Genomic DNA, 53,167 nt, shown 5'->3' with positions numbered 1-53,167 from the left:
GCCAGCCGGGCGGCAGGATCGTGGATTGCCTCGCCATGCGCGGGCAGCAATTGCGAAGCACCGGCCGAAGCAAGGCGTGCGAGCGTGCGGAAGTAGTCCGCCAGATCCCCGTCCGGAGGGGAAATGATGGTCGAGGACCAGCCCATTACCACATCGCCGCAAAAGATGGTTTCGTCATGACGAAAGGCCAGATGGCCGGCGAAATGGCCCGGGGTGTGGATTGCGGTAAGGCGCCATTCATCGGTCTCGATCACTGCGCCGTCGGCCAGCGGGATATCGGGGGCGAAATCGCGGTCCAGCCCTTCGCCTCCGTCGATTGCGCCTTCGCGTGCCAGCCGCTCCATTACTGCCGAACGACCGGATTCGGCAGGGCCAAAGCCCAGAATCGGGGCGCCTGTGGTCTGTGCCAACGCACGGGCCCCTTCGGAATGATCAAGATGGGCATGGGTGACGAGGATATGGCTGATACGGCCGGCGCCAGCAGCGGCCAGAATTGCCTCGCGATGTTCGGGCAGATCGGGGCCGGGGTCGATCACGGCGATTCGCTCATGCCCCAGCAGAAAGGTGTTGGTGCCCGGTCCGGTCAGGGGCGAGGGATTGTTGGCGGTTATTACCCGCAGGGCTTTCTCGACGCTGGTCATGGAGGTAATCTAGCCGCCACAGCACCCGGATTCCAAGGGTGCGGGAAGGCAGGAGGCGATGAATTTCGACTGGCTGAAGCGGACGATGCCGCGCGGTCTTTACGGGCGGGCGGCGCTGATCCTGTTCCTGCCGGTCGTAGTGGTGACGGTTGTGGTCACCGTCATGTTCCTGCAGCGCCACTTCGAAGATGTGACGCGGCAGATGACCTCTGGCATGGCGCATGAGGTGGCGCTGGTCGCATCGCGCATCGAGGCCGCGCCCGATGAGGCGGCGGCGCGTGTGGCGGGGCGCGAGATCGCGGCACCTCTGGGGCTGGAGCTCGTTCTGCCGGCAGAGCCGGGGACCGAGTGGCGGGCGCTTTATGACCTTTCGGGTCGGGTGGTGATCGCCGAGCTGCATGAGCGGGTGCCAGATGTGCGCAGCGTCGATCTGAGCCACCGGCGCGAGGTGCGCGTTACCCTGCAGGGTCGTTGGGGCTATTATCAGCTGGCTTTCCCGCGATTGCGGGTCAGTGCCTCGAACCCGCATCAGCTGCTGGTGCTGATGACCGGCACCTCGCTGCTGATGACCGCGATTGCGACGGTGTTTCTGCGCAATCAGCTGCGCCCGATCCGTCGGCTGGCCCGCGCGGCCGAGGAATATGGCAAGGGACGCATCATCCCCTATCGGCCTGCAGGCGCTACCGAAATTCGCAGCGCGGGCACCGCATTTCTTGAGATGCGCGCCCGGATAGAACGCCAGAATGAGCAGCGCAAACAGATGCTCTCGGGCGTGAGCCACGACCTGAGAACTCCGCTGACCCGGTTGCGGCTGGGACTGTCGATGCTGAGCCCTGATTACCCGCCCGAGCCGGACGAGATCGCGGCGCTGGAAAGCGATGTCGCGGCTATGGGCACCATGGTTGACGCCTTTCTGGATCACGCGCGCGACGCGGCGCAAGACGCGCCGCCCGAGCCGGTACCGGCACTGGACTTTGTTCGTGGCATCGTCGCTGACGCACAGCGCGGTGGGCAGGATGTCGTCCTGCACTCGGCGGTTGGCGATCAGTCCGGGCGGGCGACCTTTCGTCGCGACAGTCTGCGCCGAGCGGTCGAGAACCTGATCGGCAATGCCGTGCGTTATGGTGACCGCGCCGAGGTCGAGGCAGCTTTGGGGCCCAGCTATTTCCGCATCTCGATCGAGGATGACGGACCCGGCATCCCTCCTGAACGGCGGGAAGAGGCGCTGCGCCCCTTTACGCGCCTTGACCCAGCCCGCAACCAGAATCGTGGTCAGGGCGTAGGGTTGGGTCTGTCGATTGCCGCCGATATTGCCCGAGCCCATGGCGGGCAGTTGCGGTTGGGGCAGGGCGAGCGGCTGGGCGGCCTGCGAGCCGAGATTGTGATTCCGCGCTAAGCGGCGCAGTTGCGAGGCAACCCCGCGCAAGTTAAGGCTGTTGGAAAGACATAAGACAGAAGGAAAACCGCAATGCGGGCATTCGTATTTCCGGGGCAGGGTGCACAGGTCATTGGCATGGGGCGCGAACTGGCCGATGCCTATCCGGCAGCGAGCGAGGTCTTTGCCGAGGTGGATGAGGCATTGGGCGAAAGCCTCTCGGACCTGATCTGGAATGGCGATATCGAGACGCTGACCCTGACGCGGAACGCCCAGCCGGCGTTGATGGCAACCTCGATCGCGGCCTTTCGCGCGCTTGAGGCCGAGGGCTTTGGCATTTCGGACGCGGATTTCGTCGCAGGACATTCCTTGGGCGAATATTCGGCGCTGTGCGCGGCAGGCGCGCTGAGCCTTGCCGATACGGCGCGTCTGTTGCGCCTGCGTGGTCAGGCGATGCAAGAGGCCGTGCCGGTCGGTCAAGGCGCAATGGCAGCGATCCTTGGGCTTGATTTTGCCGCTGTGGACCAGATCGCGCGCGACGCGGCCGAGGGCGAGGTTTGTCAGGCGGCCAATGATAATGATCCCGCGCAGGTGGTGATCTCGGGCCATAAAGAGGCGGTCGAGCGTGCGGCGGCCTTGGCGAAAGAGCGGGGTGCCAAGCGCGCGCTGATGCTGCCTGTTTCTGCGCCTTTCCACTCGGCCTTGATGCAGCCGGCTGCGGCGGCGATGGCCGAGGCGTTGGCGGCGGTCGAGATTGCCGCCCCGGCTGTGCCCCTGGTCGCCAATGTCCGTGCCGAGCCGGTGACCGAGCCGGGCGCGATCCGGCGACTGCTGGTCGAACAGGTGACCGGCGCGGTGCGCTGGCGTGAGTCGATTGAATTCCTTGCCGGGGCTGGTGTGACCGAGTTTTGGGAGATTGGCGCTGGTAAGGCGCTGTCTGGGATGATCAAGCGTATCTCGAAGGAAGCGGTGACCCGCAATGTCGGGACGCCTGCGGATATCGCTGCGCTGAAGGAATAAGAGCGGGGGCTCTGCCCCCCGCCTGACCGGCCCCCTGATGGGGCCGGTCAGGCGTTCCCCCGGGATATTTGAACACGGAAGAAGAGGCTTTGGGATGTTTGATCTGACGGGCAAGAACGCCCTTGTGACCGGCGCGTCGGGCGGAATTGGCAGTGCTGTTGCCGAAGCGCTGCATGCTGCCGGGGCGACGGTGGCGCTGTCGGGCACCCGCGAGGCGCCGTTGCGGGAGCTGGCTGAAAAGCTGGGTGAGCGGACACATGTCGTCACCGCCAACCTTGCTGACGCTGCCGCGGTTGAGGCCCTGCCCAGGGCGGCAGCCGAGGCCATGGGATCGGTCGATATTCTGGTCAACAATGCCGGCATCACCCGCGACAACCTTTTCATGCGCATGTCCGACGAGGAATGGGCGCAGGTGCTTGAGGTCAATCTGACGTCGAGTTTCCGGCTCTGCCGGGCTGTGCTGCGCGGCATGATGAAGGCGCGCTGGGGCCGGATCGTGAGTATCGGCTCGGTCGTGGGGAGTACTGGTAATCCCGGGCAGGGCAATTACGCTGCTGCCAAGGCGGGGCTTGTCGGCATGTCAAAGAGCCTTGCCTATGAGGTCGCCTCGCGCGGGATCACGGTGAATTGTGTTGCGCCGGGCTTTATCGAGACCGCGATGACCGACAAGCTGAACGATGAGCAAAAGGGCCGGATCCTTGGGCAGATTCCTGCCGGTCGCATGGGCTCTGCCCAGGAAATCGCCGCCGCTGTGCTATATCTGGCCAGCCCCGGGGCAGGCTATGTCACGGGCGCCACGCTGCATGTCAACGGCGGCATGGCGATGATCTGAAGGTGGTTTATGCGGGTTGCAAGATCACGTTCGCGTGCTATATCCCGCAAGCAAGCCTGCAGGGGAACCGCCCTGGGCTATGACCGGCAATCGCTGGAACATCTGGGCGGACTGCCCGCGAAAACGAGGAAGAGATATGAGCGATATCGCTGATCGCGTGAAGAAAATTGTCGTCGAGCACCTGGGTGTCGATGAGGACAAGGTGACGGAAACCGCCTCGTTCATCGACGATCTCGGCGCCGATTCGCTGGATACCGTCGAACTGGTCATGGCGTTCGAAGAAGAGTTCGGGATCGAGATCCCGGATGATGCCGCCGAAACCATCCAGACCTTTGGCGACGCGGTGAAGTTCATCCAGGGCGCGGTCTGATCCAGCCTTGAGAGATTTTCGGGGCGGTGCTTCCAGCACGGAAGCGCCGCCCTTTTCATATATCCGGGCAGAAGGCTGTGCGGCCTTTGGGTGCCGTCAAAGAAAAAAGGGCCGGGGCTTTGACCCGGCCCTTGGTTTCTGTCCTTACTTGGGCATCGGGGCGGTGATGCCCTCGACGTAGAAATTGAGGCTTGCCAGTTCTTCATCACTTGCGGTCTGACCTTCGGCCAACCAGGCAGAGCCATCCTGCTTGTTCAGCGGGCCGGTGAAGGGGTGGTACTCGCCCGAGGCGATCTTGTCGCGCAGGGCCAGCGCCTCTTCCTTCACCTCGGGCGGGACCGCCTCGGTAATGTCGCCGATCACCACTTCGCCATCACCGATGCCCAGCCAGACGCCGTGCGATTTCCAGGTCCCGTCCAAAGCCTCTCCGACGCGCTTGATGTAATAGGGCGACCAGTTGTCGATGATCGAGGCGACGCGAGGCTTGGGCGCGAAATTCGTCATGTCCGACGCCTGACCAAATCCGAATGCTCCCGCCTCTTGCGCCTTGGCAAGCGGCGCAGTCGAATCGGTGTGCTGCATAAAGACGTCCACGCCCTCGGCAATCAGGGCTGCGGCTGCGTCGGCCTCTTTCGCGGGGTCGAACCAAGTGTAGGCCCAGACCACCTTCATCTCGACATCGGGGTTGACCTTCTTGGCGTGGATATAGGCCGAGTTGATGCCCTGAATGACCTCGGGGATCGGGAAAGAGCCGATATAGCCGATCTTGTTCGACTTGGTCATGCGCCCGGCAATGGTGCCAAGTACCGCACGCCCTTCGTAGAAGCGGGCGTCATAAGTGGCCACGTTCTCGGCGCGCTTGTAGCCGGTGGCGTGCTCGAACTTCACGTCCGGGAATTTCTTGGCGACGTTGATCACCGCGTCCATAAAGCCAAAGCTGGTGGCAAAGATCAGCTTGTTGCCGGCCAGCGCAAGCTGGGTCAGGGCGCGTTCGGCATCTGCTCCTTCGGGCACCGATTCGATGTAGGTGGTCTCGATCCGGTCGCCATATTCTTTTTCGATCGCCTGCCGGGCCAGATCGTGCTGATAGGTCCAGCCCCCGTCGCCCACCGGGCCGACATAGATGAAGCCTACCTTCAGCTTTTCCTCCTGCGCGAAGGCGGGCAGGGCCGAACTGGCCATCAGCGCCGCGGCGCTGCCAAGAAGGGTTCTGCGTTTCATGTCATGCTCCTTGCGGGTTGGTCTTTATTTCAGGGCGTGGAAGGGCCGGCCCAGGCTTGCGGGGGCAGCCCCCGTGCCCGAGCGGCCGAACTTCTGCCGGGCCGAGATCAGCACCAGCACGATGATCGTGGCGAGATAAGGCGCCATCGACAGCAGTTGTACGGGCACCGCGACACCCGCCGCCTGCAGGCGCAGTTGCAGCACCGTCACGCCGCCAAAGAGCCATGCGCCGGCAAGCACCCCCCAGGGGTTCCACTGCGCAAAGACCACGATGGCAAGCGCGATCCAGCCCGCACCGGCGGTCATGCCCTCGGTCCACTGCAAAACCGTAGCGATCGAGATATAGGCCCCGCCCATTCCGGCAAGCGCGCCGCCAAAGCCGATGGCGAGGATGCGCACCAGCCGCACCGGATAGCCCAGGGCATGGGCTGCGTCGTGGTTTTCGCCAACCGCACGCAGGATCAGGCCGGGTCGGGTTCGGGTAAGAAACCACCAGATCAGCGGCACCAGCGCCATGCCAAGCCAGATCATCCAGTTCAGCCCAAGGGGACCGGGCATGATTGCCGGGGCCTTCACGCCCTCATAGGGTTTGCCGAACAGTGCTGTCAGGCCCAGTCCGAAAAGTGTCAGCGCCAGCCCGGTCGCCACCTGATTGGAAAGCAGGAACTGTGTCAGCGCCGCGAATGTCATCGAGACTGCCATGCCAGCAATGGCGGCGGCAACAAAACCAAGCGCCGGGCTATCGCTGGCGTGGGCGGCGGCAAAGCCTGCCAGCGCGCCAGTGATCATCATGCCCTCGACGCCAAGGTTCAGCACGCCCGCACGCTCGACCACCAATTCGCCAAGCGCGGCGAAAAGGATGGGGGTTGCCGCGCCAAGCAGCAGGATAAAAACGGAAAGCGGGTCGATCATCATGCGCGCCTCCGGATGCGGTAGCGGGTCAGGATGTCAAACCCCAGCAGGAAAAAGAGCAGCATTCCTTGAAACACCTGTACCGTGGCGGCGGGCAGGTTCAGCATCATCTGCGCCAGCTCTCCGCCGATATAGGTCAGGGCCAGCAACAGCCCTGCCAACAGGATTCCCAAGGGATGCAGCCGGCCAAGAAAGGCGACGATGATCGCGGTGAACCCGTAGCCTGAACCAAAGCTTTCGGTGATCTGTCCGCCCGGGCCTGCAACCTCGAACAGCCCGGCAAGCCCGGCAAGCGCGCCCGAGACGCCAAGGCACAGCGCCACCAGCCGTTCCGGCCTGACACCGGCAAAGCGCGCAGCGCGCGGAGCTGCACCAGCAGTGCGGATGTGAAAGCCCAGGATGTGGCGCGACATGATGAACCAGGTCGCCGCCAGGGCCAGCACGGCAGCTACGCCGCCCCAGTGCAGGCCGGAATTGGCGATCAGCTCTGGGTTCGAGGCGGATTCGTATTGCTGAAGGTTGCGCGAGCCGGGAAAGTTAAAGCCTTCGGGGTTTTTCATCGGGCCAAAGGCCATCCATGCCGCGATACGCTGCGCGACATAGACGAGCATCAGCGAAACGAGGATCTCTGATGCGCCGAACCAGTTGCGCAGCATGGCCGGGATCATACCCCAAGCCCAGCCCCCCGCCGCACCTGCGAGGATCATGGCGGGAAAGATCCAATGGGCCTCTAGCGGATAGGCAGCCAGCGCGACGGCCGCGCCGCTGATCGCGCCGATGATATACTGGCCCTCGGCGCCGATATTCCAGATCCCGGCGCGGAACCCCAGCGCCAGACCCGAGGCGATCAGGATCAGCGGCCCAGCCTTGACCAGCAGTTGCGGGCGCGAATAGCCCGAGGCGGGGCCGAACAGCGGGTCCCAAAAGATGGTGCGGATCGAGGCCACCGGGTCAAAGCCCATGGCGGCAAACAACGCGCCTCCGACAATGATCGTCGCCAGCACCGCAAGAAGCGGTGTCACCACCTGCCAAAGCAGCGGGGCCGAGGCGCGGGGCTCAAGCCTGAACATGTGCGACCTCCATGCCGTGCGCGCCGCCAAGCATCAGCCCGATTTCGTCGATCGTCAGCCCGTCGGTCGGATGCGGGTTTGAAAGCCGTCCCTGATTCAGGGCGCAGAAACGGTCAGAGAGCTCCAGCAATTCATCCAGGTCCTGGCTGATGACGATCACCCCCGCGCCTTCGGCGGCAAGATCCAGCAGAGCCTGCCGGATCGAGGCCGCGGCCCCGGCATCCACGCCCCATGTCGGCTGGTTCACCACCAGCACGCGCGGGTGGCTCAGAACCTCGCGCCCGATGACGAATTTTTGCAGATTTCCGCCGGACAAAGCCCCTGCCGCTGTGGCAGGGCCGGGGGTGCGCACGTCAAAGCTTTGGATCACCTGCCGGGCGAAATCCGTCGCGGCCTTGCGGTCGATCAGACCATGGCGCGCAAGGCCCTGACGCGAGGTTCCGGTCAGCAGCGTGTTTTCGGTCAGACTGAATTCAGGTACGGCGGTATGACCCAGACGGTCCTCGGGCACGGCCAAAAGACCCGCGCGCCGCCGCAGTTCAGGACCCGCCCGGGACAGATCCTTGCCCTCAAGAGTGACGGTGCCCGGCGCGGTCGGTGCCTCACCCGAAAGGGCCGAGAGCAGTTCTTCCTGCCCGTTGCCGGCGACGCCGCCGATGCCAAGGATTTCGCCGCTGCGCAGGGTCAGGGCGACATCCTTTAGCGCCATGCCATCACCCGAGGGCAGGGAAAGGTTGCGTACCTCAAGCACTGGCGCACCTGGCTTGCGGCCCGACCTATCCACCACCCGCATTTCTGCACCGACCATCATCGCGGCCAGTTCGCGGGCAGAGTGGGCGCGGGGGTTAACCGTGCCCATCACCTTGCCCTGACGCAGAATGGTGGCGCGGTCGCAATGGCTGCGGATCTCTTCCAGCTTGTGGCTGATATACAGGATCGCCGTGCCTGCTTCGGCCAGTTGGCGCAGGGTGGCAAACAGGATCTCGGCCTCTTGCGGGGTCAGGACCGAGGTCGGCTCGTCCATGATCAGCAGGCGCGGGTTTTGCAAAAGGCAGCGCAGGATCTCGACCCGCTGACGCTCGCCCGCCGACAGGGCGGCGATGCGACGGGCCGGATTCAGCGGCAGGCCATAACCCTGCGACAGCTCGGCGATCCGGCGCGACAGTTCAGCGCGTGGCGGCGGGTTTTCCATCCCCAGCGCGATATTCTCGGCAACCGTCAGCGCCTCGAACAGCGAAAAATGCTGAAACACCATGGCAACCCCGGCGGCACGTGCAGCCTTTGGGTCATGCGGCGCATAGGGTGCGTCCAGCAGGAGCATCCGCCCCTCATCTGGCCGCACCAGCCCGTAGATCATTTTGACCAGCGTTGATTTGCCAGCCCCATTCTCGCCCAGCAGGGCGTGAATCTCGCCCGCCGAGACGGTGAAAGAGACATCATCATTGGCGCGCACGCCGGGATAGGTCTTGCCCAAGCCCTCTGCTTGGAAAACATTCGTCACTGTCGCGCGCCTCGCTGACCTTTTCCGCCAGATTAGCGGTTTTCCGCCGCCGGGCAATTGCACAGTTGGGCAGATCACCCTTAGATTGGCGCCATGCCGGAAAATTCGCCCCGATTCATTCACCTTCGCACGCATTCCGAACACTCGCTGCTGGAAGGCGCGGTGCCGGTCAAAAAACTTGCCGATCTGGCGGCACAGAACGGTATGCCTGCTGTGGCGCTGACCGATACGAACGCGCTTTTTGCGGCGCTGGAGTTTTCGGTCAAGGCGCAGGACGCGGGCGTGCAGCCGATCATCGGTTGCCAGGTGACGCTGCAGGCAGAGATGACCGGCCCGATTGTGCTATTGGCGCAGAATGAGGCAGGCTGGCTGAACCTGATGGATCTTTCGACCTGCCTTTATCTGCGGGACGACAATTCGCTGCCCCATGTCACTGTTGATGAGCTGGAAACCCGGGCCGAGGGGCTGATCTGCCTGACCGGTGGGGCGGGCGGGCCCCTGGGGCAGCTGGTGCTGCAAGGGCGCGAGGCAGAGGCCCGTGGGTTGGCCCAGCGGCTTGCCGCCGCATTCCCGACCCGGCTTTATGTCGAGCTGCAGCGCCATCATGACGCCGAAGGCCAGCCCGTTCCTGAAGAGGTGGGCTCGGAAGGTGGTATGGTTGACATCGCCTATGCGCTGGATCTGCCGCTGGTGGCGACGAATGATGTCTATTTCCCCAAGCCCGATCTTTATGCCGCCCACGATGCGCTGATCTGCATTTCCGAGCGTGCCTATGTCGATCAGACCGCGCCGCGCCGCCGGCTGACCCCGCAACATTACTTCAAGACCGCGGCCGAGATGGCGACGCTGTTTGCCGACCTGCCCGAAGCGATCGACAATACCGTCGAGATCGCCCGCCGCTGCGCCTATGCGGTCAGCAAGCGCAAGCCGATCCTGCCGAAATTCGCTGATGATGAGGTCGAAGAACTGCGTCGTCAGGCGTGGGAGGGGCTGCGCGCCCGGTTGGCGGTTATCCCGCATTCCGCCTCGGTCGAGGAATATGAAGAGCGGCTGCGGTTCGAGCTGGGCATCATCGAGCAGATGGGGTTCCCGGGCTATTTTCTGATCGTTGCCGATTTCATCAAATGGGCCAAGGAACATGGTATTCCGGTCGGGCCGGGCCGGGGGTCGGGGGCTGGCTCTCTCGTGGCCTATGCGCTGACGATTACCGACCTTGATCCAATGCGTTACAGCCTGCTCTTTGAGCGGTTTCTGAACCCCGAGCGGGTGTCGATGCCTGACTTTGACATCGACTTCTGCATGGATCGCCGCGAAGAGGTGATTCAATACGTTCAGGAAAAATATGGCCGCGACAAGGTCGGCCAGATCATTACCTTTGGTGCGCTGCTGTCAAAGGCGGCGGTGCGCGACGTCGGGCGGGTGCTGCAACTGCCCTTTGGTCAGGTGGATCGCCTGTCCAAGATGATCCCGGTCGAAGGCGTCAAACCCGTCAGCGTCACCAAGGCCTTGGCGGATGAACCGCGTCTGCGTGAGGCCGCCAAGGAAGAGGTCGTCAACCGCCTGCTTGATTACGCCTCAAAGATCGAGGGGCTGCTTCGGAACGCATCGACCCATGCTGCTGGCGTGGTGATCGGGGACCGACCGCTGCATCAGCTGGTGCCGCTTTACCGCGACCCGGCTTCGGACATGCCGGCAACACAGTTCAACATGAAATGGGTCGAACAGGCGGGTCTGGTCAAATTCGACTTCCTTGGCCTCAAGACCCTGACCGTGATCCAGAACGCGGTGGACCTGATCAACACCGGCGGGCGTCCCCTGCATGTCGCCGCCGATGGGCGCGAACTTTACCAGCCCGCAACGGGGGCCGAGAATCGCATCAACGCCATCCCGCTGGACGATAAGGCGACCTATGATCTGTTTGCCTCGGCCCGGACGGTGGCGGTGTTCCAGGTCGAAAGCTCGGGCATGATGGATGCGCTGCGGCGCATGAAGCCAACCTGCATCGAGGATATCGTCGCTCTGGTTGCGCTCTATCGCCCCGGCCCGATGGAAAACATCCCTACCTATTGCGAGGTCAAGAACGGGCTGAGGCCGCTTGAATCGATCCATCCCTCGATCGACCACATCCTTGCCGAGACGCAGGGCATCATCGTCTATCAGGAACAGGTGATGCAGATTGCGCAGGTCATGGCGGGCTATAGCCTTGGCGGCGCCGATCTCTTGCGCCGTGCCATGGGCAAGAAGATCGCCGAAGAAATGGCGAAGGAACGGCCCAAGTTCGTCGAGGGCTGCAAAGCACAGGGAATCGACGCGAAGAAGGCTGGGGAGGTCTTTGATCTTCTTGAGAAATTCGCGAATTACGGCTTCAATAAATCGCACGCTGCCGCCTATGCCGTAGTCAGCTATCAGACCGCATGGCTCAAGGCCAATCACCCGGTTGAATTCATGGCCGCGGTGATGAACTGCGATATCCACCTGACCGACAAGCTGGCCGTTTACAAGCGCGAAGCCGACCGCATGGGGATCGAGACGGTCCCGCCCTGCGTGAACCGCTCGGCCGCGACCTTCAGTGTGCGGGATGGCAAGATCGTTTATGCGCTTGGCGCGTTGAAAGGTGTCGGGGTCGAGGCGATGAACCTGATCGTGCAGGCGCGCGGCGACCGGCCCTTTGCCGATATGCACGATTTTGCCCGCCGCGTGGACATGCGCCGCGTCGGCAAACGCCCGCTTGAGATGCTGGCCCGGGCAGGGGCCTTTGATGCGCTTGACCCGAACCGGGCGCGGGTTCTGAGGTCGCTCGATGGTCTCGTCGCCTGGTCCTCTGCGGTGCAGGAGGCGGCATGTTCAAGCCAGTCGTCGCTTTTCGGTGGCGGAGAGGATCTGCCGCCTCCTCGTCCCGTTGCCGCATCTGTATGGATGCCTGCCGAAAAACTGGCCGAGGAACATGCGGCCGTGGGTTTCTACCTGTCGGGCCATCCGCTGGATGACTACCTGCCAGCCCTGCGCCGCAAAGGGGTGCAGACACTGGCAGAGGTCACGCAGGCTGCGCAGGATGGTGCGCTGGTTGCCCAGCTTGCGGGGACTGTGGCCCATCGGCAGGAAAAAAAGTCGGCGCGCGGTACCCGTTTTGCCTTTGTCGGCCTGTCTGATCCTACCGGCCTTTATGAGATCACGGTCTTTTCCGACACACTTGATGCCCATCGCCAGCATCTGGAGCCGGGCGAGAACGTCGTCCTGCAAGTGCAGGTCGAGCCTTCGGGGGATCAGGTCAAGCTGCTTGCCCGCTCGGTCATGCCGCTGGAGCAGGCTGTCGCGGATGCCGGTGCCAACCGCCTGGCGGTCGAGATTGCGGGGATCGAGGCGGTTCCCGGTATCGCCGAAGCACTGGCCCGCATCCAGGCCGAGGTCAACGCGCCGCCCCGCGCCCGTGGCCCGATCACGCTGCGGCTAAAAGACGGCGCAGATCTTGTCGATATCGAAATCACCGAGGATGCGCCCCTGACCACCCCCGCACGTCAGGCGCTGCGCGTCATCCCCGGCGTGCTTGAGGTAGTGGAAGAATAAGTCTTCACAAACAACGCCATGCCGTGTCAGATGCCACAGACGATTTAGTGCAGGAGTGATTGATGCTGTTTCCAACCATTGCCCAGGGTGTCGTCCCCAATGCTGACGGAGCAGTGACACGCTTTGTCTCGCCCGAGGTGCGGGGGAAATCCTGGTTTAACCCCGCAAAATCGGTCATTTTCGTTAACGGAATGCTGAATACGGGGATGGACCACAAGGCCAGCGCCGAAGCGTTGTCGTTGATGCTCGTCTGTCCGGTAATCGGTGTTTACAACAAGAAAGACGGTTTCTGGCGCGACCTTTACCAGTGTGTCACGGACAAGGCGCAGATGACCGGTCTGCAAACCAGCAACGTCAGTCACAATACAGACTGGATCAAATTCTTTGATAGCGTCTGGCAGTCTATGCGCAAGACCCGCCCGACCGCCACGAAAGAGGATCTGATTTACGAACTGCTCAGCTCAAATGCCGCGGCGCAATCGCTGTTTGCGCTGCTGGTCGGAACTCCGGGCGGAATGCTTGGGACGCCGATCTACTGTCACAGTCAGGGCAACCTTGTGACCTCAAATGCTCTGGCGGGGGTGACGCTTGCCAGAGGCGCGGGCGCAGTCCGCGGGCTTGAGGTGCACAGCTACGGTTCGCCCGCCCGCGGCTGGCCCGCTGGCCTGAACAGAACCAACCAGGCTTATACCTTTGATCCTGTGAGCTTCCTTGATCTGCGCATGGACTGGTCCAGCTCGAAAGTCGGTTTCAAGGTTGCGCATGGCTTTCTTGAATACGTCAAACAGGACGGGGAATTCGTCGTCAATCGCTTCCGCACTGGCGGCTGGGGGATGACGGTTAATATGGATGAAAAGGGGCTTGCGAAATATTGCGTGAGCCTTGGTACCAATACGCGCCGCCTTCGTGCGATCTTTGATCGCCTGGAGAAAGCCCATTTCACCGACAATGACGATGTGGCGCTTGAGTATGTGGCGCTGCTTTCGGACAGCCAGATCAGCGCGCTGCAAAGCACCGATCCGGTCCTTATCACCCAGTTGGTGCGCCTGCTGAAAGCGGGTATCTACACCACCGGCGAACGCCGCGCGGTTGAGCGGCTGGAAGCGGCCCAGAAGATCGCCTGATCCTTCGCACCATTGAAACAAAAAAAGCCCCGCTTTTGCGGGGCTTTCCTGTGGCGTGTCAGTTGCGCTCTTTGTCGACCATCTTGCCCTTCGAGATCCAGGGCATCATGGCGCGCAGCTTTTCACCAACCTTCTCGATCTGGTGCTCGTCGTTGATGCGGCGGGTCGCCTTGAAGAAGGGCTGGCCGACAGCATTTTCCTGCATGAAGTCGCGCACGAATTTGCCAGTCTGGATGTCGGTCAGGACCTCTTTCATGCGGCGCTTGGTTTCCTCATAGGGCAGGATGCGCGGGCCGCTGACATACTCGCCATATTCGGCGGTGTTCGAGATCGAGTAGTTCATGTTCGCGATGCCGCCTTCGTAGATCAGATCCACGATCAGCTTTACCTCGTGCAGGCACTCGAAATAGGCCATTTCGGGTTCATAGCCAGCTTCGACCAGGGTCTCAAAGCCCATCCGGATCAGCTCGACAAGGCCGCCACACAGAACGGCCTGTTCGCCGAACAGGTCGGTCTCGCATTCCTGACGGAAGTTCGTCTCGATGATGCCTGAGCGGCCGCCGCCGATGGCCGAGCAATAGCTCAGCGCCAGATCCATGGCCTTGCCGGTTGCGTCCTGGTGTACGGCAACAAGGCAGGGCACGCCGCCGCCTTTGACGTATTCGCCGCGCACGGTGTGACCCGGGCCTTTCGGCGCCATCATGATGACATCGACGCCTTTCTTGGGCTCGATCAGCCCGAAATGCACGTTCAGGCCGTGAGCAAAGGCGATGGCTACACCTTCGCGCAGGTTGTCATGGACATATTTGCGATAGGTTTCGGCCTGAAGCTCATCGGGCATGGTGAACATGATCAGGTCGGCCCAGGCAGCGGCCTCGGCGATGCCCATGACCTTCAGTCCTTCGGCTTCGGCTTTCTTGGCCGAGGCCGAGCCTTCGCGCAGCGCGACAACAACGTTTTTCGCGCCCGAATCACGCAGGTTCAGCGCATGGGCGTGGCCCTGGCTGCCGTAACCCAGCATGGCGATTTTTTTGTCCTTGATCAGGTTCACGTCGCAATCGCGATCGTAATAGACACGCATCGGAATCTCCTGGCTATTGATGCCGGTGTTCTAGCAGCGATCAGGATTTGGTTCCGTGCAATCTTTGCGGTTTCTCTGGCTACACAGAGAAAACCATGCCATACTTGTGCCAAAGGTGAAATAATCATGCCTGATGTCACTGATCGCCGTATTTTGCGCCAGCTTTTGGCCGATCCCGGGATTGCGAATGCGGAACTTGCCGAGCGGGCAGGCGTGACGCCGGTCAGCCTGTGGCGGCGGCTGGAGCGGATGCGTGAAAATGGCGTGATCAGGGCTGTTGAGGCAAAGATAGACTGGCGTAAGCTTGGGTACGAGGTGCAGGTCAGTCTGCGCTTTACCCTTGATAAGACCCATCCGCGCGCTTTCGACGAATTCATCGCTGCCGCCCGGCAAGTGCCTGAAGTGACCGAGATTCAGACCTTTCTGGGCTCGGTGGATCTGCGGCTGTCGGTCATTGCGCGCGATATGGCGCATTGGCAGCAGCTTTATCGGGAAAGCATCCTGACTTTGCCGCATGTGGCGGATAGTGACGCGCTGATGCTCGTTTCGACCATCAAGGACGTGCAGGAGTTGCCGTTGTGAGCGTCCAGCCTGATGCGACTGACCTCGCCATCCTGCGGCTTTTGGGCGAGGACGCAACGCGGGGCGCGGCAGAGATTGGCCGGATGCTTGGTTTAACCCAACCGGCGACCTGGCGCCGCATTCGCCGCCTGACCGAGACAGGGGTGATTGCTGGCCGTCGCATCGTCGTGAATGAAGCTGCGTTGGGTTTTGGGGTGACTGTTTTTTTGGGTATCCGGTTGGCGGTCAAAGGCCGCGTGAGCCTTGAGGACTTTGAACGTGCGGTGATGGCGATCCCCGAGGTGCAGGTCGTGCAGCATGTTCTGGGTCAGTTCGATTACCGGCTACGTATCCGCGCCCGCGACATTGCGGATTTTGAACGGATCCTGCGTCGCCGCATCATGACCCTGCCCGGAGTGGGGCAGGTCGAGGCGAACGTCATGCTTTCCGAAGAGCGTCGGCCGGGCCCGCTATAGACTGCGACCGAGGTTCATCGCTGAGAGCCCTAAAGGTTTTAGCGAAGCAATCAGCCTGCTTCCATCGACTCGAATGCACTCCCTGACTTCGGGAGGGTGTTTCTGGGAAAGCTTGGATGAGCCGGGATTTTTTGCGGGCAAGTCAATCAAGCCTGCCGGATTTCTGCGCCAGCTTCAAACAGAACTGGCGCAGAGAAGCGGTCGAATCACGGGCCGATGATGCGGCAGTCTTGTTGGCGAGCGGCAAGGCGGCCACAGGCCAGTTCTGCGGTGTCTTTTGTCATGCCAACAAAATTCGCCTCAAAGCCGCGTTTGGTACTGGCGACGCGGCTCAACGCGCTGCCAAGCGAGCTGTTTTCCTGCAAGGCCGTACGCAGCAAGGTCTGCTCGGCCTCACCCTGCGAGCGGAACAGGCCAAGCGAGATCCCCCACCGCTTTCCCTCGGAATTGCCGCTGCGCGATACGATTTCGGTCGCTTGCGGGGCATTATCCTCTTCGGGTTCCAGCGAGGCTAGGATAATGGTCTCCGACCGCTGAGCGGGGGCCGGGGTCTCCAGCAGCGCAATGCTTTCTGGTTGCGGCTCAGATGTCTGTACGAACAGAGAAGGAGAGCCCGCAGGCTGTTCGGCAGGCATCAGGCTTGCCGATTGACCGTCACGCGGCGCACGAACGGGGCGGTTGGCCTCGATCGGTTCACTGATGGGTTCCTGTGCATCGCCTTCCTCCGGTCGCGCTTCGGGACGTGCCGCGCGGGCAAGGACCTCGGGATCGACAGCGGCGTTTGCCACCGCTCCGGTGCCGGGCTTGCGCGCCGGTCGTGCGCTGGCGCGAAGTGTGCTGCCAGTGCTGGGCGCTGGGGTCGGAGCCGCTGCTTGCGCGCGTGAGACGGCGGCAGAGATGGCTGCCGGAGTAACCACGGCTACGGTTGAGGCCCGTGCGACCGGACGGTCCGAAACCGAGAGAGAGGCGCTGGCCTGCGCCTGGCGCGGCTCGACCCGTGCGACCTGCACGGTGCGGCGCACCTTTTTCTCGGCGACGAACTCTGGCGGCGCGGGCCTGACCTCACGCACACGGGTTGGGGCCTTTCCGAAACCGGCGTCGAGCAATTGCGCCATCACCGCATTGCGATGTGCGGTCGAGGTGCCGCCCAGAACGGTGGCAACCAGCCGTTTGGAGCCACGTTTTGCCGAAGCGGTCAGGTTGAAGCCTGCTGCCCGGGTATATCCCGTTTTGATGCCGTCCGCGCCTTCATAACCGTCAAGAAAGCGCCGGTTCGTGCTTGAAACGGTGGCAATCCCCGCATCCGCCGAACGGCGCGAGAAGATCGAATAATATTGCGGGAAGTCATAGAACAGCCGCCGGCCAAGAATGGTCATGTCGCGGGCGGTCGAATAATGCCCCTCGGCCGTAAGGCCATTGGCATTGCGGAAATTGGTATTGCGCATGCCCAGGGCGCGGGCGGTCTGGGTCATCTGGCGGGCGAATTTCTCTTCCGATCCAGCGAGACCTTCGCCGATCACCGTGGCAGCGTCATTGGCTGATTTCACTGCCGCGGCGCGGATCAGGTAACGCAACTCAATACGTTGACCGGGCTTCAGCCCCAGACGGGATGGCGGTTGCGAAGCGGCGTGGCTCGACACCAGGAACTTACTGTCCAGACGCACCTGCCCGCGTTCAATCGCGGCAAAAGCCAGATACAGCGTCATCATCTTGGTCAGCGAGGCCGGGTGCAGCCGCGTATCAGCGTTCTGCGCGTAAATCTCTTGCCCGGACCTTGCATCCATGACGAAGGCCGCGAATGGGGCTCCGGCTACCGCCATGGGGAGCGCCCATGCGAATAGGATCATAAGTCCCAAGCGGACGTTTCTGGCGAATCTGCTCACTATCCCGGTCTCTTCTGCCTCTGAGGGTCCGTTCATTATGCAGACCCTTCGTTAATGAAATGATAATAGCATGGCTTGCCGGGTTCGGAAACTGCAAGTTTGCGACCTTATGGCGCAATATGCCGAACCCCGCTCAACCTTTGTGCAGCCCTTTGGGCGGCGGGGCTTATCAAGCCGAGGCAAAGCCTTTATATTCAGTGGCACAACCATCCGTAATTCTTTTGCAAGCGTCGTGACCAATCCGCATATGACCAATCGACCCGGGGACCGCGAAGAGGTCGAGCTGGGGGTTAAGACCCGCCCCCGCACGCAACGGCCTCCGATGTACAAGGTGCTGCTGTTGAACGACGATTTCACACCGATGGAATTCGTCGTTCATGTGCTGGAGCGGCTTTTCAACATGAGCCATGCTCAGGCGATCGAGATCATGCTGACGGTCCATCGCAAGGGGGTGGCCGTCGTCGGCGTATTCTCGCACGAGATTGCCGAAACCAAGGTGGCGCAGGTCATGGAACTGGCCCGCCGCCAGCAGCATCCGCTGCAATGCACTATGGAAAAAGAGTAGAAATTTGGCTGGATCGAGGCTGGAACTCGCATTTGGTGGCACGCCACCTGAGGGACGTTTATTGCTGATTGGCGCCGGGGCTGCGACGGATCTTGCGCCGTTTGAACCGGATCGCCTGCAGATCGTGCAGGGTTTTTACCCGGATCATCGCGCGCTTGTGGCGCAGGGGTATGAGGTCGTGACCGAAGCTTCGGGCGATTTCGACGGGGCGGTCGTCTTTCTGCCCCGGGCCCGGGCCGAGGCGCGGGCGCGTATTGCCGAGGCGGTCTCATGGCTGGCGCCCGGTGCCTCGCTGTGGATCGACGGACAAAAAACAGACGGTATCGACGCTGTGATGAAAGAGATGCGCGGCCTTGTTCCTGTCGATGAGGTGCATTCGCGTGCGCATGGCAAGATATTTCGCGTGATCTTACCCGCCCCGGGCTGGCTGCCCGACGGGTGGGCGGCGGCCGATCACGAGGCCGCACCCGGTATGGTCACGCGGCCCGGGGTCTTTTCGGCCGACGGTCCCGATCCTGCCTCTCAGGCGCTTTTAGCTCATCTGCCTGAAAAATTGCCGACCCGCATCGTCGATCTTGGCGCGGGTTGGGGCTGGCTTGCCGCCGGCATCCTTACCCATCCCGGCGTCGAGGTGCTGCATCTGGTCGAGGCGGATGCCACGGCGCTGGCTTGCGCGCGTCGCAATGTCTGTGATCCGCGGGCACAGTTTCACTGGGCCGATGCGCTGGATTTCCGCCTGCCCGAACCGGTGAACGGGGTGATCATGAACCCTCCCTTCCACGAAGGGCGCGCCGCCGATCCCAAGCTTGGCGCTGGCTTCATCCGCGCTGCGGCGGGGCTTTTGACCGGGGCGGGGCGGTTGTGGATGGTTGCGAACCGCCATCTGCCCTATGAGCAGGTGCTGAGGGAATGCTTTGCTGATGTTTCGGAACTCGGGGGCGATTCCCGGTTCAAGATACTGACTGCGACGGGCGCGCGCCGCCCGGGCAGCAAGCGCCCCCAACCGAAAGGCAGGAAAAGATGAACGTGTCCATTCAGGGCAAGACCGCGATCGTCACCGGCGCTGCGCGGGGCATCGGTCTGGCCATCGCCCGCCATTTCGAGGAAGTGGGGGCCAATGTCATGTTCGCCGACAGCGACGAGGCCGCGCTGATGAGCGAACTTGGCGAACAGGCCGAGGGTGAAGGCCCGGTTCGCGCCTTTGCCGGGGACCTGGGCCAAAAACTGACGCTTGCCAATCTGGTCTCGGCCACCATCGACGCATTTGACCGGGTGGATATCCTCGTTAACGCGCATCGCATGGTACAGGGCTGCGACCCGCTGACGGTGAACGAAGAGCAGCTGGCCGACATGTTGCGCCAGAACATGATTTCGGGGCTGCGCCTGTCGCAGATGGTCGCAAAGCGCATGATGGCGCAGGCCGAGGACGCAGATGACGACGTGTTGCAGCATGGCGCGATCGTCAATCTGACCTCACTGGCGGCCGACTGGCCGCAGCCGCAGATGCTGGCCTATTCGATTGCCAGCGCGGCACAGGCACAGGCGACGCGTTCGCTCGCCTCGGCGCTCGCGCCCAAGCGGATTCGCGTGAATGGCGTCGCCTTTGCCAGCATCATGTCGAACAACGTACAGCTAAAGCTGCGCGAAGATCCCGGTCTGCGCGACCGTATGATTGCCGCCACGCCTCTGGGCCGGATCGCCGGAGCAGATGAGCTGGCCGCGACGGTGACCTTTCTGGCGAGCGAGGCCTCCAGCTTTGTCACCGGCCAGATCCTGCGCGTCGATGGTGGTCGCAGTCTGGGCGATCCGCTGGCGCCGGGAGTCTATTAAGACTTCTTTTCCTCGGGGTAAGCGGCTTTGCAGGCATCGACCGCAGCGCGGGCCGAGGGCATCAGCGCCTGCTTGCGCTGCAACAGGTTGTCGCGCTTGCGCGTCTCGGATGCGGGGTCGATGGGGACCCGATAACGTTCGGTATCCACAACATCGCGCAGACAGGGGCGATAGCCCAGACGGCGATTGCCATCTTTGTCGATCCAGACATGGCGGCATTCGTCCCATTCGGTGCGGGTCACCGTGCGTTCCTGCCAGGCATAACCGCGTGCCAGATTGCCCTCGACCTCGGTCAGCAGATTCGAGACGGTGCGATACTCGCGGGTATTGCGGCTGATGCACTGTTCTTGCGGTGTGCCGCAGGCCGCTACCATCAGGACGGGCATCAGGGCAAGCAGGATGTTGCGGGTCATGGCCGTGCGCTCTAGTTGTTTGCAGCGAAAGCATAAGCCCGCCGCCGGGGCGGGGCAATTCACGAATGCGGAGGCGCGCCCATGGAAATGCAGGATCAGCGACAACAGGCTGCGGTCTGGTTCCGTGAGTTGCGCGACCGCATCGTCGCCGCCTTTGAAGGGCTTGAGGACCGGGGGCCCGGCACCTCTTCGCCTGGCCGGTTCGAGGCCCGGGAAACCCGGCGTGGCGAGGGTGGCGGCGGCGGGCTGATGTCGGTCATGCGCGGCGGTCGCGTCTTTGAAAAGGTCGGCGTCAACTGGTCCGCTGTGCATGGTGAGTTGTCGTTGCCGGCCCAGCAGGCCATGGCTGCGCGGGGTGTGCCGGGGATCGAGGACGATCCCCGCTTCTGGGCCTCGGGCATCAGTCTGGTGGCGCATATGCAGAACCCCCATGCGCCCGCGGTGCATATGAATACGCGCATGTTCTGGACACCCGGGGCGTGGTGGTTCGGCGGCGGTGCCGATTTGAATCCCTGTCTGGAATATGCTGAGGATACGGCGCATTTCCATGGTAGGTTACGCGCCGCCTGTGCGGCCCATGGGGCGGACTACTATGACCGTTTCAAGGCATGGGCGGATGAGTATTTCTTTGTCCCGCATCGCGGTCGGGCACGGGGCGTTGGCGGCATCTTTTATGATGATCTGAACAGCGGCGACTGGCAGGCTGATTTTGCCTTTACCAAAGCAGTGGGCGAGGCTTTTTTGCCCGCCTTCCTGCCGCTGGCGGAAAAGCGCATGGGCCAAAGCTGGGGCGAGGCTGAAAAGGATGCGCAGCTGATCCATCGCGGCCTGTATGCGGAATACAATCTCGTTTATGACCGCGGGACCAAATTCGGTCTTGCGACCGGCCACGATCCCGAAGCGGTGCTGATGAGCCTGCCGCCCCTGGCGAAATGGGTCTGATGCCGGACTGGCCAGACCTTTACCTGATGCGTCATGGTCAGACGGTCTGGAACGCTGAGGGGCGGATGCAGGGTCATCTTGATTCGCCCCTGACCAAACTGGGAGAGGCGCAGGCCCGCCGGCAGGCGTGGCTGGTCAGCCCGCTGCGCGGCATGGCGCGTTATGCCAGCCCCGCCGGGCGCGCGCAGCAAACTGCACGGATCGTCTTTGGCGATCAGGACTTTATCAGCGACAGCAGATTGCTGGAAATCGACATCGGCGCATTCACTGGCCTGACGTGGAGCAAGCTTTGCGCCGAACACCCGGATATCTGCGGGCGCGGTGGGCTTGACTGGTACGATCGCGCGCCGGGTGGCGAGCATTTTTCGGGGTTAGAGGCGCGTGTGCGGGCTTTCCTAAGCGATCTGCCCGGCCCGGCGATGATTGTCACCCATGGCATTACCTTGCGGATGCTGCGGCTGGTGGCGATGGGTCTGCCGCTGGCGCGACTGGCCGAAATGCCGGTGTTGCAGGGCGCACTGCATTTGGTCAGTCGCGGTCAGCATCGGATGTTTTTTTAAAGCCAGCTCTTCAGGCTTTGGGTGGCAAAGGTCGGGCAGGGTTGCCGACCACCGTCGCGCCCGGTGCGACATCATGGGTCACAACAGCGCCCGCGCCGACGATGGCTCCGTCGCCAACGGTGATGCCAGGCAGAATGATCGCCCCGCCACCGACCCAGACGTCATCGCCGATGGTAATGGGCTTGCCCCATTCCATTCCGGTCGCACGGCGTTGGCGGTCGCGCGGCCGATCCTCGGTCAGCAGCTGTACTCCGGTCCCGAACTGGCAGCGGGCGCCGATGCGGATTTCGCAGATATCCATGAAAAAACAGCCGTAATTGACAAAGCAATCCGGCCCGAAATGGATGTGTTTTCCGTAATCGACGTGGAAGGGCGTGCGGATTACCGCCCCGTTCCAGGTGCCCAGAAGCTGCGTCAGCGTCCGGGCACGGGTTTTGTCGCCTATGATCGTGGCGTTATAGTCGCGCATCAGCCCCTGTGCGGCCTTGCGCATCGCCACCAACTCGCCGTCCCCCGGATTATAGGGCCGGCCGGCCAGCATGTCCTCGCGCGCGGTCAAATGAAACCAAGCTCCAGACGGGCTTCTTCGGACATCATGTCCATGCCCCATTGCGGCTGGAAGGTCATCTCGACATCGACCTGTTTGACGCCGGGCAGGGCCTCGATCGCATCGGCGACCCAGCCGGGCATCTCGCCCGCCACGGGACAGCCGGGGGCGGTCAGGGTCATGACAATGCGCACGACATTGTCGTCGCTGATCTGGATGGTATAGATCAGGCCAAGGTCAAAGATATTGACCGGAATTTCAGGGTCATAGACCGTCCTGCATGCCTCGACCACGCTGTCATATAGCGGGTGTCCGGTCGTAGACGGCGCGATCAGCGGATCGCCTTCCTTGAGGTTTTCGATGCTCATGTGGCGCGTCCTGTAAAATCTTGGCAATTATATAAGACTTACGCCAACCATGGTCCAGAGCCGCTCAGAACCGGAAATTCAGCCGCCGCGCGACGCCGATGCTGACCGAGGGCTGGCTGCGCGTCTCGACCAGAGGGGAATCGCCTGCATCGCCAAGCAGACGGCCATAGCTCAGCCTGCCCATGACAGCCGTATCGGGCATGAACTCGTAACGCGCCTCAAGGCTGACGCGGGCGATATAGGCGCCGCCATCCGGGTCATAGACGGTTTTGCCGCTGGAGGCCGATTCGGCCGCAGTCACGCCGAAATAGGTCGAGGTAAATTCGCTGTTGCCAAGCCCAAGCTCAGCCCCGGTCCAAAGCGTCAGCTTGTCGCTGGCCTTGATACGATATTTCGTCCCGAGTTCGCCAACCACCCCGTGGTGGCCACCGAAACCTTTGCGGATCGCGCCATAGCTGGTGAACTCGCCCGCGCGCCAGGACAGTTTCACGCCGATTTCACCGGCATGGCCGATATCGTCCATGCCGCGCAGATCGTCATAGTCACTGGCGTCGCGCTTGCCGACATAGTTCAACGACGGTGAGATCGAGACCCCGTCCTCCCGGTCGCCATCACTGTCGGCATTGCGCAGGATCAGCCAGGGCGAGGCGTCAAGATTGTCCGAGCCCATGAATTCGGGGCTGTATTTCACGCCCAGACCGGCATCGAACGACAGCCCTTGCCCCAATCCCAGCGATTGTGCCGCGGCGGGCGAGGTCAGGGCAGTGGCGGCAAGAAGCGCGAGCGAAGCAATCCGGTACATGACGAATCCTCGTAGAACTGGCCGGACCCTGCGTCGAAACACGGGACCGGGCAAGCAGACTCTGGCGGCGGGTGCCACATTAATCCGGCACTGTTGCGCTTAGGACCGCTCGGCTGCTTCCAGACGTTCCAGCGCCTCCATCCACAGCGATTCGGCGCGCTGCATGGCCTCGGTTGCCTCGGCATGTTTGCGGCCCCAGGTCTCGGCCTTTTGGGCATCGTCATAGGTGGCGGGATCGGCCATGATCGCATCCAGCTTTTCCAGCATCGCGGTCAGCTTTTCCACCCGCTCTTCGGCACGGCGGGCCTCGGCGCGCAGCTCAAGGATCTTTTCGCGCGAGGGGCGTTTGGGTGCTGGTCTGGCGGCCGATTTGCCCTCGGGCTTTTCGTCGCCGGAAATCAGCATCTTGCGGTAATCGTCCAGATCGCCCTGCCACGGGCTGACGCCGCCCTGACCGACCAGCCACAACCGGTCGGCGACCAGATTAAGCAGATGCATATCATGGCTGACCAGCACGACCGCGCCGGTATAATCGTTCAGCGCCTCGGTCAGTGCTTCGCGGCTTTCGATATCCAGATGGTTCGTCGGCTCGTCGAGAATCAGCAGATGCGGCGCGTCGATGGTGGCAAGCAACAGGGACAGCCGCGCCTTTTGTCCGCCAGAGAGCTGGCCGACGCGGGTTTCGGCCTGCGCCTCCATCAGACCAAAGCCTGCAAGCCGCGCACGCAGTTTTGCCGGTGCCTCATCCGGGCGCAGCCGACGGACATGGTCAAGCGGGGTCTCGTCCAGCTCCAGCTCATCGACCTGATGCTGGGCGAAATAGCCGATGCGCAGCTTGCCCGAACGGGCGATCCGCCCCTCCATCGGCTCAAGCCGCTCGGCGAGCAGTTTTGACAGCGTCGATTTCCCCTGGCCGTTTCGGCCAAGCAGCGCGATGCGGTCGTCCTGATCAATACGCAGGTTCAGACGGCGCAGCACCGCGCGCCCGTCATAGCCGACCGAAACCCCGTCGAGAGAGATGATCGGGGGCTGCAACTGGTCAGGCTGCGGAAAGCTGAAGCGGTGGAATTTTGCCTCTTCCGGGGCGGTGATCGGCTCCATCCGCTCAAGCATCTTGATGCGGGCCTGTGCCTGACGGGCCTTGGTGGCCTTGGCGCGGAAGCGATCGACAAAGCTTTGCAGATGGGCGCGACGGGCCTCCTGCTTCTTGGCCTCGGCGGCCTGCAATGCGCGCTTTTCGGCCCGGGTGCGGGCAAAGACATCATAGCCGCCGGAATATAGCACCAGCTTGCGATCTTCGAGATGCAGGATATGGCCGACGGCACGGTTTAACAGGTCGCGGTCGTGGCTGATGACGATGACCGTATGGGGGTAGCGCGCGAGATAGCTTTCCAGCCATAGCGCACCTTCCAGGTCCAGATAGTTGGTCGGTTCGTCGAGCAGCAGCAGATCCGGTTGCGAAAACAGCACGCCCGCCAGCGCGACACGCATCCGCCAGCCGCCGGAATAGTCGCTGGTCGGCCGCGCCTGATCCTCGGTTGAAAAGCCAAGGCCGCGCAGGATGGTCGAGGCGCGGGCCTCGGCTGACCAGGCGTCGATATCGGCCAGCCGGGTCTGGATTTCGGCGATGCGATGAGGGTCGGTCGCGCTTTCGGCCTCGGCCATCAGCCGGGCGCGTTCGGTATCGGCGGCAAGGACGGTATCAAGAACCGAAGTTGCGGTCCCCGGTGCCTCTTGCGCGACACCTCCGACACGGGCGCGGGGTGGCAGGGTGATGGCACCGCCGTCCAGCGACAGCTCGCCCCTGATCAGCCGGAACAGCGTCGTCTTGCCAGCGCCGTTCGGGCCGACAAGGCCGACCTTGTGCCCATCGGGGATAGTGGCCGATGCGTGCTCAAAGAGCGGTCGTCCGGCGATGGAAAACGAGATGTCATCAATACGCAGCATAAGGCCTCGCATGGCGCAAGCCGCCGTCCGCGTCAATGCCGCCCCCGGCTTTTCAAGCGCCGCCTGCCATGGTAACGGGGCGCGGATTTCCGGGCCATAGCGGCCGGAACAAGATAAAGGGACGACCAACATGGCCATCGAACGCACGCTTTCGATCATCAAACCCGACGCCACCAAACGTAACCTGACCGGCAAGATCAACGCCAAGTTCGAAGACGCAGGTCTGCGCATCGTCGCGCAGAAGCGCATCAAACTGTCGCCCGAACAGGCCGGCCAGTTCTACATCGTCCACAAGGAGCGCCCCTTCTATGGCGAACTGGTCGAGTTCATGGCCTCGGGCCCGGTCGTGGTGCAGGTGCTTGAGGGCGAAAACGCCATCGCCAAAAACCGCGAAGTGATGGGTGCGACCAACCCGGCCAACGCCGACGAAGGCACCATCCGTAAAGAGTTCGCCCTGTCGGTGGGTGAGAACTCGGTCCACGGTTCGGACGCGCCGGAAACCGCAAAAGAAGAAATCGCCTTCTTCTTCTCGGGTCTCGAACTGGTCGGCTAAGTCCGGCTGCGAGTTTTGCGATTTCAGAAAGGCCGCCCGGTTGGGCGGCCTTTTTCATGCCTATTGGCGTTTTGCGGTCAGATCGAATGAGATGTTGACACCAAATCCCACGGTGCTTTCGTCGCCATAGCTGGTGCCGATGCCGAAATCGCGGCGATCGACTTGCAGGCTGCCCTTGGCCTGCGCCTCATCGCCGTTGACCGTCAGTTCAAAGGGCAGGTCGGTTTCCACTGCGTGCCCGGCGATGGTCAACCGGCCGCGGGCGATATGGGAAGGACCTGCGGAGGTGGCGGGCAGGATATCGGCCTCGAAAACCGCGTTCGGATGGGCGGCGGCGTTCAGAAAGTCCGGCCCTTTGGCCGTATCGCTGACCGCACCGAGCGTGAGCGAGGCGATATCGACATTGACCACCACCCGGCCGGTCTGGCTTTCAGGGTCATAGTCAATCACGGCCTGCCACTGGTCGAACCGGCCCGAAACTGTGCTGCCGGCTTGTGTAGCCTCAATGTTCAGCGTTCCCTGTTGTACCGCCCAGCCCGAGGTTGCGGCCGCCTGCGGAGCGCTGGCAGGAATGTTTCCCCCATCTTTGGTGGGGGCTGCTGTTATTGTCAGCGCCGCGCCAGCCCAGATTGCGATCCCCGCCAGCGCCGCAAGAAGATGCGGCAGCACGCCTGAAGTCGCTGTCGGAGGTTCTGGCGCGCGCTCGGGGTTGCCGGCCATGCGGCTTAGCGTGCCGTCGCGGTCAATGATGACATGCTTTAGCGCCCCAAGGATGTGCAGCAGGATCAGCCCGCCCAGCAGCAGCCAGCCCAGCTTGTGAAAGGCGGCAAAACGTTCGGCCAGTGCGGCGTCCTCGGGAACCATGGGCAGGCGCTGCCCAAATGGCCAAAGGATGCGGGCAAAGCCGCCCGGCGCCGCCGAATGCAGCAGCCAGCCAGAGATCGGCATAATGATCATGCCGATCCACAACCCCCAGTGCACGGTCTCGGCGACAAAACCTTCAAGCCTCCGCCCGGGGTGCAACGGGTGGGGTTTTTTCTGGGTCAGCGTCCACAGGATGCGCAGGACGGCAAGGGTCAGGGCCGTCACACCCACGGTCTTATGGACGGAATAGGTCTGAAATATCGCCTGAAGCTGCGCTTCGCCCCCTTTGGGCAGGCTGCCCGCGTAAAGTCCCAGGGCGATTGCAGCAAGGATCAGAGCGGCAACCGTCCAGTGGAAAAAGCGGGCGACCCAGCCATAGGCGCGGGCGGTATTGCTGGCATTCATCAATTTTCTCCCATCGCTTCGCGCCAATGGCGCCGGCAAAGCGAGACATAGGTTTCATTACCGCCAATCTGAACCTGCGCGCCATCACGTAACACGCGACCTTGATCGTCGTGGCGTACGACCATGGTGGCCTTGCGTCCGCAATGGCAGATGGTACGCACCTCGCGCAGATCGTCAGCCAGCGCCAGAAGTACCGCCGAGCCGGGGAAAAGCTGGCCGCGGAAATCCACCCGCAGGCCGTAGCACATCACCGGCTGGCCCAGATCGTCGGCGACGCGGGCAAGTTGCCAGACCTGTGACTCGGTCAGGAACTGCGCCTCATCAACAAAGATGCAGGCGGCGTCGCGGCCTTCGGTCTGGATCAGCGCAAACAGATCTGCCTCGGGGGTGAAGCTCAACGCATTTTCGGCGATGCCGATGCGGCTGGCGATGCAGCCCGGACCGGCGCGGTTGTCAATCGCCGCGCTCAAAAGCAGCGTCTGCATCCCGCGTTCGCGGTAGTTGTAGGACGCTTGCAGCAAAAGCGTACTCTTGCCCGCGTTCATGGTGGAATAGTGGAAATACAGTTTGGCCATGGGCGCAGATAGACGCGCGGGCAGGGGGTGGACAAGCCGCTACAATATGCAGGCGGCCTGTCCCAGGGGCCGGTCAGGCCCGTTGAGCGGCTTTCGGCGCGCGCGAGGGCCGACGCGCGGGACGTTTGCGTGCCGCGCCAGCACCCTGAGGGCGTCCGGCCGGGCCGCCCCGTTCGCGAATCTTGGCGGCCTCAAAGGGCTCTTCACCACCCACAATGGCGATTTTGGCCTTCATTGCCCTTTCGATGGCCCGCAGTTCTCCGATCTCGGCAGGAGAGCAGAAGGCGATGGCGCGCCCGTCACGTCCGGCGCGGGCAGTGCGGCCGATGCGGTGCACATAGTTTTCAGGCACGTTCGGCAGGTCATAGTTATAGACATGCGCCACCTCGGGGATATCGAGGCCGCGTGCCGCCACATCGGTCGCCACCAGAACCTTGGTGTCACCGGCACGGAAGCTGGCCAAGGCGCGCTCGCGCTGACCCTGGCTTTTGTTGCCGTGGATGGCTGCGACCTTAAAGCCCCATTTCTCAAGCAGTTTCGACAGCTTTTCCGACCCGTGCTTGGTGCGGCCAAAGACAATGGCCAGCTCGTCGCGGTGCTTTGACAGATATTCTGCCAGCAGCGTCGCCTTGTCGCCCTGATTGACGAAATGCACGCCCTGTTCAATCTTTTCAGCGGCCTGACCGGGCGGGTTCACGGCAACGCGCACGGGATCGGTCAGATAGCTGTCGGCCAGCTCTTCCATCAGCTTAGGCATGGTGGCCGAGAAAAGCAGCGTCTGGCGTTCGCGCGGCAGCATCTTGGCGATGCGACGCAGCGCGTGGATAAAGCCGATGTCCAGCATCTGGTCGGCCTCGTCCAGCACCAGATATCTGGTCTGCGACAGGTCAATGGCACCGCGGTCGATAAGGTCGATCAGGCGGCCCGGCGTTGCAATCAGCACATCGACGCCGCGTTCAAGGCGCTGGACCTGAACGTTGATCGAGGCGCCGCCCACGACGCGGTACTGCCGGATCGGGGTGCCGATGGCATAGTTGTCGATATTCTCGGCAATCTGCGTCGCAAGCTCGCGCGTGGGCGCAAGGATCAGGGCGCGGCAGGTGCGCGGTTCGGGTTTGCGGCCGATGTTCAGCAGCCGGGTCAGCATCGGCAGGCCGAAAGCCGCCGTCTTGCCGGTGCCGGTCTGGGCAAGGCCCAAAAGGTCGCGACCCTCGACGATCGCAGGAATGGATTTTTCCTGAATGGGTGAGGGGTTTTCGATCCCCAGTCCCGACAGGTTGATCGCCACGCGCGGATCGATCCCCATCCGGGTGAAGGGGGTGTCGATCTCGGGGATGGCGCGGCGGATGAACTTTTCTTCCGGCTCGCTTTGATGGCGGCGATGAGAGGCACCGGGTTTACCACCACGGAAATGCGGTTTGCCGGCGCGCGGGCCACGGGGGTTGCCCGGACGGTTCGTACGGAAGGATTCGTTAGTCATAACGTCTTTCAGCCAGGTCGCCCGCGTATCGGCGCGCATGGCAGGGGCCACGCAGATTGCGTGACAGGTTGCGAGGGGCGGGCGCGATACGGCAAAGCCCGCAAGCCTCCCCGCGTGAATGGGAAACCGGAGGATATGTTGCCGACCTGGCGCATAAGGCGCCGGCTGCTCACGCGGCAGCGGGCGGCAACGTTTCGCAAATGAGGGCTGGCCCCACGAAAGTCAAGCGCGATCAGCCGAATCCATCCAGATCGTCACCGGACCGTCGTTGATCAGCGACACCTGCATATCCGCGCCGAATGAGCCTGTTTCAACCGGCAGACCAAGCGTACGCAACGCCTCGGCAAAGCGCAGATACAGCGCCTCGCCCCGTTCGGGGACCTCGGCAGAGGAAAACCCGGGGCGGTTTCCGGTGCGGGTGTCCGCGGCAAGGGTGAACTGGCTGACGACCAGAACCGAGCCTCCGATATCCTGAACCGAGCGGTTCATCTTGCCGGCCTCGTCGCGAAAGATGCGCAGCCTGGCAATTCGCGAGGCCAGCTTTTCGGCGGCGTCATCCGGATCTCCGCGCATGGCGCAGACAAGGACCAACAGTCCATGGCCGATGCGGCCGATGGCTTCGCCCCCGACCTTTACCTCGGCTTCAAGCACGCGCTGGATCAGGGCGCGCATCTTAGCTGTCCAGCATGATGCCCAGAACGACGAGCATCAGTCCCAGAACCGAGGCGGCAAGCGCCGCCATGTTGACGGCTACGACCTTGCGCATGGCGGCCCGCATCTCGGCATCGTCCGTGATCCGCGCCTTGGCCCGTGCGGCGGTTATGATACACCATGCCAGCGCGATCAGCCCGACCACGGTCAATGCGGTTCCGCTCCAGATCAGCCCGTCCCAGATCGTCATGTTTTCGCCTCCGTCTGCCGGCGATGGCGTAGCGGCGATTGCACCCGCCCGCAAGACCGCCTAGACCCGCGCCAAAACCTCAAGGAGCGGAACATGCAGGACGACAACGCCTATGGCATCGCCGCCGGCGAACTGCGCCAGTTCATCGAGCAGTACGAGCAGCTCGAGGCGGAAAAGAAGGACGTGACCGAACAGCAAAAAGAGTTGATGGCCGAGGCCAAGGCCCGCGGTTACGACACCAAGGTGATGCGTAAGGTGATCGCGCTGCGCAAACGCGACAAGGACGACATCGCCGAAGAGGAAGCGATCCTGGAAATGTACAAAGCCGCGCTTGGCATGGTCTGAGCGCAAAGGGCAGGGCGCCGGATCTCCGGCGCCTTTTTCATTATGGCGTGATGAATTCGATACCGGGCAGGGCCGCGATTTCAGCGATGTCCTGATCATACGCGGCGGTGATGCGGTCCACCATCTCTTGCGTCCAGCCGGGCAGGCTCACCTCGACATGAATCTGATCGGGCAGGGCATGTTTTTCAAGCGCGGCGCTAAAGATGCGGCGGCGGCTTTCAACGGTCAGATCGGTTTCCTGAGCCAGTGCTTCTTTGACCATCCGGATGCCGTCAGCGTGCATGATATCGCCCAGGATCTGCAACCCGGCCCGCAGCGGCACATCTGCCGGCATGGTCGAAATACAGCGCACCACCTCGGGCCAGATCAGCGACGTATCCTCGTGGCACCAGACGACCAGTCGCCGCCCGCCAAGCTCGGCCTGAATGCGCTGAATGGCCGGAGCCCAACGCATCGCCTCGGGATCGATTCCATTCATCAGATCTGCGTAGGTGCTGCCTGGTTCCCGCGACAGGACAAAGGGAATCAGCGTCGCCGGGTTCTTGATTGCAATAAAGAATTCGACCTCGGCACTGGGGAACAGATTGGCCAGCGCCACCATCTTTTCCCCCGCTGATACATAAAGTCCCTGCGGGGAAAGCGCCCGGATCGCCTTGCCTAGAAAATGGGCGGTACTGAAGATGATCCGCTCTGGCTCATCTGATTCAAGCAAAGCATCCAGCATCACCTGTTCCATTTCAGGTGTCGCCGCCTGACCACGCAGCGAGAACAGGACATCCCTGAATACTTCACGATGCCTGTTCGGAGTTACCGGTTCGATTCCGTTGCGCAAAAGCCAATCACGGTTTTGTGAAAGTGTCTTGATCATGCGGTCGTGGTCTGTGCCGTGAACCCCGCAATGAAACGCGATCTGCATCTGCCTGGAACTCCTCAATCGTTTCGGAGCACAGTAGCCCCCAAAACTGCTGTGGAAAACCTCTGGTCGCAGGTTTCAGCCGGAGGATGAGAGCTTCCTGTAGCGCGGCGCGGTTTTCATGTTTGGTTAACGAAATACGCATCGCGTTCAATCTGAACTCATTGGTTTTACCCGCCGTCAATCTTTCCGGTTGTGCGTCATGCATTGAACAATGCGGGATTTTAGCAATACTATTTTAAACCATCCGCCTTGCTGCAATTTGTTCGAGAAGCTTTTCAGGAAGAACATCGCACGATGGAAATACTGCAAGATGTCGAGGAGATGCTCGAGGCCCGCTCAGCGCAAGTCGTCTGGGAATACTATGTCGCGCGCTTGACCGACCTGGGCTTTCCCAATGTCTTGTATTACGGGACGCGGATCCTCGACAGCACGTCCCGGCGGATGATCGACGACAGTGTCCTGTTGTCCAGTTATGACGGGTCCTTGCTGGAAGAACTGGTCGACCTTGGGCTGTTTGACAGTATGCCCATGTATCTATGGCTGGTTGAAAACCCGGGCTGCGATAGCTGGGACTGGATCCATCGGCGGCGGCTTGAGGGCTTGCTCAGCCCCCGGGAAGAGCGCGCGCTGGATCTTTTTGCGCGGCATGGCCATGTCGCAGGTTATGGCCTTGGTCTGGGCGATGGGATCAAGCGCCGTCGCGGGGGCGTTCTTCTCAGCGGAAAGCCGGGGATGTCGCAGCATGAGCTGGATCAGCTCTGGACCCAGCGGGGCAGGCTGATCCAGGCGCTGACCGGGCTTGTCCATCTGCGCTTGTCGACGCTGCCTTATGCAGAACCCCAGGATGTCCTGACATTGCGCCAACGCGAGGTGCTTGAATGCATCTCGAGCGGGCGGACCACACAAGAAATCGCCGACTTGCTGGAGGTCGCCCCGGCCACGGTCGAAAAGCATTTGCGTCTGACACGCAAGGCGCTGGGTGCAAGAACAACTGCTCAGGCAGTTCTGCTGGCGATGCGGCGCAGGCAGATATTTTCAGAACGGCGCGAGCCCTGCATGACAAAAGGCAACGAAAAGGCAAAGGCCAGCAATGATGAGCCGGGCCAGTTACACCCGTGGAGCCTTTCCTCTCGCCTGCCGCCCATGCGGCTGACCCGGGCACCCAGCCGGGGTAACTAGAGGGGAAGGGGCGGGCTAAGAGATAGAAGAACGCCGGCCACAAGGGCCGGCGTTCCTTTTGGGTCGAAGGGGTAGGATCAGGCGCCAGCGCGGGTCTTGGCGACCTCGGCGGCGAAATCCTCTTCTTTCTTCTCGATGCCTTCGCCGACCACGACGCGGGCAAAACCGGTCACTTCCAGTCCGGCCTCTTTAGCGGCTTCAGCAACGGTCACGTCGGGGTTGATGACGAATTTCTGGCCGAGGAGGGTCACTTCCTCAAAGAATTTCTTCATCCGGCCTTCGATCATTTTCTCGATCACCGCTTCGGGCTTGCCCGATTCGCGAGCTTGCTCGGACAGGACGGCCTTTTCACGCTCGACCAGCGAGGCGTCCAGATCGGCCTCGGACAGCGAGGCCGGGTTGGTCGCCGCGATGTGCATCGCGATCTGTTTGCCGACTTCCTGCGCCTTGGCCTTGTTGCCTTTCAGCGCGACCAGCACGCCGATTTTGCCCATGCCTTCGGCAGCAGCGTTATGAACATAGGACACGATGGTGTCGCCTTCCAGAACGTGCAGCCGGCGCAGGGTCATGTTCTCGCCGATGCGGGCGATGGCATCGGTCAGAACCTCTTCGACCGGGCGACCGTTCAGATGCGTGGCTTTCAACACCTCGACATCGGTCGCAGTGTCCAGAGCGACGTTGGCGATTTCGCGCACGAGTTGCTGGAACTCGGCGTTTTTGGCAACAAAGTCGGTTTCCGAGTTCAGCTCAACAGCGACACCGCGGCCGTCGCGAACGGCAACGCCAACCAGACCTTCGGCAGCGACGCGGCCCGATTTTTTGGCGGCTTTGGCCAGGCCTTTGGTGCGCAGCCAGTCGACAGCGGCTTCCATGTCGCCATTGGTTTCGGTCAGCGCCTTCTTGGCGTCCATCATGCCCGCGCCGGTCGTTTCGCGCAGCTCTTTCACCATCGCAGCGGTGATAGCCATCGGGGTGTCTCCTTGCTTTTTCAATGCGTCAGGCGGGGCTTATCCCCGCCTGATGAATGTTCCGTGAACCCCTTTCGGGGATTTCCGGCGGCCTGCCGCCGGGCGGGCCGATCAGGCTTCGGCAGCTTCCTCGGTGCTTTCGCCGGCCAGATCTTCTTCGATCGAGGCCTCCAGAGCGCCAAGGTCCACGCCCGCCGCACCCATCTGGGCGGTCATGCCGTCGAGAGCCGCGCGGCTCACCAGATCGCAGTACAGAGCGATGGCGCGCGAAGCGTCGTCGTTACCCGGGATGATATAGTCCACGCCAACGGGCGAGCAGTTGGTATCGACAACGGCAACGACCGGGATGCCCAGCTTTTTCGCCTCGGCGATGGCCAGGTCTTCCTTGTTCACGTCGATGACGAACAGCAGATCGGGCAGGCCGCCCATTTCGCGAATGCCACCCAGCGAGGCTTGCAGTTTGGCCTGCTCGCGCTCCATCTGCAGACGCTCTTTCTTGGTCAGGCCTTCGGCGCCCGAGGACAGCGTCTCGTCCAGAGCTTTCAGGCGCTGGATCGACTGCGAGACGGTCTTCCAGTTGGTCAGGGTGCCGCCCAGCCAGCGGTGGTTCATATAGTATTGCGCCGATTTTTCGGCAGCTTCGGCAACGGCTTTCTGGGCCTGCCGCTTGGTCCCGACAAAGAGAACCCGGCCGCCTTTGGCAACGGTGTCGCGCACGACCTGCAGCGCCGCGTCCAGCATCGGGACGGTCTGGGTCAGGTCGATGATGTGAATACCGTTACGGTCCCCATAGATATAGGGGGCCATGCGGGGGTTCCACCGCTGAGTTTGGTGGCCGTAGTGAACGCCAGCTTCCAGCAGCTGACGCATGGAGAAATCGGGCAGCGCCATGTCCAAGTCCTTTCCGGTTTGCGCCTTGGCGGGGTATCAAGGGTTTCCCCAACCGGTGGACCGCCAGGGGATGTCTCCCCCTGAGGCCCGACCCCGCCTGTGAAGTGCGCGCGAGATAGTCTGTTTGCGTTGCAAATGCAAGCCCCACGTGATGATAAGACGGCGGGATGGATCAGAAAATCGGCGCTCGACCGAGCTTGTTAACCGAAAATTGGGATTTGCATGCGATATGTTTGCTGGTCAGAAACATGAGGGCTGTTGTGAACACGACTTTGCTGGACTGCGTTTGCTGCTGCGGAACGTCGCCGGGTGATGTTTGTTACGAATAGTCTGGACTCGGCAGCTTTGGGTGTGAGCATGTGTGGAGGGTAGAGCGGCAGGTGAAGCGGGTGCGCGGGTTATAAAGACATGATATAGACAGGCATGCTTGCACCCGTGCTCGTCTGGCGCTATCTCGTCAGGCAGGATGCCGGTTTAGCTCAGCAGGTAGAGCAGCTGATTTGTAATCAGAAGGTCGCGGGTTCGATTCCTGCAACCGGCACCATAAAATCAATGGGTTGCGTGGAAGTGTTGATGCCTCGGGAAAATGTTTCCCACAGTCATGTTCTGCCCCCGTTCCGTTCCATCGCTGCCCGTGACAGCTTCTTTCGATTGCCGCGCTTGCGATAATAGGCAGACGGTCTGCGCAGACTGGTTGGTGATCGCCTGAATTTCGGCGTCCGTGCATCCAGCCTCGGCCAGCCTGATGATTGATAGCATGCGCTGTAGCGGGACACAAATTTTTGCAGTGTTCGACACGGATTTTGGCAGCAAATCAAATGGTGTTGCAGCGACCACAACCGCCGCAGCCGCCAAGGGGAGTCCAGTAGAACAGGAAAAATTTTCTCTGTCAAAGCTGACCCGCCGCCACAGTGTTTGATCTGCGGCGCGGTTATCCGATGTCCTGACCATTGATGCCCCCTTATCCCAAGATAACGCCTATATTTGTGGCATGATCGAGGGCAAGAATGGCTCCAGCGGATACACCAAGCCAGCGCCGTTTGTGGCATATATCGCCAATGATGCGCTCGCTGACATACGGACAGCCCAAGCAGAAAAAATTGCTTCAAGACGACCAGGCAAAGGCGGTATTACGGATATGCGAACAGAAAGAAGAGTTCTCTGCTTTGGTTGCAGATGGTGGAAGGGAGGTGTCGGAAGCCCTCCAGTCTTTGGCAGACATGCGCCTCTTCTGCTTGGCTGAAGTTGCAGGCGCGCGCGAAAAGCAGGAAGCAGCGCCCAGTTGATATTGGGCGGTACTCGGGTCCTGAACAGTCAGATGATCCGCAAGGGCGGCGGCCGCGCGGTTCCGCAAGCCAATCTGAATAGCCGCGGAGCCAGCCAAAGGAATCGCTTGAAAGTTCTACGAATGGTGGGCACGGATCTTCTGATATTTAACTTGTTGTAATGTTATCAGAATACCGAACTCTCAAGTGCAACGCCGAACATTCGGCCAAATTTGAAAGTTCTGATGCATCGTTCACGCAGCACGGAGACCTTTATCCCCGCACAAAGCCGCATTGCGAAGTCAGTTTCGCCGATCACCCAGCTTCAAGCGTCAGACAAGGAAGGTTTCTTGGCATGATTATAGCGTCTGGGCTAGGTCGGGCCGCGCTGAAAGATGTGCTGAACTTCTGGCGGCGCAGGCCCGGTTCACTCCGGTGCATATTTCGCCATTTGTGCCCGAATCGGCACGGCAGTATTACTGCTTTGCCGATCTGGAATAAGTTGGGCCATGCGTCTGCAGGCGAGTGAGGCCGACGGGCGTTTTGGCTGGGCAGAGTCGCCTGTCTTGCTTAATCCGCTCAACACTGCCCCTGACATGTTATTGGATTGGCAAGAGCATGGGCCCGCGCAACTCGCCGACTCCGGGGTGCGTACGGTCCCGTTTTGGGAAACGAAAGCCGGTTTGCGGGAGCGCCGGCTACGGTAAAAAAATGGGCGGCGGTCGCAATCATGAGACCACCGCCACAGATGCCTAACCACCACAGTAGGCAATACTACAATAGACCGTTCCATAGACCTGTACAAGTATAGGTATCGGGCTGTTCTTGCTGGTGGGCGGTGCTCGCAATACTCACGCCAATTTTTCTTAGAACCAAAAATAGTAGTATGATTTTAAAGGAATATAATGTAATTTTATGCGGATAGAATTGGAAATTCCAAGGGGCTCCCAAGTCTGATTTGTATATAAAATAGTTAGTTTCCTGCCAAAGTTCAGTATCCTCAGGGATGAGGTGTGCGGCGTTTGATCACCCAGGGATTGATTTCTCGTGCTGTGCAGACCTTGGTCGGCGAGTGATTCTGGACTGGTTGGTCAGCAATGAGGCCGTGCCCGTCACTTCTCGGAAGCCTCAACCTCCAACTCGGCCGCCAGGGCCTTCGGCGCCGCAATTGTGGCATCGCAGTCGTTCCCGGTGCCGGGGAATCGCACTTTGCGGCTGCGATACCAGCTCATCTATCTGGGGAGGGCTTCTGGCGGGTAGGTGCTGGATCAGATCTCGCCGATTCCTTTCTGGTAAGCGGGGAGTTGAGGCCGTTCAGGGCCTATGGTTCCAAGGCATGAGGGCGTCGATTTCGGCGCTTGACCATTGGTTGGCGATGCGCCCAAGGGTCTGGGTGAGCCACGCCGCTGGGTCGACATTGTTCATCCTGCTCGTCTGCAGAAGGGTGGCGATGATGGCCCATGTCCGGCCGTCGCCGTCCGATCCGGCGAAGAGGATGTTCTTGTGGATGATGGTCTGTGGCCTGATTGCTCGCTCGACTATGTTGGAGTCGGGTTCGATGAGGCTGTCGGTCAGGAAGCGCTCGAAGATCTCACGCCTTGCAATTGCGTAGCGGATGGGCTCGGCCAGCTTCGACTTGCCCGAGATACGCGGCAGGGTCTGCTGCCAGAGGGTGAACAGCCCGGTGACGATGGGAGCGGATATGGCCTGGCCGCGACGCCGCACGCGCTTTGGTACGTTGGCCGCGCACTTCGGCCTCGAGCTTCCACAGATCAGCCATGCATCCGATCGTGGTGGTGGCGACCTGGCTGTCCCCGGCGGTGTGGAGCTTATAGAAGCGCCGGCCCAACATCCAGCGAGGCGCGGGCCATCATTGCCTCCATCCATCCTTGCGGACGAGCTGATTGCAGGCAGCATATCCGTCCACCTGCAGAATGCCGCCGTAACCGCCGAGATGTCGGCGAACGCATTCTCCGGATCGGCTGTCCTCGAAGCGGTGGGCAACCATGGGCGGCCCGCTACCGCCAAAGGTGCTGTCGTCGCGGGCATAGGCCCAGAGCCAGCCTTCTTCACGGCACCTGTTCCGGGTGCAAGGGTCGGAAGGCTCGTCTCATCGGAAAAGACGCGCGGGCCCTTCAGAGCCTCGCCCATCACATGCGCGGCAAGGATCTCCAGTTCGAAGCTGACCCGGCCCATCCACTGCGCTATTTGCCGCCTGTCGATCTCCACCCGGTCGCGGGCATAAATCCTCTCCTGCAGGAACAGTGGCAGGTCGTCGGCATATTTGGAGATTGCGATCTGGGCCAGCAGCACCTCGGTCGGCAAGCCGCTTTCGATGATGTGGGCCGGCGCAAGCGCGCCTGGATGACACCGTCCCACCCCTTGAACGCATATTTCAGGCGGCGGGTCACGATGACACGGAACTTTGCCGGGATAATATCCAGCCGCTCCGAGATGTCTTCGTCGATCAGCACCTTCTCTCGGTTTACATGTTCGGGCAGGTCCTCGGGCTCGATCACCACTTCGATCCGCTCAAGATGGGGCGGGAAGCCCTTGCGCGGTCGCGGTGCCCGCTTCTCGCCCGTGCCCCGTCTGCGCCTGCGGGGCGGCGATGCCGGTTTCGGTCTCCTGGAAGACGACGGATTGCGGCGCCTCCTCGCCGGCTCTGCCGCCCGCAGCGCCCAGCTTCTCTGAACGGCGCCCGAACCGGGACCGGGCATAGGCCTTCAGGATCTGCATCAACCGCGTGATCCGCGCGTCGGCATCGAGGCTGCGCGCTTTAAGCGCCGCATTCTCTTTCTCCGGCACGGACGTCTTCTCCGCCATGGTGCGGACCATGGCCTTGAGAAGGTCCATGTTATCGGGCAGGGAAAGATCATCAGCGCGCATGCCCCAGAGGATAGCACACCCCGCCGCGCCATGCCTCTGTTGATAGACCTTCCCGGGCGGCGTGATTCACTTTGCCGCGGACTGATCAGCCAGCAAATACAGGCGTTTTCACCGGCACGGGCCGCATCCGCTTCCTGTCCAGCCCGTCGAGCAGTGCCATCAGCCGGGCGTGGTTGAGCCGCCCCCGGACAGGCCCTGTCCGCGGCCAGCGGAACGGGGACTTCTCCAGCCGCTTCGCAAACAGGTACAGGCCGCGGCCATCCCACCAGACGATCTTGACCCGGCCCGCCCGCTTCGTACGGAACACGTAAAGTGTGCGACTGAACGGGTCGCGGCCTTCATCGCGCACCAGCGACAGCAGGCTGTCCGGTCCTCTCCGAAAGTTCACAGGTCCGCTGGCCAGATAGACCTGCACGCCCGACAGCGTCATGTCGAGCGTAACGCAAGCAGGATACGGCGAAGCTCGGCACCGACTCGGATCAACACCTCGCCCACCACGATCTCCACCAGCGGTGTTGGTGTGCCCGCCGTGATGTCTGCTTCCTGCTTCTTCAGAAAGGTCTTGTGCCAGCCGAACAGCTGCGGCGGCGAAATTCCCAGACGGCGCGCCAGCGCCGAAACGTTCATACCCGGCCCCAGTGTCGCCGCGCCTGCTTGCGCCTTGAAGTCATCCGACCACCGGTGGCGCTCACTATCGGCGCACCGTCGAAACGTTCGATCGCGGCCTTCACCAACTGTAAGCTATCAGCCCCGGACACAGGCGCAGAACTAGTCGCAGGCATGGAACCTCGGCGGCAGACCGACGCCACCAGCCTGTCCCACGCCAGTCACGTCGCTGACCCAAAGGGTTTCCTCGCCGCTTATGGTGAAGATGGTGTCGCCATATGTTGTTTTCATGCCCCGCGTTTGCGGCGGGGCGATGTCGGTTGCAGGGCGTGGCGCTCCGGATCAGTTCGCAAAGGCGTCGATCAGATTCAGCACTGCGAGGATTTTCCGCGTACCGCTGTCGACGCGATAGATCCGGCCATCGTCGCGGTAGTAGTTCCAGCCTCTGCGCTGCTCCAAACCGTAGCGATCAAGGTCGCGGATCAGCATGTAATCACGGACACGCAGCGTATCGCCAATGCGGGTACCATAGCGTTTGCCAACCTGCCCCGGAGGAATGCAGGCCGGGCTTTTCTTGGCCAGACCGGGGGGGCAGTCGGCAACATAGCGGGCATGCGTGCGGTGTCCGCCCTTATGCTCGTCATGCTTGTGATGATGGGTGTGCCGGCCTTTACCGTGCCCGCGGCCGGGGTCTGCAGTGACGGGGGTGGTGCTGAACACGGCAATAGTCAGGGCGCTGATAAGGATAGGTGCCAGCTTCATCTTGGTCCTCCATGGGAGCTTGTGGAGGATATACTTTCAAAGTCGCGATCGGTTGCATCACGAATCCGGGCGATGGCGGAAAGCTGCCAGTGACCGCTCCTTTCAAATGGAAAGGGATCTGCCCGAAACCGTAACGGGCGGTCCCGAAGGACCGCCCGTGCAAGGGAATAACATACTACCATTTAACTACAGATTGTATTTGGTCAGTTTTGCACAATTTATACAACTCATACTTTAGGATGATGTACCTGGGCGGTGACTGCAAATCTTAACCCTCGGCGCTGCCGTTATTTTCTTTCCTGACCTGAACAGGCGCAGCCAGCCGGGATCCTGCGCTGAAAACAGCAACATTCCCTGGGATCGAGACTGCCTCTCGGGCGGACACGTCCCGGCGCGATCTTGCGGGGATAGTCCGGGGTGGTAATCTGCCGCTCCGAGCTCACGATTCGTTTACGTTTCGTCTGCAGGAAAAACCTGCCGGTTGCGCCGAGTTAGCGTCCTGTCTGCTGGTTCTCTGGTCAGAAGGCCGCCTGTTCGATCTCGTAACCGGCACCAAGATCCAGTTGCGGACGGGCAGCCGTCCGGCGGTTGCTTCGGTCGCGACGGTATGGAGCGGCGGTTCTCTGGCCTTATAGGGCCGGGTGCGAGGCAGGGCCGGGTCACCTCTTCCGCTGTCAGACGCCGAGGACAGATGCCCTTTACCATCGCCATTGACGGACCTGCCGCCTCGGGCAAGGGGACTATTGCGCGCGCTCTTGCGCATCATTTCGGCTTTGCCCATCTTGATACCGGGCTGCTTTATCGCGCGGTTGGGGCGAAAGGTGGCGATCCGGTCGCTGCCGCCCGCAGTCTGACGCCCGATGATCTGGCGCGCGATGATCTGCGCAGTGCCAGGGCCGGGCAGGCTGCAAGCCGTGTTGCTGCGATCCCCGAGGTGCGCGCCGCGTTGGTGGAATTCCAGCGCCGCTTTGCCCGCAGTGAGCCCGGCGCGGTGCTGGATGGCCGCGATATTGGCACGGTGATTTGCCCGGATGCCGAGCTAAAGCTGTACGTAACCGCAAATGATGAGATCCGTGCCCGCCGCCGGGCAAAGGAGCTGGGCGCGGATGAGGCGCAGATGCTGCGTGAGCTGCGCGAACGTGACGCCCGCGACGCCGCCCGTGCCGTGGCGCCAATGCGCCCGGCACCAGATGCGGTGTTGCTGGATACCAGCGAAATGAGCATTGACGACGCCGTGACCCGCGCCATCACCTGCGCGAAAGAGGCTGGCGCGTGAGCGCGCGTTTTCAGCTGCCTGACCTGACCGTTCCGGTCATTCAGGCACCGATGGCAGGCACTGCCACGCCGCACCTTGCCGCTGAGGTCAGCCGGGCAGGGGGGCTGGGTTCGCTGGGGCTGGGGGCCTCGAATGCCGGGCAGGCTGCTGCGATGATGGCTGAAACGTGTGAACGGCTGGGCTCGAACCGGTACGGTGTCAATCTGTTTTGCCACCGTCCCGCCAAGGCCGATCCGGCACGAGAGACAGCATGGCTTGACTATCTTGCGCCCGAGTTTCGCCGTTTCGGGGCAGAGCCACCGGCCCGGATCGAAGAGATCTATCGCAGCTTTCTTGAGGATGATGAGATGCTGGGCGCGGTGCTTGAGGCGCGTCCGGCTGTAGTCAGCTTTCATTTTGGTCTGCCCTCGGCCGATCGCATCACCGCATTGCGCGACAGCGGCGCGACGCTTGCCGCGACCGCAACTTCGCGTGCCGAGGCGCTGGCGATCCGTACAGCCGGGCTCGATCTGATCGTCGCTCAGGGATATGAGGCAGGGGGCCACCGCGGTATCTTTGACCCTGATGGGCCTGACGCGCAGCAGACCACCCGGGCATTGCTGCATGACCTGCTAGACCTTGGCTTGCCGGTCATAGCCGCGGGCGGGATCATGGACGGGCATGAGGCTGCGCGTTTCCTTACAGCCGGGGCAGCTGCAGTGCAGATGGGCACGGCTTTCGTGGCCTGTCCGGAAGCGGCCGCGAATGACGCCTATCGTGCCCGGCTGGGTTCGGCGAAACCCGGCGATACGGTAATGACACGGGCGATTTCAGGCCGTCCGGCGCGCGGGATTGCCAACCGGCTGACCGAATTGGGGCGCAAGGCAGCGGCGCCGACGCTGCCTGACTATCCGATCGTCTATGACGCGTCAAAGCGGTTGCATGCGCTGGCGGGCGGGTCGGATTATGCCGCTCAATGGGCCGGGACGGGCGCTTTCCGTGCCCGTGCGATGCCTGCAGCAGAGCTGGTTGCGCTGCTTGATAGGGAAATTCGCGCGAGTTTTAAGGGCCTCGACGCTTGCCACAAAGCCGAATGAAGGCTATATCGCGCCCGTCAGGATAAGTGATGGGGCCAGAACAGGCTGCTTCAACAGGGTCGGGCGTATGCCGCGACCCTTTGCGCTTATCCCGGCGTCTACAAAAAGACCGGCGGAGCCAACCGCATGGCCAGCAATGATCGTAAAGGAAACTGTATCATATATGTGCGCTAAAGCGACCATGGAGGAATTCGAGGCCCTCCTGAACGAAAGCCTCACCATCGACACGCCCGAAGAGGGCTCGGTCGTCAAAGGCAAGGTCATCGCCATCGAGGCGGGCCAGGCCATCATCGATGTCGGCTACAAGATGGAAGGCCGCGTCGATCTGAAAGAATTTGCAAATCCCGGCGAAGCGCCGAGCATTGCCGTCGGCGACGAAGTCGAGGTCTATCTGGATCGCGTCGAGAACGCCCGTGGCGAAGCCAGCATCAGCCGCGAGAAAGCTCGCCGCGAAGAAGCCTGGGATCGTCTGGAAAAAGCCTATGCTGCGGAAGAGCGCGTCGAAGGCGCTATCTTTGGTCGCGTCAAGGGTGGCTTCACTGTTGATCTGGGCGGTGCCGTGGCCTTCCTGCCGGGCAGCCAGGTCGATGTGCGCCCGGTGCGTGACGCCGGCCCGCTGATGGGTCTGAAGCAGCCCTTCCAGATCCTGAAAATGGATCGCCGCCGTGGCAACATCGTCGTGTCGCGCCGCGCCATTCTGGAAGAAAGCCGCGCCGAACAGCGCGCCGAGGTCATCGCCAACCTCAGCGAAGGTCAGACCGTCGAGGGTGTTGTCAAGAACATCACCGAATATGGTGCCTTTGTTGATCTGGGCGGTGTTGACGGCCTGCTGCATGTTACCGACATGGCCTGGCGCCGCGTCAACCACCCGTCCGAGATCCTGTCGATCGGCGAGACCGTCAAGGTCCAGGTCGTCAAGATCAACAAGGAAACCCACCGCATCAGCCTGGGCATGAAACAGCTTCAGGCCGACCCGTGGGATACCGTTGCCGACAAATTCCCGATCGGTTCGGTTCACACTGGCCGTGTGACCAATATCACCGACTACGGCGCCTTCGTCGAGCTGGAAGCCGGTGTCGAGGGCCTGGTCCACGTTTCGGAGATGAGCTGGACCAAGAAAAACGTCCATCCCGGCAAGATCGTCTCGACCTCGCAAGAAGTCGACGTCATGGTGCTGGAGATCGACGAAGCCAAGCGTCGCGTCAGCCTGGGTCTCAAGCAGACCATGCGCAACCCGTGGGAAGTCTTTGCCGAAACCCATCCGGTCGGCACCGTCATCGAAGGCGAAGTCAAGAACATCACCGAATTTGGTCTGTTCGTTGGCCTCGAAGGCGATATCGACGGCATGGTCCACCTTTCGGACATCAGCTGGGATACCCGCGGCGAGGAAGCCATCCAGGACTTCCGCAAGGGCGATGTGGTGAAAGCCGTCGTTCAGGAAGTTGACATCGAGAAAGAGCGCATCTCGCTCTCGATCAAAGCGCTTGAAAACGACGCGATGGCCGAGGCTGTCGAAGGCGTCAAGCGTGGCTCGGTCATCACCGTCGCCGTGACGGCGATCGAAGATGGCGGCATCGAGGTCGAATACAACGGCATGAAGTCCTTCATCCGTCGTTCGGACCTCGCCCGCGACCGTCAGGACCAGCGCCCCGAACGCTTCCAGGTTGGCGACAAGGTTGATGTCCGCGTCACCAACATCGACACCAAGACCCGCCGTCTGGGCCTGTCGATCAAGGCGCGCGAAATCGCCGAAGAAAAAGAAGCCGTCGAACAGTATGGCAGCTCGGATTCGGGCGCTTCGCTGGGCGATATCCTGGGTGCCGCCCTCAAAGGCCGCAACTAAGACCGATACAGGCCATAGATGGCCATTCATTGCGCCCCCGGATCGCTCCGGGGGCGCTTTTCATTGCGCATATCTGCCGAATGAACGATAAAGTCTTGAAAGGACGCAACCAAACCGGCCGCCAGGCGTTCTGAGATTGAATGCCGTGACGTCTGATCCAGGCACAGGCGGCAGGAAGCTGTTGGAACACCAGATTCAGGAACCGCAATGATCCGATCCGAACTGATCCAGAAAATCTCAGAAGAAAACCCCCATCTGTTCCAGCGCGACGTTGAACGGATCGTCAACACGGTCTTCGAGGAGATCATCGAGGCGATGGCGCGTGGCGACCGGGTCGAACTGCGTGGGTTTGGCGCATTCTCCGTGAAAAAACGCGAGGCGCGTCAGGGCCGTAACCCCCGTACCGGAGAGGCGGTCAGCGTCGATGAAAAGCATGTCCCCTTCTTCAAGACTGGCAAACTGCTGCGCGAACGGTTGAACGGCTCCTCCGAATAGGCCAGATTGCCGGCGACAATCTTTTCGGGGGTTCAAGGCATGCGCGTGATCCGGATTTCCTTTTTCGTCGTACTGGCCCTCGTGTTGATGCTGCTTGCTGCAGCCAACCGTGAGCCGGTGACTGTCAGCCTGCTGCCCGCGCAATTCGCCCGCTTTACCGGTGGCACCTGGTCGTTGACCATGCCGGCCTTTGTGGCGCTGTTCCTTGCCATGGTCTTTGGCGTGCTGGTTGGCCTTGTCTGGGAGTGGCTGCGCGAGGCGCGTTTGCGGGCCGAATCGAACCGCCGCGCGCAGAATCTGGCGCAGTTGCAGCGTGAGGTAGGCGATCTGCGCCGCACCCATGCCGCGCCGCGCGATGAGGTGCTGGCGATCCTTGATGAGCCGTCGCACCAGCCCGCCGCACCGGCCGCAGCCGCAACGACCCTGCCCGCGCCGCGCTGATCCGATGGGCGTATCCGTCAAGATCTGCGGCCTGACCGAAGCCGAGGGACTCGCCGCCGCCATTGAGGCTGGCGCGCGCTATGTCGGCTTTGTCTTTTTTGAGAAATCCCCGCGCCATGTAACGCCCGAGGCGGCTGCCGCTTTGGCCATACAGGTGCCGATGGGGGTGGCCAAAGTCGGGCTGTTCGTCGATCCCGATGATGCGGCGCTTGATCGGGTGCTTGCTCATGTGCCGCTGGACCTGATCCAGTTGCATGGTAGCGAATCCCCCGACCGCGTGGCCGGGATCAGGTCCCGCACCGGTCTGCCAGTGATGAAGGCGATTGGTGTTTCGGGGCCGCAGGACCTTGACCGGATCTGGGACTATGGTCTGGTTTCGGACATGCTGCTGATCGACGCCAAGGCGCCCAAGGATGCGGTGCTGCCGGGCGGGAATGGTCTTGCTTTTGATTGGCGGTTGCTGGTCGGGCGCCAGATGCTTAAGCCCTGGCTGCTTGCTGGCGGTCTGACGCCCGAGAATGTGACCGAGGCGATCAGGCTGACCCGCGCCCAGGGTGTCGATGTTTCTTCAGGCGTTGAAAGCGCGCCGGGCGTCAAGGACCCCGATCGCATTCGCCGCTTTATCGCCCGCGCCACAGCGCCGATCCTATGAGCGGCGGAGTCACCTTCCGTGAGGCACACCGCGAAGATGTTCCCGCAGTGGTCGCGCTTTTGCGCGATGACATGCTGGGCAGGGACCGTGAAAGCGCCGATCTTACCCCCTATTTCACAGCATGGGAGGCGATGCGGGCCGAGGGCGCGAATCAACTGATCGTCGGGGTGTATGGCGGCGAGGTGGTCGCCTGCTACCAGATTACCTTTATCTCGGGTCTATCGCTTTCCGCTGCCCGCCGCGCTCAGATCGAGGGTGTGCGGGTGAGTTCGGCTCTGCGTGGGCAGGGAATCGGCGCGGCCCTGATCGGCGATGCCGAAAGCCGCGCGCGGGTGGCGGGCTGTACGCTTTTGCAGTTCACCACGAACCGCCGCCGCAGCGATGCTCATCGCTTCTATGACGGGCTCGGCTTTACCCCCTCTCATATCGGATATAAGAAATCCCTTTGACGGGATTTTCTTTTGCCCGCCTATTCACCGACCACGCCCGAGGAGAGCCATGGCCGAAGATCTCATCAACAGCTTCATGAACGGCCCGGACGAACAGGGCCGCTTTGGCATCTTCGGCGGCCGCTTCGTCAGCGAAACCCTGATGCCGCTGATCCTCGACCTTGAGGCCGAATACAAGCGTGCCAAGGATGATCCCGCCTTTTGGGCCGAGATGGACGATCTGTGGAAGCATTATGTCGGTCGCCCGAGCCCGCTTTACTTCGCCCCCCGGCTGACCGAAGAGCTGGGTGGTGCTAGGATCTATCTCAAGCGCGAAGAACTGAACCACACCGGCAGCCACAAGATCAACAACGTTCTGGGTCAGATCCTGCTTGCGCGTCGTATGGGCAAGACCCGGATCATTGCCGAAACCGGAGCGGGCCAGCACGGTGTTGCGACCGCGACGGTCTGCGCGCGCTTTGGCCTGAAGTGTATCGTTTACATGGGGGCGCATGACGTTGAGCGTCAGGCGCCGAACGTATTCCGGATGAGGCTTCTCGGAGCAGAGGTGGTGCCGGTGACCTCGGGGCGTGGGACGCTCAAGGACGCAATGAACGATGCGCTGCGCGATTGGGTGACCAATGTGCGCGACACGTTCTATTGCATTGGCACGGTTGCCGGTCCGCATCCCTATCCGGGCATGGTGCGCGACTTCCAATGCATCATCGGCCGCGAAACCCGCTGGCAGCTTGCCGAGCAAGAGGGCGAGGGGCGCTTGCCAGACAGTCTCGTGGCGGCAATCGGCGGCGGTTCGAACGCGATGGGGCTGTTTCACCCATTCCTCGACGACGATTCGGTCCGCATCATCGGGGTCGAGGCCGGCGGCAAGGGCGTCGATGAGCGCATGCAGCATTGCGCCAGCCTGACCGGTGGTCGCCCTGGCGTGCTGCATGGCAACCGGACCTATCTTTTGCAGGACGACGAAGGCCAGATCCTCGAAGGTCATTCGATCAGCGCCGGTCTCGACTATCCTGGCATCGGGCCCGAGCACGCCTGGCTCAAGGAAAAGGGCCGTGCCGAATATGTCAGCGTCACTGATGACGAGGCGCTTGAGGCGTTCCAGGCCATGTGCCGGCTCGAAGGTATCATCCCGGCGCTTGAGCCCAGCCATGCGCTCGCCCATGCCATCAAGATTGCGCCCGGCCTGCCCAAGGATCACATCATGGTGGTGAACCTCTCGGGGCGGGGCGACAAGGATATCTTTACCGTCGCCAAACATCTTGGCGTCGATATCCGCACCTAAGGCCAAAGCGCGCGCGCTATTTCCCGGCGCGCGCCTCGGCGACCAGCCCGGCCAGTTCGTCCTTGGACAGATAACCAAAGATTGCCCGGTCACCGGCGATAAAGCTGGGCGTGCCGACTAATCCGATCTCATCGGCCAGCGCCAGCGAACGCTCGATTCTCTCGGTGATCTCGGGTGCGCGCATGTCGCGCCGCAACCTCTCGACATCCAGCCCGACCTCGCGCGCCACACGCAGAACCGAGGCGGTTTCGGCCCGTCCACGCATCGCCATTAATGCGCGGTGAAACTCGGGGTATTTGCCCTGGGCTTGCGCGGCCAGCGCGGCCTTGGCCGCAAAACGCGAACCCTCGCCAAAGATCGGGATCTCATGCACCACCAGTTTCAGTTTGGGTTCGGCCTTCAGCAACGCTGCTACCTGTGGGGCGTTCTTGCGGCAGAAACCGCAATTGTAATCCGAAAACTCGACAAGCACCGCATCGCCTTGCGGATTTCCCATCATCGGCAGTCCCGGGCCGTTGAACACGGCGTCCTTGATCTGCGCGACTTCGGCTGCATCATGGTCCTGCGCCTGCACGGGCGTCAGGGGCAGGGCGCAGAACAGTGCAAGTGCGATTGCGGCAATGGGGCGCAACATGGTAATAAGTCCTATCAGTGACCCTTATCTGAAAGCCACCGCAAGGGGAGCAGGTCAAGCGCCAAGCCACAACCCCGTGAAAGCGTGAGATGCAGCCAGATCTGTTCGGAACCCGCCGCAACGAACCAATCGCGCCTGATGCGATGATTTTGCGCGGCATCGCGGCTGATCCTGCTATTCATCATGAGGTGCTGCGGATCGCCGAAATCTCACCCTTCCGCCACATGCAGACCCCGGGTGGCAAGCAGATCGGGGTCGAGATGACGAACTGTGGTGCTCTGGGGTGGATCAGCGACCGGCGTGGCTATCGTTATGAACCCGAGGACCCGCTGACCGGAAAACCTTGGCCTCCAATGCCGCCGAGCCTGCAAAATCTGGCAGAAACTGCCGCCGCCGAAGCCGGCTTTCCAGACTTTCACCCTGATGCCTGCCTGATCAACCGCTATGTTCCGGGGATCAAGATGGGCTTGCACCAGGACCGGGATGAAGCGGATCTGACCGCCCCTATCGTCTCGGTCTCATTAGGTCTGCCCGCGATATTCCAATTCGGTGGGCCTGAGCGTCGCGATCCGGTGGCAAGACATACTCTTCATCACGGTGATGTCGTTGTCTGGGGTGGTGTGGCGCGGCTGAACTGGCACGGTATCCTGACCTTGCGCCCGGGCAGTCACCCGCTGACCGGCGCGGCCCGCATCAACCTGACTTTCCGGCGCGCTGGCTAAGCTGATGCCAGATTCTTTCGTGTCCCAAATATCCCGGGGGAACGCCTTGCCGGCCCGTTGAGGGCAGGCAAGGCGTGGGGGGGGGGGGCCCCCCCCCCCCCTTACTTCCAGATCGGCGCGTGACGGTTTACGTCTTTATAAAGCAGATAGCGGAAATTTCCCGGCCCCCCGGCATAGCAGCATTGCGGGCAGAAGGCGCGTAACCACATAAAGTCCCCGGGCCCGACCTCGACCCAATCGCGGTTCAGGCGATAGACAGCTTTCCCTTCAATCACAAACAGACCATGTTCCATGACATGGGTTTCGGCAAAGGGGATCGAGCCGCCGGGTTTGAAGGTCACGATGGTGATATGCATATCGTGACGCATATCCTCGGGGTCCATAAACCGGGTGGTCGCCCAGCTGCCGCCGGTGTCGGGCATCGGGATCGGGGCGATGTCGCGCTCATTGGCGATGATCGCATCGGGTTTTGAGAGGCCCTCGACCACCTGCCAGCGTTTGCGCCACCAGTGAAAGCGCGAGGTCCCGGCACCGCTTTTTACCGACCAGGCCATGCCGGCGGGAATATAGGCAAAACCGCCCGGGGTCAGTTCATGCGTCTTGCCGTCGATGGTCAGGGTAATGGTGCCATCGGTGACAAAAATCGCGGACTGAACCCCTTCGTCATCTTCGGGGCGGTCTGAGCCGCCTTGCGGCTGCAATTCGACGATATATTGGCTGAAGGTCTCGGCAAAGCCCGAAAGCGGCCGGGCGATCATCCACATCCGCATGCCAGTCCAGCCCGGCAGAAAGCTGGTGACAATATCGCGCATCGTGCTTGCCGGAATGACGGCATAGGCATCGGTAAAGACGGCGGTATCGGTGGTCAGATCGGTCTGCGGCGGCAGGCCGGCAAAGGGCCCGGCATAGGTCGGGGTCTTGGCGGTCATATGGCTCTCCGTTGCGCCGGGGGTCGTGCCCCGTTGAGGTCGGTGATCGCCCGCGGCTGACCCGCGGGCGGCATGGACTCAGTTGTCGTCCAGCAGCTGCTGCAAGCGCAACGTGGCGATGCGAGAGACCTGGCGCTCGGCCTCGCCGCGCTCGGTCGCCGTGTCATTGTCGATGCGCTGGCGCATTGCGGCCATGATCCCCGGCTTGTCATGATCGCGCACGGCAATGATAAAGGGGAACCTGTGCTTCTCCATATAGGCGCTGTTCAGCCGGTCGAATTCGGCACGTTCTTCGTCGGTCAGGCTGTCCAGACCGGCACTGGCCTGTTCGGCGGTGCTGCTCTCGGTCAGACGCCTGGCCGCGGCCAGCTTGCCGGCAAGATCCGGGTGCGCCAGCAGTACGCCCAGCCGCTCTTCGTCGCTTGCGGCACGAAAGATCTGCGCCATACGCGCGGCGAGGCCTGCGGGTGTGTCATGGATCGCGCCCATCTCGGCGTCCCACACCCGTTCGGCGATCCAGGGCGAATGTTCATAGACGCCGCCGAACTGCTCGATGAATTCTTCACGGCCCATTTGCGAGGGGCGCAGTTTGGCCCGATAAGGATGGGTTTTGGCCCAATGGCGCGCGATGTCGAGCCGGGTTGCGAACCACACGCCCTCATGGCCCCGCGCATGTTCAAGGAACTGCTTGATCGCCATGGCGCGGCCCGGCCGGCCCGCCAGACGGCAATGCAGCCCGATCGACATCATCTTGGGCGCGCCGGCCACGCCCTCGGCATAGAGGATGTCAAAGCTGTCGCGCAGATAGTCAAAGAACTCGACTCCGGTGCCAAAGCCCTGACCGGACGAGAAGCGCATGTCATTGGCGTCCATCGTATAGGGCACCATGAGCTGCGGCTTGCCCTTGTGCACATGCCAATAGGGCAGATCGTCGGCTATGGTATCGGCAAGGTATTCGAAACCGCCTTCCTCACAGCCCAGCCCGACCGTGTTCATCGAGGTCCGGCCCTGATAGAAGCCGCGCGGACGTTCACCCGTTACCTGGGTGTGCAGCTCGATCGCCTTGGCGATATGCTCGGCCTCGATCTCGCGCGGGATGTCCTTGTAATCGATCCATTTGTAACCGTGGGTCGCGATCTCCCAGCCGGCATCCTGCATGGCCGCGACCTGCTCGGGAGCGCGCTCCAGCGCGGTCGCCACGCCGTAGACCGTTACCGGCACGTCCTTGAGCAGGCGGTGAAGGCGCCAGAAACCTGCTCGCGCGCCATAGTCATAGATGGATTCCATGTTCCAGTGGCGCTTGCCCGGCCAGGGCTGGGCGCCGATGATTTCGGACAGGAAAGCTTCAGAGGCCGCGTCGCCGTGCTCGATGCTGTTTTCGCCGCCTTCTTCGTAGTTGATGACGATCTGCACTGCGATCCGTGCATTCCCGGGCCACTTCGCATCAGGCGTGTGCTCGCCATAACCGATCATGTCGCGGCTGTAACGCATCGCTTGCTTCCTTTCCTGTTTTCTGGCTGCTTGGCACTGATCACCCTGCCGGCCTTTCAGGCAACCCTAATTTTCTAAAAACAGAACCAATTATTTCTTGAAAATCTGGGTTTATCAACATCCCATTGAAACTCTGTCGCTATACCCAGTATTCTCGTTGAAGATGCCGGGGCATAATCTGGCCAGCACGGCGGGCCAACCGCCGAATGGGAGGAACCATGCCAGACAAGCAATCCGGCCTGACGGCCAGTGGCGCCAGTATCAGTCCAGGGGAAGGTAGCGTGCTAGACAAGCAGTTCGGCCTTACGGCCAATGGCACCAGCGTAAGGACAGAGGTGATCGCGGGGATCACCACCTTCCTGACGATGGCCTATATCATTTTCGTCAATCCTGAGATCCTGTCTTCGACCGGCATGGATCGGAATGCGGTCTTTGTCGCAACCTGCCTCGCGGCGGCGCTTGGCTCGGCCATCATGGCGCTTTGGGCAAACTGGCCCATCGGTATGGCCCCGGGGATGGGGCTGAACGCGTTTTTCGCCTTTACCGTCGCCGGGACCCTTGGGTTCACATGGCAGCAGGCTTTGGGTGCCGTTTTTATCTCGGGCATCGTCTTTCTGTTCTTGTCGGTGACCGGCATCCGGCGCTGGCTGATCGCCGGTATCCCCAGTTCGATGCGCAGTGCCATTGCTGCCGGGATCGGGATGTTTCTGGGGCTCATCGCGCTTAAAAGCTCGGGTGTTGTGGTTGGCAACTCTGTGACGCTGGTCAGTCTGGGCGATTTGACCCAGACCGGGACGCTGCTTGCCATCGCCGGGTTTTTCATCATCGCGGCGCTTGACACCCTGAAGGTGCGCGGGGCGATCCTGATCGGCATTCTGGTCATCACCGTTGCGTCGATTGCATTGGGTGCCAGCACCTTTGGCGGGGTGGTGTCGATGCCGCCGTCGATCATGCCGACCTTCCTGCAACTCGACATTGCAGGCGCGCTGACCGTAGGGATCTTTCACGTCATTCTTGTCATGGTTCTGGTCGAGGTCTTTGACGCGACCGGTACCCTGATCGGCGTCGCCAAGCGCGCTGGCCTGCTGACCGAGGGACCAGCCCATACAAACAAGGGCCTCAGCCGGGCGCTGATGGCGGATTCGACCGCGATCCTTGCCGGCTCGATGCTGGGCACCAGCTCGACCACCGCCTATGTCGAAAGCGCCTCGGGCGTGCAGGCGGGCGGGCGCACCGGGCTGACCGCTCTGGTCGTTGCGGTACTGTTCCTGCTTGCGGTGTTCTTTGCACCGCTCGCCGGGTCGGTTCCGGCCTATGCCACGGCCCCTGCGCTGCTGTATGTCGCCTGTCTGATGGTGCGCGAGTTCGAGGAAATCCAGTGGAGCGATGTCACCGAAAGCGCACCTGCGGTGCTGACGGCGCTGATGATGCCCTTTACCTACTCGATCGCCAACGGTCTGGCTTTCGGCTTTGTCAGCTATGCTGCGATCAAGCTGGCGACCGGTCGCGCGCGTGAGGTGCATGCCGCAACCTGGATCGTGGCGGCGCTGTTCGTGATCCGCTTTGCCTTCTTCATGGAATAAGGCAGGATTGCGGTAATTTCAGCAAAAGGCCCGCCCTTGGACGGGCCTTTTTTTGTTGAGAGTGTAGGTCATGTTGACAAATGGCGAAGC

At 61.9% G+C, this 53,167-nt stretch carries 56 protein-coding genes, 1 tRNA gene and 2 pseudogenes (1 of these 59 cut by a window edge); 28 read left to right on the top strand and 31 right to left on the bottom strand.

Translation table 11 applies throughout. The features are described from left to right. A protein-coding gene (locus tag PARACOCCUSGL_RS0113260; protein ID WP_010397407.1) for an MBL fold metallo-hydrolase crosses the window boundary here: on the bottom strand, positions 1–641 show its 5' portion. Its footprint begins 226 nt before the window's first position; only the first 641 of its 867 coding nucleotides appear in the window; it begins with the start codon at positions 639–641; the stop codon falls past the left edge of the window. Between the two features lie 58 nt (positions 642–699). On the opposite strand from PARACOCCUSGL_RS0113260, the gene PARACOCCUSGL_RS0113255 reads away from it, so the two are divergent. The 4 genes from PARACOCCUSGL_RS0113255 to PARACOCCUSGL_RS0113240 all read left to right on the top strand — a co-directional run bounded on the left by PARACOCCUSGL_RS0113255 (position 700) and on the right by PARACOCCUSGL_RS0113240 (position 4,238). Beyond that, positions 700–2,037 (top strand): ATP-binding protein, encoded by a 1,338-nt coding sequence (locus tag PARACOCCUSGL_RS0113255; protein WP_010397405.1) that lies wholly within the window; start codon positions 700–702, stop codon positions 2,035–2,037. Between the two features lie 72 nt (positions 2,038–2,109). Next, positions 2,110–3,036 (top strand): ACP S-malonyltransferase, encoded by a 927-nt coding sequence (gene fabD / locus PARACOCCUSGL_RS0113250; protein ID WP_010397403.1) that lies wholly within the window; start codon positions 2,110–2,112, stop codon positions 3,034–3,036. Between the two features lie 94 nt (positions 3,037–3,130). Then, positions 3,131–3,868 (top strand): 3-oxoacyl-ACP reductase FabG, encoded by a 738-nt coding sequence (gene fabG, locus PARACOCCUSGL_RS0113245; RefSeq protein WP_010397401.1) that lies wholly within the window; start codon positions 3,131–3,133, stop codon positions 3,866–3,868. Positions 3,869–4,004: 136 nt separating this feature from the next. Next, positions 4,005–4,238 (top strand): acyl carrier protein, encoded by a 234-nt coding sequence (locus PARACOCCUSGL_RS0113240; RefSeq protein WP_010397399.1) that lies wholly within the window; start codon positions 4,005–4,007, stop codon positions 4,236–4,238. A gap of 144 nt (positions 4,239–4,382) precedes the next feature. Here the strand turns inward: PARACOCCUSGL_RS0113240 and PARACOCCUSGL_RS0113235 are convergent, their stop codons facing one another. Genes PARACOCCUSGL_RS0113235 through PARACOCCUSGL_RS0113220 form a run of 4 tightly spaced genes read right to left on the bottom strand, consistent with a single transcriptional unit; the run spans position 4,383 to position 8,942 of the window. Next, positions 4,383–5,459, bottom strand: coding sequence for a BMP family ABC transporter substrate-binding protein (locus tag PARACOCCUSGL_RS0113235; protein WP_010397397.1), 1,077 nt, complete (start codon positions 5,457–5,459; stop codon positions 4,383–4,385). 24 nt (positions 5,460–5,483) lie between these two features. Continuing rightward, positions 5,484–6,374, bottom strand: coding sequence for an ABC transporter permease (locus PARACOCCUSGL_RS0113230; RefSeq protein WP_029372235.1), 891 nt, complete (start codon positions 6,372–6,374; stop codon positions 5,484–5,486). Then, positions 6,371–7,441, bottom strand: a complete 1,071-nt coding sequence (locus PARACOCCUSGL_RS0113225) for an ABC transporter permease (protein WP_010397392.1) — start codon at positions 7,439–7,441, stop codon at positions 6,371–6,373. The genes PARACOCCUSGL_RS0113230 and PARACOCCUSGL_RS0113225 overlap by 4 nt, the downstream gene beginning before the upstream one ends. Next, entirely contained in the window at positions 7,428–8,942 is a 1,515-nt protein-coding gene (locus PARACOCCUSGL_RS0113220) for an ABC transporter ATP-binding protein (RefSeq protein WP_029372233.1), read from the bottom strand. The genes PARACOCCUSGL_RS0113225 and PARACOCCUSGL_RS0113220 overlap by 14 nt, the downstream gene beginning before the upstream one ends. A gap of 93 nt (positions 8,943–9,035) precedes the next feature. Here PARACOCCUSGL_RS0113220 and dnaE point away from each other — a divergent pair, with 93 nt between their 5' ends. Both dnaE and PARACOCCUSGL_RS0113210 read left to right on the top strand, forming a co-directional pair. Then, positions 9,036–12,506, top strand: coding sequence for a DNA polymerase III subunit alpha (gene dnaE / locus PARACOCCUSGL_RS0113215; RefSeq protein WP_010397387.1), 3,471 nt, complete (start codon positions 9,036–9,038; stop codon positions 12,504–12,506). A gap of 62 nt (positions 12,507–12,568) precedes the next feature. Further along, on the top strand, positions 12,569–13,630 hold the full coding sequence (locus PARACOCCUSGL_RS0113210; RefSeq protein ID WP_010397385.1) for a hypothetical protein: 1,062 nt from the start codon (positions 12,569–12,571) through the stop codon (positions 13,628–13,630). Positions 13,631–13,688: 58 nt separating this feature from the next. Here PARACOCCUSGL_RS0113210 and ilvC read toward each other — a convergent pair whose 3' ends face one another. After that, complete coding sequence (gene ilvC, locus PARACOCCUSGL_RS0113205; RefSeq protein ID WP_010397383.1) at positions 13,689–14,711, bottom strand: ketol-acid reductoisomerase; 1,023 nt, start codon at positions 14,709–14,711, stop codon at positions 13,689–13,691. A gap of 126 nt (positions 14,712–14,837) precedes the next feature. Between ilvC and PARACOCCUSGL_RS0113200 the strand changes: the two genes are divergently transcribed. Both PARACOCCUSGL_RS0113200 and PARACOCCUSGL_RS0113195 read left to right on the top strand, forming a co-directional pair. After that, entirely contained in the window at positions 14,838–15,293 is a 456-nt protein-coding gene (locus PARACOCCUSGL_RS0113200) for an Lrp/AsnC family transcriptional regulator (RefSeq protein ID WP_010397381.1), read from the top strand. Further along, positions 15,290–15,748: an Lrp/AsnC family transcriptional regulator gene (locus PARACOCCUSGL_RS0113195; protein WP_010397380.1), complete on the top strand. Its 459-nt coding sequence runs from the start codon at positions 15,290–15,292 to the stop codon at positions 15,746–15,748. The genes PARACOCCUSGL_RS0113200 and PARACOCCUSGL_RS0113195 overlap by 4 nt, the downstream gene beginning before the upstream one ends. 206 nt (positions 15,749–15,954) lie before the next feature. Here the strand turns inward: PARACOCCUSGL_RS0113195 and PARACOCCUSGL_RS0113190 are convergent, their stop codons facing one another. After that, on the bottom strand, positions 15,955–17,532 hold the full coding sequence (locus PARACOCCUSGL_RS0113190) for a D-alanyl-D-alanine carboxypeptidase family protein (RefSeq protein ID WP_010397378.1): 1,578 nt from the start codon (positions 17,530–17,532) through the stop codon (positions 15,955–15,957). Between the two features lie 346 nt (positions 17,533–17,878). On the opposite strand from PARACOCCUSGL_RS0113190, the gene clpS reads away from it, so the two are divergent. The 3 genes from clpS to PARACOCCUSGL_RS0113175 all read left to right on the top strand — a co-directional run bounded on the left by clpS (position 17,879) and on the right by PARACOCCUSGL_RS0113175 (position 20,026). After that, entirely contained in the window at positions 17,879–18,196 is a 318-nt protein-coding gene (gene clpS, locus PARACOCCUSGL_RS0113185; protein ID WP_028712279.1) for an ATP-dependent Clp protease adapter ClpS, read from the top strand. A gap of 61 nt (positions 18,197–18,257) precedes the next feature. Next, entirely contained in the window at positions 18,258–19,220 is a 963-nt protein-coding gene (locus PARACOCCUSGL_RS0113180) for a class I SAM-dependent methyltransferase (RefSeq protein ID WP_010397374.1), read from the top strand. After that, a complete protein-coding gene (locus PARACOCCUSGL_RS0113175) occupies positions 19,217–20,026 on the top strand; it encodes an SDR family NAD(P)-dependent oxidoreductase (protein WP_010397371.1) in 810 nt (269 codons plus the stop codon). The genes PARACOCCUSGL_RS0113180 and PARACOCCUSGL_RS0113175 overlap by 4 nt, the downstream gene beginning before the upstream one ends. Here the strand turns inward: PARACOCCUSGL_RS0113175 and PARACOCCUSGL_RS0113170 are convergent. After that, the gene (locus PARACOCCUSGL_RS0113170; RefSeq protein ID WP_010397369.1) at positions 20,023–20,439 is read right to left on the bottom strand and encodes a hypothetical protein; all 417 of its coding nucleotides are present in this window, start codon (positions 20,437–20,439) and stop codon (positions 20,023–20,025) included. The two genes, PARACOCCUSGL_RS0113175 and PARACOCCUSGL_RS0113170, sit on opposite strands and share 4 nt — an antisense overlap. A gap of 81 nt (positions 20,440–20,520) precedes the next feature. Between PARACOCCUSGL_RS0113170 and hemF the strand changes: the two genes are divergently transcribed. Next, positions 20,521–21,381, top strand: coding sequence for an oxygen-dependent coproporphyrinogen oxidase (hemF, locus tag PARACOCCUSGL_RS0113165; RefSeq protein ID WP_010397367.1), 861 nt, complete (start codon positions 20,521–20,523; stop codon positions 21,379–21,381). Further along, entirely contained in the window at positions 21,381–21,941 is a 561-nt protein-coding gene (locus tag PARACOCCUSGL_RS0113160; RefSeq protein ID WP_176224527.1) for a histidine phosphatase family protein, read from the top strand. Before hemF ends, PARACOCCUSGL_RS0113160 begins: the two co-directional genes overlap by 1 nt. A 10-nt stretch (positions 21,942–21,951) precedes the next feature. Here the strand turns inward: PARACOCCUSGL_RS0113160 and PARACOCCUSGL_RS0113155 are convergent, their stop codons facing one another. From PARACOCCUSGL_RS0113155 to PARACOCCUSGL_RS0113140, 4 genes are all read right to left on the bottom strand, one after another. After that, positions 21,952–22,500, bottom strand: coding sequence for a sugar O-acetyltransferase (locus PARACOCCUSGL_RS0113155; RefSeq protein WP_010397363.1), 549 nt, complete (start codon positions 22,498–22,500; stop codon positions 21,952–21,954). Continuing rightward, positions 22,497–22,856: an SUF system Fe-S cluster assembly protein gene (locus tag PARACOCCUSGL_RS0113150; protein WP_010397361.1), complete on the bottom strand. Its 360-nt coding sequence runs from the start codon at positions 22,854–22,856 to the stop codon at positions 22,497–22,499. The genes PARACOCCUSGL_RS0113155 and PARACOCCUSGL_RS0113150 overlap by 4 nt, the downstream gene beginning before the upstream one ends. Before the next feature lie 64 nt (positions 22,857–22,920). Beyond that, positions 22,921–23,658 (bottom strand): MipA/OmpV family protein, encoded by a 738-nt coding sequence (locus PARACOCCUSGL_RS0113145; RefSeq protein WP_010397359.1) that lies wholly within the window; start codon positions 23,656–23,658, stop codon positions 22,921–22,923. Between the two features lie 99 nt (positions 23,659–23,757). Then, positions 23,758–25,605, bottom strand: coding sequence for an ABC-F family ATP-binding cassette domain-containing protein (locus tag PARACOCCUSGL_RS0113140; RefSeq protein ID WP_010397356.1), 1,848 nt, complete (start codon positions 25,603–25,605; stop codon positions 23,758–23,760). 130 nt (positions 25,606–25,735) lie between these two features. Here PARACOCCUSGL_RS0113140 and ndk point away from each other — a divergent pair, with 130 nt between their 5' ends. After that, the gene (gene ndk / locus PARACOCCUSGL_RS0113135) at positions 25,736–26,158 is read left to right on the top strand and encodes a nucleoside-diphosphate kinase (RefSeq protein ID WP_010397353.1); all 423 of its coding nucleotides are present in this window, start codon (positions 25,736–25,738) and stop codon (positions 26,156–26,158) included. Between the two features lie 60 nt (positions 26,159–26,218). Here ndk and PARACOCCUSGL_RS0113130 read toward each other — a convergent pair whose 3' ends face one another. The 5 genes from PARACOCCUSGL_RS0113130 to PARACOCCUSGL_RS0113110 all read right to left on the bottom strand — a co-directional run bounded on the left by PARACOCCUSGL_RS0113130 (position 26,219) and on the right by PARACOCCUSGL_RS0113110 (position 30,383). After that, entirely contained in the window at positions 26,219–27,427 is a 1,209-nt protein-coding gene (locus PARACOCCUSGL_RS0113130) for a cytochrome b/b6 domain-containing protein (RefSeq protein WP_010397351.1), read from the bottom strand. After that, on the bottom strand, positions 27,427–28,002 hold the full coding sequence (locus PARACOCCUSGL_RS0113125) for a thymidine kinase (RefSeq protein WP_010397350.1): 576 nt from the start codon (positions 28,000–28,002) through the stop codon (positions 27,427–27,429). The genes PARACOCCUSGL_RS0113130 and PARACOCCUSGL_RS0113125 overlap by 1 nt, the downstream gene beginning before the upstream one ends. A 73-nt stretch (positions 28,003–28,075) precedes the next feature. Next, positions 28,076–29,521, bottom strand: coding sequence for a DEAD/DEAH box helicase (locus PARACOCCUSGL_RS0113120; protein ID WP_010397348.1), 1,446 nt, complete (start codon positions 29,519–29,521; stop codon positions 28,076–28,078). Positions 29,522–29,704: 183 nt separating this feature from the next. Next, positions 29,705–30,154, bottom strand: a complete 450-nt coding sequence (dtd, locus tag PARACOCCUSGL_RS0113115; RefSeq protein WP_010397345.1) for a D-aminoacyl-tRNA deacylase — start codon at positions 30,152–30,154, stop codon at positions 29,705–29,707. A gap of 1 nt (position 30,155) precedes the next feature. Next, a complete protein-coding gene (locus tag PARACOCCUSGL_RS0113110) occupies positions 30,156–30,383 on the bottom strand; it encodes a hypothetical protein (RefSeq protein ID WP_010397343.1) in 228 nt (75 codons plus the stop codon). Between the two features lie 93 nt (positions 30,384–30,476). Between PARACOCCUSGL_RS0113110 and PARACOCCUSGL_RS0113105 the strand changes: the two genes are divergently transcribed. Then, the gene (locus tag PARACOCCUSGL_RS0113105; RefSeq protein WP_010397340.1) at positions 30,477–30,728 is read left to right on the top strand and encodes a DUF2312 domain-containing protein; all 252 of its coding nucleotides are present in this window, start codon (positions 30,477–30,479) and stop codon (positions 30,726–30,728) included. A 40-nt stretch (positions 30,729–30,768) separates the two neighbouring features. On the opposite strand, the gene PARACOCCUSGL_RS0113100 is transcribed toward PARACOCCUSGL_RS0113105, so the two are convergent. After that, entirely contained in the window at positions 30,769–31,644 is an 876-nt protein-coding gene (locus tag PARACOCCUSGL_RS0113100; RefSeq protein ID WP_010397337.1) for a hypothetical protein, read from the bottom strand. A gap of 294 nt (positions 31,645–31,938) precedes the next feature. On the opposite strand from PARACOCCUSGL_RS0113100, the gene PARACOCCUSGL_RS0113095 reads away from it, so the two are divergent. After that, positions 31,939–32,823 (top strand): LuxR family transcriptional regulator, encoded by an 885-nt coding sequence (locus tag PARACOCCUSGL_RS0113095; RefSeq protein ID WP_010397335.1) that lies wholly within the window; start codon positions 31,939–31,941, stop codon positions 32,821–32,823. 77 nt (positions 32,824–32,900) lie between these two features. Here the strand turns inward: PARACOCCUSGL_RS0113095 and tsf are convergent, their stop codons facing one another. Continuing rightward, a complete protein-coding gene (gene tsf / locus PARACOCCUSGL_RS0113090; protein WP_010397333.1) occupies positions 32,901–33,791 on the bottom strand; it encodes a translation elongation factor Ts in 891 nt (296 codons plus the stop codon). 111 nt (positions 33,792–33,902) lie between these two features. Next, a complete protein-coding gene (gene rpsB, locus PARACOCCUSGL_RS0113085; RefSeq protein ID WP_010397331.1) occupies positions 33,903–34,682 on the bottom strand; it encodes a 30S ribosomal protein S2 in 780 nt (259 codons plus the stop codon). Positions 34,683–35,150: 468 nt separating this feature from the next. Here rpsB and PARACOCCUSGL_RS0113080 point away from each other — a divergent pair. Next, a tRNA-Thr gene (locus tag PARACOCCUSGL_RS0113080) sits at positions 35,151–35,226 on the top strand. Positions 35,227–35,231: 5 nt separating this feature from the next. On the opposite strand, the gene PARACOCCUSGL_RS21805 is transcribed toward PARACOCCUSGL_RS0113080, so the two are convergent. Continuing rightward, positions 35,232–35,633 carry a hypothetical protein gene (locus tag PARACOCCUSGL_RS21805; protein ID WP_138918348.1) on the bottom strand — a complete coding sequence of 134 codons (402 nt, stop codon included), beginning with the start codon at positions 35,631–35,633 and terminating at the stop codon, positions 35,232–35,234. Between the two features lie 56 nt (positions 35,634–35,689). Here PARACOCCUSGL_RS21805 and PARACOCCUSGL_RS0113070 point away from each other — a divergent pair, with 56 nt between their 5' ends. Further along, positions 35,690–35,968: a hypothetical protein gene (locus PARACOCCUSGL_RS0113070; RefSeq protein WP_138918347.1), complete on the top strand. Its 279-nt coding sequence runs from the start codon at positions 35,690–35,692 to the stop codon at positions 35,966–35,968. A gap of 1,293 nt (positions 35,969–37,261) precedes the next feature. On the opposite strand, the gene PARACOCCUSGL_RS22615 is transcribed toward PARACOCCUSGL_RS0113070, so the two are convergent. From PARACOCCUSGL_RS22615 to PARACOCCUSGL_RS0113035, 7 genes and pseudogenes are all read right to left on the bottom strand, one after another. Beyond that, the gene (locus PARACOCCUSGL_RS22615) at positions 37,262–37,834 is read right to left on the bottom strand and encodes a transposase (RefSeq protein ID WP_254901070.1); all 573 of its coding nucleotides are present in this window, start codon (positions 37,832–37,834) and stop codon (positions 37,262–37,264) included. Continuing rightward, positions 37,818–38,260, bottom strand: a pseudogene (locus PARACOCCUSGL_RS22610) (transposase). Before PARACOCCUSGL_RS22610 ends, PARACOCCUSGL_RS22615 begins: the two are co-directional and overlap by 17 nt. Continuing rightward, positions 38,152–38,421, bottom strand: a complete 270-nt coding sequence (locus tag PARACOCCUSGL_RS22605) for an IS66 family transposase zinc-finger binding domain-containing protein (RefSeq protein ID WP_255348784.1) — start codon at positions 38,419–38,421, stop codon at positions 38,152–38,154. The pseudogene PARACOCCUSGL_RS22610 and the gene PARACOCCUSGL_RS22605 overlap by 109 nt, the downstream one beginning before the upstream one ends. A gap of 58 nt (positions 38,422–38,479) precedes the next feature. Then, positions 38,480–38,836, bottom strand: coding sequence for a hypothetical protein (locus PARACOCCUSGL_RS22600; RefSeq protein WP_255348783.1), 357 nt, complete (start codon positions 38,834–38,836; stop codon positions 38,480–38,482). 85 nt (positions 38,837–38,921) lie between these two features. After that, the gene (tnpB, locus tag PARACOCCUSGL_RS0113050) at positions 38,922–39,266 is read right to left on the bottom strand and encodes an IS66 family insertion sequence element accessory protein TnpB (RefSeq protein ID WP_010397322.1); all 345 of its coding nucleotides are present in this window, start codon (positions 39,264–39,266) and stop codon (positions 38,922–38,924) included. After that, positions 39,263–39,511, bottom strand: a pseudogene (locus PARACOCCUSGL_RS20635) (transposase); the annotation flags it as partial. The gene tnpB and the pseudogene PARACOCCUSGL_RS20635, both read right to left, overlap by 4 nt. 273 nt (positions 39,512–39,784) lie before the next feature. Continuing rightward, entirely contained in the window at positions 39,785–40,204 is a 420-nt protein-coding gene (locus PARACOCCUSGL_RS0113035; protein ID WP_010397315.1) for a hypothetical protein, read from the bottom strand. 691 nt (positions 40,205–40,895) lie between these two features. Between PARACOCCUSGL_RS0113035 and PARACOCCUSGL_RS0113030 the strand changes: the two genes are divergently transcribed. The 8 genes from PARACOCCUSGL_RS0113030 to trpB all read left to right on the top strand — a co-directional run bounded on the left by PARACOCCUSGL_RS0113030 (position 40,896) and on the right by trpB (position 47,718). Then, positions 40,896–41,480 carry a d(CMP) kinase gene (locus PARACOCCUSGL_RS0113030; protein WP_010397313.1) on the top strand — a complete coding sequence of 195 codons (585 nt, stop codon included), beginning with the start codon at positions 40,896–40,898 and terminating at the stop codon, positions 41,478–41,480. Further along, a complete protein-coding gene (locus PARACOCCUSGL_RS0113025) occupies positions 41,477–42,556 on the top strand; it encodes a nitronate monooxygenase family protein (protein WP_010397312.1) in 1,080 nt (359 codons plus the stop codon). The genes PARACOCCUSGL_RS0113030 and PARACOCCUSGL_RS0113025 overlap by 4 nt, the downstream gene beginning before the upstream one ends. 163 nt (positions 42,557–42,719) lie before the next feature. After that, positions 42,720–44,399 carry a 30S ribosomal protein S1 gene (gene rpsA, locus PARACOCCUSGL_RS0113020; RefSeq protein WP_010397309.1) on the top strand — a complete coding sequence of 560 codons (1,680 nt, stop codon included), beginning with the start codon at positions 42,720–42,722 and terminating at the stop codon, positions 44,397–44,399. Positions 44,400–44,606: 207 nt separating this feature from the next. After that, entirely contained in the window at positions 44,607–44,894 is a 288-nt protein-coding gene (gene ihfB / locus PARACOCCUSGL_RS0113015) for an integration host factor subunit beta (RefSeq protein ID WP_010397307.1), read from the top strand. Positions 44,895–44,933: 39 nt separating this feature from the next. Continuing rightward, positions 44,934–45,335: a LapA family protein gene (locus PARACOCCUSGL_RS0113010; protein WP_040602072.1), complete on the top strand. Its 402-nt coding sequence runs from the start codon at positions 44,934–44,936 to the stop codon at positions 45,333–45,335. Between the two features lie 4 nt (positions 45,336–45,339). Beyond that, on the top strand, positions 45,340–45,987 hold the full coding sequence (locus PARACOCCUSGL_RS0113005) for a phosphoribosylanthranilate isomerase (RefSeq protein WP_010397302.1): 648 nt from the start codon (positions 45,340–45,342) through the stop codon (positions 45,985–45,987). Further along, entirely contained in the window at positions 45,984–46,436 is a 453-nt protein-coding gene (locus PARACOCCUSGL_RS0113000) for a GNAT family N-acetyltransferase (RefSeq protein ID WP_010397299.1), read from the top strand. The genes PARACOCCUSGL_RS0113005 and PARACOCCUSGL_RS0113000 overlap by 4 nt, the downstream gene beginning before the upstream one ends. A 49-nt stretch (positions 46,437–46,485) precedes the next feature. Next, positions 46,486–47,718: a tryptophan synthase subunit beta gene (gene trpB / locus PARACOCCUSGL_RS0112995; RefSeq protein WP_010397296.1), complete on the top strand. Its 1,233-nt coding sequence runs from the start codon at positions 46,486–46,488 to the stop codon at positions 47,716–47,718. A gap of 16 nt (positions 47,719–47,734) precedes the next feature. On the opposite strand, the gene PARACOCCUSGL_RS0112990 is transcribed toward trpB, so the two are convergent. Beyond that, positions 47,735–48,352 (bottom strand): DsbA family protein, encoded by a 618-nt coding sequence (locus tag PARACOCCUSGL_RS0112990; RefSeq protein ID WP_010397294.1) that lies wholly within the window; start codon positions 48,350–48,352, stop codon positions 47,735–47,737. A gap of 89 nt (positions 48,353–48,441) precedes the next feature. On the opposite strand from PARACOCCUSGL_RS0112990, the gene alkB reads away from it, so the two are divergent. Continuing rightward, positions 48,442–49,074, top strand: a complete 633-nt coding sequence (gene alkB, locus PARACOCCUSGL_RS0112985; RefSeq protein WP_010397291.1) for a DNA oxidative demethylase AlkB — start codon at positions 48,442–48,444, stop codon at positions 49,072–49,074. 101 nt (positions 49,075–49,175) lie between these two features. On the opposite strand, the gene PARACOCCUSGL_RS0112980 is transcribed toward alkB, so the two are convergent. Then, positions 49,176–50,003: a bifunctional allantoicase/(S)-ureidoglycine aminohydrolase gene (locus PARACOCCUSGL_RS0112980; RefSeq protein ID WP_010397290.1), complete on the bottom strand. Its 828-nt coding sequence runs from the start codon at positions 50,001–50,003 to the stop codon at positions 49,176–49,178. 78 nt (positions 50,004–50,081) lie between these two features. Further along, entirely contained in the window at positions 50,082–51,494 is a 1,413-nt protein-coding gene (puuE, locus tag PARACOCCUSGL_RS0112975; protein ID WP_010397288.1) for an allantoinase PuuE, read from the bottom strand. 281 nt (positions 51,495–51,775) lie between these two features. Between puuE and PARACOCCUSGL_RS0112970 the strand changes: the two genes are divergently transcribed. Beyond that, positions 51,776–53,077, top strand: coding sequence for an NCS2 family permease (locus PARACOCCUSGL_RS0112970; protein WP_010397286.1), 1,302 nt, complete (start codon positions 51,776–51,778; stop codon positions 53,075–53,077). Positions 53,078–53,167 lie beyond the last annotated feature (90 nt).

This window comes from Paracoccus sp. TRP (assembly GCF_000185925.1).
GTDB classification, from domain to species: Bacteria; Pseudomonadota; Alphaproteobacteria; order Rhodobacterales; family Rhodobacteraceae; genus Paracoccus; species Paracoccus kondratievae.
This window is presented reverse-complemented; position numbering and strand designations above follow the sequence as displayed.

Excerpts from the sequence above, each read along its gene's own strand:
- PARACOCCUSGL_RS0113255 (WP_010397405.1), top strand. The coding sequence starts at position 700 with ATGAATTTCGACTGGCTGAAGCGGACGATGCCGCGCGGTCTTTACGGG.
- fabD (WP_010397403.1), top strand. The coding sequence starts at position 2,110 with ATGCGGGCATTCGTATTTCCGGGGCAGGGTGCACAGGTCATTGGCATG.
- fabG (WP_010397401.1), top strand. The coding sequence starts at position 3,131 with ATGTTTGATCTGACGGGCAAGAACGCCCTTGTGACCGGCGCGTCGGGC.
- PARACOCCUSGL_RS0113240 (WP_010397399.1), top strand. The coding sequence starts at position 4,005 with ATGAGCGATATCGCTGATCGCGTGAAGAAAATTGTCGTCGAGCACCTG.
- PARACOCCUSGL_RS0113235 (WP_010397397.1), bottom strand. The coding sequence starts at position 5,459 with ATGAAACGCAGAACCCTTCTTGGCAGCGCCGCGGCGCTGATGGCCAGT.
- PARACOCCUSGL_RS0113230 (WP_029372235.1), bottom strand. The coding sequence starts at position 6,374 with ATGATGATCGACCCGCTTTCCGTTTTTATCCTGCTGCTTGGCGCGGCA.
- PARACOCCUSGL_RS0113225 (WP_010397392.1), bottom strand. The coding sequence starts at position 7,441 with ATGTTCAGGCTTGAGCCCCGCGCCTCGGCCCCGCTGCTTTGGCAGGTG.
- dnaE (WP_010397387.1), top strand. The coding sequence starts at position 9,036 with ATGCCGGAAAATTCGCCCCGATTCATTCACCTTCGCACGCATTCCGAA.
- PARACOCCUSGL_RS0113210 (WP_010397385.1), top strand. The coding sequence starts at position 12,569 with ATGCTGTTTCCAACCATTGCCCAGGGTGTCGTCCCCAATGCTGACGGA.
- ilvC (WP_010397383.1), bottom strand. The coding sequence starts at position 14,711 with ATGCGTGTCTATTACGATCGCGATTGCGACGTGAACCTGATCAAGGAC.
- PARACOCCUSGL_RS0113200 (WP_010397381.1), top strand. The coding sequence starts at position 14,838 with ATGCCTGATGTCACTGATCGCCGTATTTTGCGCCAGCTTTTGGCCGAT.
- PARACOCCUSGL_RS0113190 (WP_010397378.1), bottom strand. The coding sequence starts at position 17,532 with ATGGATGCAAGGTCCGGGCAAGAGATTTACGCGCAGAACGCTGATACG.
- clpS (WP_028712279.1), top strand. The coding sequence starts at position 17,879 with ATGACCAATCGACCCGGGGACCGCGAAGAGGTCGAGCTGGGGGTTAAG.
- PARACOCCUSGL_RS0113175 (WP_010397371.1), top strand. The coding sequence starts at position 19,217 with ATGAACGTGTCCATTCAGGGCAAGACCGCGATCGTCACCGGCGCTGCG.
- PARACOCCUSGL_RS0113170 (WP_010397369.1), bottom strand. The coding sequence starts at position 20,439 with ATGACCCGCAACATCCTGCTTGCCCTGATGCCCGTCCTGATGGTAGCG.
- hemF (WP_010397367.1), top strand. The coding sequence starts at position 20,521 with ATGGAAATGCAGGATCAGCGACAACAGGCTGCGGTCTGGTTCCGTGAG.
- PARACOCCUSGL_RS0113160 (WP_176224527.1), top strand. The coding sequence starts at position 21,381 with ATGCCGGACTGGCCAGACCTTTACCTGATGCGTCATGGTCAGACGGTC.
- PARACOCCUSGL_RS0113150 (WP_010397361.1), bottom strand. The coding sequence starts at position 22,856 with ATGAGCATCGAAAACCTCAAGGAAGGCGATCCGCTGATCGCGCCGTCT.
- PARACOCCUSGL_RS0113145 (WP_010397359.1), bottom strand. The coding sequence starts at position 23,658 with ATGTACCGGATTGCTTCGCTCGCGCTTCTTGCCGCCACTGCCCTGACC.
- PARACOCCUSGL_RS0113140 (WP_010397356.1), bottom strand. The coding sequence starts at position 25,605 with ATGCTGCGTATTGATGACATCTCGTTTTCCATCGCCGGACGACCGCTC.
- ndk (WP_010397353.1), top strand. The coding sequence starts at position 25,736 with ATGGCCATCGAACGCACGCTTTCGATCATCAAACCCGACGCCACCAAA.
- PARACOCCUSGL_RS0113130 (WP_010397351.1), bottom strand. The coding sequence starts at position 27,427 with ATGAATGCCAGCAATACCGCCCGCGCCTATGGCTGGGTCGCCCGCTTT.
- PARACOCCUSGL_RS0113125 (WP_010397350.1), bottom strand. The coding sequence starts at position 28,002 with ATGGCCAAACTGTATTTCCACTATTCCACCATGAACGCGGGCAAGAGT.
- PARACOCCUSGL_RS0113120 (WP_010397348.1), bottom strand. The coding sequence starts at position 29,521 with ATGCGCGCCGATACGCGGGCGACCTGGCTGAAAGACGTTATGACTAAC.
- dtd (WP_010397345.1), bottom strand. The coding sequence starts at position 30,154 with ATGCGCGCCCTGATCCAGCGCGTGCTTGAAGCCGAGGTAAAGGTCGGG.
- PARACOCCUSGL_RS0113110 (WP_010397343.1), bottom strand. The coding sequence starts at position 30,383 with ATGACGATCTGGGACGGGCTGATCTGGAGCGGAACCGCATTGACCGTG.
- PARACOCCUSGL_RS0113105 (WP_010397340.1), top strand. The coding sequence starts at position 30,477 with ATGCAGGACGACAACGCCTATGGCATCGCCGCCGGCGAACTGCGCCAG.
- PARACOCCUSGL_RS0113100 (WP_010397337.1), bottom strand. The coding sequence starts at position 31,644 with ATGCAGATCGCGTTTCATTGCGGGGTTCACGGCACAGACCACGACCGC.
- PARACOCCUSGL_RS0113095 (WP_010397335.1), top strand. The coding sequence starts at position 31,939 with ATGGAAATACTGCAAGATGTCGAGGAGATGCTCGAGGCCCGCTCAGCG.
- tsf (WP_010397333.1), bottom strand. The coding sequence starts at position 33,791 with ATGGCTATCACCGCTGCGATGGTGAAAGAGCTGCGCGAAACGACCGGC.
- rpsB (WP_010397331.1), bottom strand. The coding sequence starts at position 34,682 with ATGGCGCTGCCCGATTTCTCCATGCGTCAGCTGCTGGAAGCTGGCGTT.
- PARACOCCUSGL_RS21805 (WP_138918348.1), bottom strand. The coding sequence starts at position 35,633 with ATGGTCAGGACATCGGATAACCGCGCCGCAGATCAAACACTGTGGCGG.
- PARACOCCUSGL_RS0113070 (WP_138918347.1), top strand. The coding sequence starts at position 35,690 with ATGGCTCCAGCGGATACACCAAGCCAGCGCCGTTTGTGGCATATATCG.
- PARACOCCUSGL_RS22615 (WP_254901070.1), bottom strand. The coding sequence starts at position 37,834 with ATGGATGGAGGCAATGATGGCCCGCGCCTCGCTGGATGTTGGGCCGGC.
- PARACOCCUSGL_RS22600 (WP_255348783.1), bottom strand. The coding sequence starts at position 38,836 with ATGCGCGCTGATGATCTTTCCCTGCCCGATAACATGGACCTTCTCAAG.
- tnpB (WP_010397322.1), bottom strand. The coding sequence starts at position 39,266 with ATGACGCTGTCGGGCGTGCAGGTCTATCTGGCCAGCGGACCTGTGAAC.
- PARACOCCUSGL_RS0113035 (WP_010397315.1), bottom strand. The coding sequence starts at position 40,204 with ATGAAGCTGGCACCTATCCTTATCAGCGCCCTGACTATTGCCGTGTTC.
- PARACOCCUSGL_RS0113030 (WP_010397313.1), top strand. The coding sequence starts at position 40,896 with ATGCCCTTTACCATCGCCATTGACGGACCTGCCGCCTCGGGCAAGGGG.
- rpsA (WP_010397309.1), top strand. The coding sequence starts at position 42,720 with ATGTGCGCTAAAGCGACCATGGAGGAATTCGAGGCCCTCCTGAACGAA.
- ihfB (WP_010397307.1), top strand. The coding sequence starts at position 44,607 with ATGATCCGATCCGAACTGATCCAGAAAATCTCAGAAGAAAACCCCCAT.
- PARACOCCUSGL_RS0113010 (WP_040602072.1), top strand. The coding sequence starts at position 44,934 with ATGCGCGTGATCCGGATTTCCTTTTTCGTCGTACTGGCCCTCGTGTTG.
- PARACOCCUSGL_RS0113005 (WP_010397302.1), top strand. The coding sequence starts at position 45,340 with ATGGGCGTATCCGTCAAGATCTGCGGCCTGACCGAAGCCGAGGGACTC.
- PARACOCCUSGL_RS0113000 (WP_010397299.1), top strand. The coding sequence starts at position 45,984 with ATGAGCGGCGGAGTCACCTTCCGTGAGGCACACCGCGAAGATGTTCCC.
- trpB (WP_010397296.1), top strand. The coding sequence starts at position 46,486 with ATGGCCGAAGATCTCATCAACAGCTTCATGAACGGCCCGGACGAACAG.
- PARACOCCUSGL_RS0112990 (WP_010397294.1), bottom strand. The coding sequence starts at position 48,352 with ATGTTGCGCCCCATTGCCGCAATCGCACTTGCACTGTTCTGCGCCCTG.
- alkB (WP_010397291.1), top strand. The coding sequence starts at position 48,442 with ATGCAGCCAGATCTGTTCGGAACCCGCCGCAACGAACCAATCGCGCCT.
- PARACOCCUSGL_RS0112980 (WP_010397290.1), bottom strand. The coding sequence starts at position 50,003 with ATGACCGCCAAGACCCCGACCTATGCCGGGCCCTTTGCCGGCCTGCCG.
- puuE (WP_010397288.1), bottom strand. The coding sequence starts at position 51,494 with ATGCGTTACAGCCGCGACATGATCGGTTATGGCGAGCACACGCCTGAT.